This is a genomic window from bacterium, assembly GCA_020444065.1.
Classification (GTDB): Bacteria; Sumerlaeota; Sumerlaeia; order SLMS01; family JAHLLQ01; genus JAHLLQ01.
This window is the reverse complement of sequence record JAHLLQ010000004.1, coordinates 346028-403698: the sequence shown is the minus strand read 5'-3', so window position 1 is coordinate 403698 and position 57671 is coordinate 346028. Positions and strand designations below refer to the sequence as shown.

The window sequence follows — 57671 nt, the reverse complement described above, 5'->3', positions numbered from 1 at the left end:
TCCTTGTTGATTGGGCAATCACACGTGCGACTTCTTCTTTCGATTTCATTCCTTGGGAGTGATTATCCGGCATTCGGATGGCAATGTTTCACTTCTGGCCCGATGATTTCATCGGACGCGTCCCAGTTACTGAAACATCCATCCGCTGAAGTGAACTACCATCTGCCCATCGAAGATGTACGTGCCTTTGATGGAGTCTCCCCGAAGACCATTGCTATCCACCGGAGTCACAGTCAGTGTCCAAGTCTCTCCCGAGTCGAACGAAACGCCGTTATCTCCATCTTGCAGACTGACATTCAGCGAGTTCGTGGGTCCCTGAACGACTTCTGGATCGCCTCCATCGCTCTCCCATTCGTAGATGTAGTTGATCGCACCATTTCCGACAGAGACCTCAGAAATCTGAGCGGAAAGGATCGGAAGAATGCTTGGCCTAGAAGGACGCTCAATTGCCGCGTGAAACTCAACGAAACCATCTCCTCCGAGCGCATCTCCGGGTACCCAATCCCCTGACAGTGTCAAACCGGTAATCGCAAACTCACCTGAGGGCCCCACAGCAAGGGCGTGGGCATAATCCCAATTGGCTCCGCCTACATAGGAGGAGAATACATGCTCTCCCGTTTCCACAGAGATTGCAGTGAAGAGTCCATCATTGGATGACCTTGTCAGATCCCAACCACCATCTACCCATTCCTGAGACTCTGTCGAGCCGACGAGATAGACCAGTCCTCCCGGAGCTAATGCATTCCCGTCCGTGAACAGGTCAACTCCAACCGAACCTCCATACTCTCCCCAGAGGACGTTTCCGGCTGAGTCTAGTTTCAATACGACTCCATTCTCCCCGTCATCCTGACAGCTTGCCAGTATCGGCGTGAAGTCCAACTCGTCACTTGTGCTCTCTCCTGATACGATGACAGAGGAGTCCCCAACCAAAGAAAGCCCACGCAAGACATCCTTTCCCGCTCCAGAGACGTAGCGGCTCCAGATGGGAGTACCGTTCAAGTCAAGTCTTGCAACGAAGGCATCATCGCCCGAATCCGGGACTGGGAGATTGAGAGCACTTGGCAAGTCTCCGGATTGGCTCCCGCCACAGATGAAGAAACCTCCCGCACTGTCTTGTGCAAAGGCGACAATTGATTCACTCCCCCCAGACCCGCCATAAAAAGTGCCCCATAGAAGAGCACCATCTTGATCGTATCGGGCAAGAAAAGCATCGCTAAATCCATCAATTGTGGTATCGTATCCGCCGTTCAACCAACCCGAGCTAGGTGAGAAGCTAAAACCTGACAACATGATGTCAGGAGTTGTTGCAGTAGACGGAACCAACTCGATACTGGTAACTCCATCCCAACCTGCCCCACCGGCAAGTACTGACCAGAGGACATTGCCTTCAGCACTCAAGAGTACCAAGAAGCCGTCGAATTCTCCTCCCAGATAGGTGGGGCCCTTGGTGATCCAAGCTCCTCCCTGATCTGTATTGCCAGCCACGACGATGCGGCCATCCGGAAGCCCTGCCACCGCGGTCGAATTGTCATTTCCCGGCCCGCCGAATCTTTTCGCAAGTCTCAAGTCTCCGTTGATCTCATAGATCAAAACGATGGCATCGGTTCCTCCTTGGGCCTCTCCCGATTCTTCCCATCCAGCGCCCTCAGTCCATCCGCAGACAGCAACTGCTCCGTCTGGAAGGAAAGTCACATCCCAGCCTCTATCCTCTTGCGGGGACCCCATGAAGGCCTCCCGCCAGACTGGTCCGGGGACAAAAGAATCGCCGTGGATGAATGCAGACGGTACTACTGAGATCATGGTAAAAAGAAAGAGCGCGCTCGGTCGGAGTCGAAATTGGCCTCTGATCCTCAAGGACTTCCTCCTTTTCTTGATTATGAAGAGTATTCGGTGGCTTGGCCCTGAGGAGCAAGCCGTATGAATGCGCCAGAAAAGCTCTTCGCGGATTCTCTCCCCTTCATATCCCAAGCTGAGGGTCGCGGGTTCGAGCCCCGTTGCCCGCTCCAATAAAAGACTGAGAAAACTAGACTTAGGAGTAGCCCCGGAGGGATTCATCTTCCGGAGCTCTTCTTTTCGATTTTGTCCCCTTCCGAATTCGGGCAAAGATGGAGAAATCCAAGAGTCAGAATTGACACCAACTCATAGTAACGGCCAATTTGAGATGTATGTCTTGAAAATGCAACTGCCAGTCGAGGGGTGATATGGCCAAGCGCAAGGCGAAGGCGACGAAGGATAGCAATACCGGCAATCTCGGATTCGAGGCCACCCTGTGGGCCGCTGCCGATAAGCTCCGGGGGCACATGGATGCTTCCGAGTACAAGCACGTCGTTCTCGGGCTGATCTTTCTGAAGTACATTTCCGATGCCTTCATGGAGAAACACGACGCTCTGGCCGCTACGGCCGAGACGGAATACACCGATCCCGAGGACCGGGACGAATATACCGCCGAAAACATCTTTTGGGTGCCCAAGGAAGCCCGTTGGTCTCTGATCCAAGCCCACGCCAAAACCGAGTACGAAGACCCGAAGACCGGCAAGAAGAAGAACATCGGGCAATTGCTTGATGATGCGATGCTCGCCATTGAGAAGGAGAACCAGACCCTCAAAGGCGTACTCCCGAAGGACTACGCCCGCCCCTCTCTGGACAAAACCCGGCTCGGTGAACTGATCGACCTGATTTCTGGTATTGGGCTCGGCAGCAAGGAAGCCCGCTCAAAAGACATCCTCGGGCGCGTGTATGAATACTTCCTCGGGCGTTTTGCTTCGGCGGAGGGCAAAGGCGGCGGTGAATTCTACACGCCCTCTTCCGTGGTGCGACTGCTTGTTGAAATGATCGAACCTTACAAAGGGCGGGTGTTTGACCCGTGCTGCGGTTCTGGCGGCATGTTTGTCCAGTCTGAGAAGTTCGTCCTCGCTCACGGTGGGCGGCTCGGGGACATCGCCATTTACGGTCAGGAGTCCAACTCCACCACGTGGCGGCTCGCCAAGATGAACCTCGCCATCCGGGGCATTGATGCCAACCTCGGGGGCGTAAACGCGGACAGCTTCCACAACGATCTTCACCAAGACCTCAAGGCGGATTTCATTCTCGCCAACCCTCCTTTCAATATGTCCGATTGGGGCGGCGACCGTCTGAAGGAAGATGCCCGCTGGCGCTTTGGCGTTCCGCCCGCTGGCAACGCCAACTACGCTTGGGTGCAACACTTCATCCACCACCTTTCGCCCAAGGGTGTTGCCGGTTTCGTGATGGCGAATGGCTCCATGTCTTCCAACACCTCGGGCGAAGGTGACATCCGCAAAGCCATCGTGGAAGCGGACCTTGTGGACTGCATGATCGCCCTTCCCGGACAGCTTTTCTACACCACCGGCATTCCCGTCTGCCTCTGGTTCCTGAGCAGAACGAAAGGGAACGGACGCTTCAGAAAACGCAATGGAGAGACGCTGTTTATCGATGCCCGCAAAATGGGGCACCTCATCGACCGCACCCACCGGGAGCTTTCAGACGAAGAAGTCGAACGCATCACGAAGACTTACCACGCTTGGCGCGGAGAAAAGGGCGCGGGGAGATACGAAGACGTTCCCGGGTTCTGCAAGTCCGCCACCAAGCAAGACATTCAGGAACACGGCTTCGTCCTCACCCCCGGGCGCTACGTTGGCGCGGAAGAAATCGAGGACGACGGCGAACCTTTCGAGGAGAAGATGGAGCGGCTGACAACCACGCTTTATCAGCAGTTCGATGAATCCGCCCGGCTTGAAGCGACGATTCGGAAGAATCTGGAGGGGCTGGGCTATGGCGGGTGAGTGGAAGACCGTGACCCTCGCAGATGCGGGTGTGTCTCTAATTGATTGCGACCACCGGACCCCCCCGGAAGCTGCATTTGGGATGCCATATCTGACAATTCCACAGATGAAGAACGGGCACCTAAATCTGAAGGATTCAAGGCGCATATCGGAGGCACACTTTGCTGAATGGACTCGAAAAGCAAATCCCCAAACTCACGATGTGGTTGTTTCCCGCAGGTGCAACCCGGGTGAGTCAGGCTATGTTCGTCAAGACATGCGGTTCGCTCTCGGTCAGAACCTTGTCCTTCTTCGTTCCGATGGAGAGACAGTTTTTCCCCCATTTCTTCGGTGGCTTCTTCGTGGGAATGAATGGTGGGATCAGGTACAGAAGTTTCTGAATGTGGGCGCTGTCTTTGACTCTTTGCGGTGTAGAGATGTACCGAATTTCCTTCTGACCATTCCACCCCTTCATGAACAGAAAGCCATCGCCCATATCCTCGGGACGCTAGACGACAAGATCGAACTCAACCGGCGGATGAACGAGACGCTGGAAGCGATGGCTCGGGCGCTGTTCAAGAGCTGGTTTGTGGACTTCGACCCCGTGCGGGTGAAGACGGAGGCAAAAGCCAGCGGCGCCTCGCCTGATGAAGAACTTGCCAAGCTTGGCGTGACTCCCGACCTCGCGGCACTCTTTCCAGACAGCTTTCAGGATTCAGAATTGGGGGAGATTCCGGCAGGATGGAATGCAGGGACCATTGATGATCTTGCCCGCTATGTTAATGGGAGAAACTTCACTAAGGGAGCATCGGGAACCGGGCGGATGGTTATCCGCATCGCGGAACTGAATTCGGGTCCGGGTGGCTCGACTGTCTATAACGATGTTGAGGCAGAGCCTGACAACACGGCGTATCCTGATGATTTGCTCTTTGCATGGTCAGGTTCGTTGGATGTGTATCGTTGGCATCGTGATGAGGCTGTTATCAATCAGCACATTTTCAAGGTTGTTTGTGATGATTATCCGAAGTGGTTTGTTTATCACCACCTTGTCGAAGCGATGCCTTTCTTTAAGGATATAGCTTCCCACAAAGCGACCACGATGGGACATATCAAGCGGAGCCACCTTTCAGAGGCGCGGCTTGCTATTCCCCCCAAACAGCTGCTAGAAGCAATCGCTCCCTTGATTGATCCGAGCTTCAACCTAATTCACCGAAACACTCGGGAAATGTGGACCTTAGAGGCGCTTAGGGACTCGTTATTGCCACAGTTGCTTTCCGGGAAGCTTTCTGTTACCCATCTTCTAGGCGAGGATCGTGAGTCATGAGCGAGGTGAAACCGTGGCTACGAATCCCGTTTGAGCAGATTGTTCAGGCGGAACTCCATCGGGCGCTCGCTACTGATATTGATAGACGTATTGCTTTCATCGTCTTTGATAATGCCACCGAAATATCAATCAGTACCTATTTGAACCTTAAGCCAAGGCAAAGAAACAACCGTACCTATGATGATGGGGATATTGAAAAGTGGTTGAAGAATTTCCCCTCCCGCATAAAGTTTCTTCAAGAAGAGTATGGACGAAGAAAGGTCACTCCTACAGTAGATTTTGAGAATGTGAATTTTCTCCACGGGATCAGAAACCATCAATATCATGTTGGCGAACCCGTAGTCCCGCTGTCTGACCACTTGGATGAAATTGCCAAATCGACGAAAGCAATTTTCTCATTCTTATTTGACATTCCCGATATTGAGAAAGTTGTTAGTGCGAGGTTGGACAAGATATTCGCCGAGAGAAATCCCTCTTCTGATCCTGTTTTGGATCAACTCTTAGATGAAGAATTTCCTCCAGTGGAAATCGCGGGTCTTCAATGCCCCTACAGCAAAGCGTTGTTCTTACTGGCACCCCAGATGTACTCCTTTGAACTTTCCGAAATGGACATCTCCGGGAACGTTAAAGAGGATCTCAATAAACGATGCCCAAGGTCATTACGTCCAGACCTTGTCTCTATCTCAATAGCTCATCATACGGAAGTCATCTACCTTGTTGTAACCACTATGGGCGGGGAAACCTACTTAGAGCAAATTGGCATCTACAACGATCCAGCAATTAGCTGCCTCTTTGAGTTCTCTGAATCAGCACATCAAAATGCAGACACACTTGCAAACGAGTTAGACCCTGTAGTCATAGCAGAGCGTACAAGCTTATTCAATGAACGGGCGAAAAGGAGGCTCTTGGGTAGAGCCAACACATCCACAAAGGCTGAGGAAGAAGCATGACTTCGTTCATATCCGAAAACTTCACAGAGGAGTCATTGCTCTCACTTCTTGAAGCCATCGGCTTCGAGAAGGCTCATGGTCCTGATCTATCGCCAGAAGGGACGGAACCGGAGAGGGATTCCTTCTCAACCGTGACGCTTTTCCAACGCCTGAGCCTAGCACTCGAAAGAATCAATCCCTCCATGCCGCCCGAAGCCATCGAAGACGCGGCGCGGAAAGTTGTGCGGACCGAGACTCCCAGCCTGATTGAGAACAACCGGCGCTTTCACCGGATGCTGACCCACGGCGTTCCGGTGGAGTATCACGAAGACGGGCGGATCAAGCACGATCAGGTCTGGTTGGTCGATACGAAGAACGTGGGGAATAACGATTGGCTGGCGGTGAATCAGTTCACGGTGGTGGAGGGCGACCACAATCGCCGCCCGGACATTGTGCTCTTCCTGAATGGCTTGCCGGTGGCGGTGATTGAACTCAAGAACCCCGCCGATGAAGACGCCACGATCAAGAAAGCCTTCCATCAGCTTCAGACTTACAAGAGCCAGATTCCCAGCCTGTTCACGTTCAATGAACTGCTTGTCATCACAGACGGTTTCGAGGCGAAGGCAGGGACGTTGACGGCGGACTGGGAAAGGTTCATGCCGTGGCGCACCGTGGACGGTGTGGACATCGCCCCGGTGAACGCTCCGCAGATGGACGTTCTCATTGAAGGCATTTTCAGCAAGGAGCGGTTCCTTGATTACCTGCTGAACTTCATCGTGTTCGAAGATGACGGGCAGAAGGTGGTGAAGAAGGCGGCGGCTTACCATCAGTTTTGGGCGGTGAAGAAGGCGTTGGCGGCGACGTTGCGGGCGTGCGGCGCGGACCCCGAGGCGGACGTTTCCAGCGGCGGCATTGTGGGCGTGTCGGAAGACTTCATTGATTACGTCTCCGAGGATTCGGCTCAGTATGGGGACCGAAGGGTGGGCGTGGTCTGGCACACGCAAGGGTCCGGCAAAAGCCTTTCGATGGTTTTCTATTCAGGGAAGGTGATTCAGCACCCGGCGATGCAGAACCCCACGCTGGTTGTAATCACGGATAAAAATGATCTGGACGACCAATTGTTCGGAACATTCTCAAATTGTCATGACCTACTTCGACAGAGACCAGTACAGGCTGAAAGCCGAAAAGACTTGCGCGATAAGTTGAAGGTCGCCGCGGGCGGAGTGATTTTCACAACGATCCAGAAATTCCTTCCGGAAGCCAAAGGAGACACCTACCCTGAACTTTCTGACCGTCAGAATATTGTGGTCATCGCGGATGAGGCGCACCGTAGCCAATATGGTTTTATTGAGGGCTTTGCCCGGCACATGCGCGACGCTCTTCCGAAGGCGTCTTTCATCGGGTTCACCGGCACGCCCATCGAAAGCGGCGACAAGAATACGCCTGCGGTTTTCGGTGATTACTTGGACATTTACGACATCCAACGCGCGGTGGAGGACGGCGCAACGGTCCGCATTTACTACGAAGGGCGACTGGCGAAGATCGAACTTGCGGAAGCGGAAAAGCCGAAGATTGACCCGGAGTTCGAGGAACTGACCGAGGGCGAAGACGAGCCGGTCAAACACAAGCTCAAGAGCAAGTGGGCACGCCTTGAAGCGATGGTGGGAGCGCCCAAGCGGGTTGAACTGGTTGCCAACGATTTGGTGCAGCACTTCGAGCAGCGCTTGGAGGCGATAGAGGGCAAGGCGATGATTGTCTGCATGAGCCGCCGCATCTGCGTGGCCCTCTACAACGCCATCGTGAAGCTCCGCCCGGCGTGGCACGCCAAGGAAGACGAGAAAGGCGCTATCAAGGTTGTGATGACCGGCAGCGCCTCCGACCCGCTGGAATGGCAGGAGCACGCCCGGAACAAGCCGAGAAGGGAAGCCCTTGCCAAGCGTTTCAAAGACCCGGCGGATGGATTGAAGCTGGTGATTGTCCGGGACATGTGGCTGACGGGTTTCGATGCTCCCTGTATGCACACGATGTATGTGGACAAGCCCATGCGGGGACATGGCTTGATGCAGGCGATTGCGAGAGTGAACCGAGTCTTTAAAGACAAGCCGGGCGGGTTGATTGTAGATTATCTCGGGCTGGCGGATCAGTTGAAGAAAGCGCTGATGGACTATACACAAAGCGGCGGTAAAGGGTCGACCACCATCGATCAGGAAGAAGCCGTCGCCATCATGAAAGAGAAGTACGAGATCGTCTGCGGCATCCTGCACGGTTTCGATTTCCGTTCCGTCGTGGATGGACCACAAGCAGATCGCATGAAGGGCGTGCTGGAGTGTGTGAATATCATCCTGACGCCGAAGTCTGACACCGAATCACCCGATGAGAGAAAGTCTCGATTCCTTCAGGCGGTGACGGAACTTTCCAAAGCGTTTGCACTGGCAGTACCGCATGAAGAAGCTATCGGGATTCGAGATGACGTGGGATTCTTCCAGACAGTGAAGGCGGGGATAGCAAAGCTGGCTCCGAGGGGACCCGGTAAATCGCCCGAGGATCTCGATACGGCGGTGCGTCAAATCGTGAGCCGAGCCGTGAGTTCGGATGAGGTCGTTGATATCTTCGCACAGGCCGGATTGAAGAAGCCGGATATCTCAATCCTGTCGGAGGAGTTTCTCGAAGAAGTCAAACACCTGAAGCAGAAGAATCTCGCTGTCGAAATGCTCCGCAAGCTCATGAACGACGAGATCAAGACCCGATCTCGCAGCAATCTCGTTCAGGCCCGCTCGTTCTCTGAGATGCTGGAACAGGCCATCCGGAAGTACCAGAATCGATCCATCGAGGCGGCGCAGGTGATACAGGAACTCATCGAACTCGCCAAGCAAATGAACGAAGCGTATCGGCGAGGTGAAGAGTTGGGTCTCACCGAGGACGAGGTCGCCTTCTATGATGCACTGGAGGTGAACGACAGCGCCGTTCAGATCCTCGGCGATGATTGCTTAAAGACCATTGCCCACGAACTCGTGCAGGCCATTCGCAAGAACGTCAGCATTGACTGGTCTGCCAGAGAGAGCGCCCGCGCCCGAATGCGCCTGCTGGTGAAGAAAATCCTGAAGAAGTACGGTTACCCACCGGACAAGCAGGAGAAGGCAACACAGACGGTTCTGGAGCAGGCAGAGTTGCTTTGTGGGAATGTGGCGTGATAGCAATGCTCCTGTGCGGCATCGGTGGGGTGAGGTGAATTCCGAAGGAGCTTCCTGATGGGAGTGCATGAACAAAGCCACTTGGTGATTTCAGGAATCGAATATCCACTCCTTAGCATCCTTGGCAAGGGGCCATTGCACACCTCCTATCTCATCGAAGAACCGACGGATGGGAAGCTTGTTATCCGAGTATATCACTCTCGCTTCTCGAAGGAGATTGAGAGCGAGTACCAAGAAGCCACTGGACGGGGAATGCAGTTTGGACAAGGTGTGGAGGGGATTGCATCCCACGGATGGATCGACGGCCAGTTTTACGTCGCTCGCCGTTTCACGTCGGGAACCTCTTTCAACGAATTCGCCTCTACGAACCAGTTTCGCCCGAAGAAGCTAAAGGACGCCATCACCCTCGGCCGTCTGCTGTGTGCGGAAGTTCAGAAGATACACGATGCCGATTTGGTTCATGGCCACATCACGCCGTGGAATATCTTTTTCACGGGTGCGGCAGTGGCGCAGATCCATGATGGTATCTTAGGGATCGTCACGGCGAAGCGGCTTGCCAAGGCAGCGAATCCAATGCCGTCGAAAGCGGCGATGCTCTTGGCGCCTGAACAGAGGAAACAAGACGAGGTTGTTTCTAAGCAGACTGATGTCTATTTGATTGGTGCGGCGCTTTGCCGCCTCTATACAGGGATTCCGGATCTCAAGATAGACGAGATGGTACTCCGCCGATTGGTGCAGGCGAAGCTGCCGATTGATCTGGTGAAGGTGTTGTTCCACGCGATCCAGCAGGAGCCGTCCCACCGCTTTCCAGATATTCAGACCTTCTCGCAAGCACTTCAAGAACTGGAGATGCCGGAGTCCAAGCGGCTTGTTCAGGTCCGTCCTCTTCCCGTGCGTAAGACTCGGGCTTTGGATATGCTGAGTTCGAAGCTGATCGCCGTCTTTGCAGCACTCGTGATCATTGCCGGCATCTTCACGGCTGCCCGCTATTTTGTGAACCCGGGAAAGACGTATGAAACACATGAGAAGTCTGATGCGAGCCGCGTGGCAGCGGGGGAAGGAAGCGGCTCCACATCGGATGGCCGGAGACTCGGGAGCGCGGCATTCGTTAATGCCGATGCGATTCGATTCGATGATGAGGGCAACTTCTTCTATCCACCGCAGGCCACAGAGGGCGGTGAGATCTTGTTTCGAGCCTATGTCCCTCTCGCAGAAGAGGTGAGAGTAGTGGGAGACTTCAATTCATGGGAGACAGAGAGTGCTGACTCACTCATGGAACCGTTGGGCTACTTCCGATTTCAGAAGTCAGTCAAGCTCGACGATGGTGACTATCAGTTCAAGTATTGGTATCGTTGGCCGAATGATGGCGAAGGAGATACGGCAGTGGGTTGGTACATGCCCCATGAAGATCTCGCCGGGCGGGTAGAGCTTGGATGGGGTCCTACGAATGCCATCCTGAACATTAGGGACGGTGCTGTCCTCTCCCGCGGTGCACCAACAGGCGATGAGGAGCTTCTCTTCCATATCGACAAGATTCCTATGCTAGTCGCTGACGGATATGCCGTGTACGGTCCTGATTGGCCGATGAACTGGCGTTTGATTCGGGAGAGGGGTCTTCAGTATACTGGGTACGATGGTGCGGGTTGGTACTGGCGCTCTCTGCCGCTGAGTGAGGACGGCGGAAGCCAGAAAGGCGTACGGTACTCTGTTGGAGTCCTTGACGGTGACTTCGAGTTCTATGCGAATGGTATGTTCATAGGAGGAAGAGCCTACCTTGGGCCGCAAACAACTGAAGAGATCGGGCAGGCGAAAGGACCGGTGTTTGATCTTCCAACAGACGCAATTGAGCATGGTCGGGATGCCGGGAGGATAGATATCCTGATCAGGCTGAATTCCCCCCTCGGAATTGGAGGATTCATTCTCTATAACCACATCTGGAATGCGCCGGGAGTTGAGATCGATGCCGCAAGGCTTGAAGCTGCACACAAAAATCCTCCGGGACTCATTTTGGGGGACTCGGAAGAGGTGATCCCTCTGGATCGCTGGTGGCTGTTCACGTTTGGTGAGGACAAACCCGATTCGCCACCCATTACCTTCTTTGGTGTGGATGACTGACCTGATCCAGAAATCGTGGGGCCTCCACTTGGCCGGAAAAACTCAGGAAGCTCTAGCGCTTCTCGAAGAACTTGAGTGCTCATATGCAGACAGATCTCAAGTCGAACTAGTCGTGAAATGCAGATCCCAGATATTGCTCTCGATGTGGCGCTTCGAAAAGGTCCGAAACGACTTGGTTGATTTCTTGGGCGTTACTTGGCAGAAACGAGGTCTGGAAGTTCTTCATCCTGCGACTGACCTAATGGAGTTGCTGTATGAGGCAATCGTCTGCGATCCCCATCTGCCCATCGACGAGTATGAAGGCCTCCTCTGGTGGCTCGTCGGCGATTCATTGGAATCAGGAAACACCGTGCAAGCCCTTAGGCGCGCGGGGGAGTTGATCAGCATTATCAGATTCGAGGAACCCGAGTTGGCTCTGAAGATGGCCCGCGCATGGCTCGGAGAGGCCGAAACTTTGGGCGAAAGTGGGCATGTGGAAGCGTTGAAGGTTATGGTTCAAGAGTTGGAGGAGCACTCCGTGGATTAGTGGTCCCATTCTCTGCTCGTGCCTCACCGGGGGGATAGGAGATGTCAGCGTGGAGCGAAAATTCGGTATGTCTCAAGTTCTGCATTCGCAATCCTCTGCTGGTTGGCGATAGGGCAAGGCGATAGACTGAACTGGCATTCGCGTTGACCCTTGCCACTGCTGCCGGGAGAGTCAGTTACCTACGGGCGGCAGAATCAGGGGATCGGGTTTCCAGTGACAATCCCAGTCGAATGGTCTCGCCGTTGCCGCGCTCGTTGGGCGCAGGGGGAAGAGCGGTGATTGCCCGATCCATGGCCCCCCAGAAATAGAGAGACGTGAGGAGAACGAGATGATGACAATTGAGGCTATTCGAGTATCAGCAGGTCGGTTGGGCCGGGCCGTTTTCGCGTGTGGATTCTTACTCGCGGTTCTGCCGGTGGATGCCATGGCGCAGGGATCTCTGACGCCTCCGGGACCACCAGCGCCCATGATGAAGACGCTGGATCAGGTAGAGGCTCGGGTCCCAATCAGTTCCGCCAGCCTTCCCCTTACGATTACAGAGTCGGGGAGCTACTACCTTGTCGAGACGATAAGGTTCACTGAAGTCGACACACATGGCATCGTCATCGACGCATCGAACGTGTCTATCGACTTCAACGGGTTCGCATTGATCGGACCGGGGAGAGAAGCGGGTACACACGGTAGCGCAATTATAGCAGGCGGCTCGGGGGGTGCGACGAATGTGACTGTGAGGAACGGCATGATCCTGAACTGGAAAGGTGATGGCATAGGCCTTTTTCGAGACGGTGAGTATCTGGTGAATCATCCGGTCGTGGAATCAATGAGGGTGCAGGAAATTGGTGGGACAGGCATCACCATCAATCACGGTAGCGTCAGGAACTGCATCCTAATTCACTGCGGAACGGGAATTCACGCCGGTGGCTTCTGCATTGTTGAGCAATGCCAAACCGACGCCAATAAGTATGATGGAATCCTCGTCGAGAATAACTCACGAATCAGGCTGAACGCCTCGCATCAGAATGGATCTGTTCAGAATCTGGGAGACCCCCCCGGTGACGGCGCAGGCATCCATGTTGTCGGCAGTGGAAATCGGATTGAGTTGAATGAGGTGAGTTCCAACGACCGTGGAGTCCAAGTTGACTCGGGCGGAAATTTGATTCTTCAGAATGGCGCCCGTGGCAATGGCGATAACTATGGGACCATCGCATCTGGAAACGTAGTCGGCCCCATTGTCACCAGTTCCACCATTGCAACAAACACAAATCCGAACGCGAACTTTGAGTTCTAGGGTGCGAGCCCGGATATAGTTTCATTCAGGGCGGTATCGATGGCCGCTAGCCACTTTGAGATCTTTGGAAGCGAGAAATGAAGGCATTGATGAAGACTGCTACCAGCGCACTCCTCGGGATTCTCTTGCTGAGCCCGCTCTCCGCAGCTCTCGCGGATACGACGGTCAACGACACCGACAAGTACTCGTTCGCGGCAAACGTCGGCTGGATTAACTGGGAGGGAGATGTGACCGACGGGGCGCACTTCAACACGCGCTTTGCCTCGGGCTACATCTACGCGGCGAACATCGGCTGGATCTGTCTTGGCGACGGGACGCCAGCTGCGAACAACGTGTACGCAAACGACTCGGCCGAGGACTTCGGCGTGAACGTCGATGCCGAGAGCGATCCGGACTTCTTCCTTCTGTCGGGATACGCCTACTCGGCCAACACGGGATGGTTGGTGTTCGAAGTGGCCGACTCGGCGGGGGAAGAGGATCAACCCCGCATCGACAAGACGACCGGCGTGATGACTGGCTACGTCTGGAGCCCCAATGCGGGTTGGATCGCGCTGGAATCGATGGGCATTGCGCAGGTGCAGACTGAGGTACCGAGTGAAGATTTGTCCGGATGGATGTTAAGGTAGAATCAAAAGGAAAAGGCACAATGGGGAAACGTTCGAACTGCGAATCACTGAGTCTGGTGCTGCTCGTCGTGTCAGTGTTCTTTCTGCCATTCGATGGACTCGCGCAGGGCGACCTGACTCCGCCGGGACCACCAATGCCGATAATGAAGACGATGGATCAAGTTCAGCCCGGTGTTCCCCTGCCGCCACCAGACTTCAATCCGGCAATGGACTTCCCCATCGTGATTAAGGAACCGGGATACTACTACCTGACCCAGAACCTCACGGGCATCGAAGGTTCCGGAGGAATCGAGATCACAACCGATACTGTCCGGATCGACCTTCGCGGATTCTCCCTCATGGGACCGGAAGGGGTGAGCAGTGGGAGCGGTATCAACATTGTTGGCGATGACTGCCGGATCGAAGACGGAACAGTGACCGGCTGGTCCAGTGCTGGGATCATCTGTGAATCACTTCAAAAGATGACCGTGGTGAGGGGGATCAGCGCGCTCGGCAACGGGGGCGTCGGAATTCAGACCGGCAATTACTCAGTGGTGACGGACTGCTTGGCGGGTCAAAATGGTTCGTCTGGAATATCGATAGGAACCGGGTCCCGTGTGCAGGATTGCACTGTCTTCGAGAACGATCTCCATGGGATCACTGTTCCTCCAGCGAATCCAACTCGCAACGACGACACGATGATTACGAACTGCCTCAGCCGAGATAACGGAGTGAATGGAATCAATCTGACAGGGTTCTCAGTCGTCCGCAGTTGCACTACCCACTCGAATGGGGCAAACGGCATCCAAGTCGAGAAAGCCGGATGGGTGATCGGGAATTTGTGTCAAGGCGATGCTCGCAGCAACCCGACGGATGGAGCAATCCTGATTGGTGGGTCAGGCAGTCGAGTGGAGGACAATCACGTGCACAACTCTCACCACGGAATCGTGGCCACCGCGCCGGGGAACATCATCATGCGCAACACAATCTTCGATTTGGGCGGCGACAACTACGGCGGAATCGTGGCCGGCAACGTCGTTGGTCCGATCATCGACTCAGCAGGAATGGCGTCGAACACCAATCCCGGAGCCAATTTCCGGCTGGAAGAAGGCGAGTAGATTCTGGGTCGCTGTTCGATCTTCTGCCCGTTCATTCTCCATAGGGCGATCTGGTCGTTGGGCCAGCGTGGAACCAGCATCCATCTATCGAGTCATGGGGTGTTGGGTTGCGTGGCTGTTGCGGGGACTATGATGGACCTCGGCGCAGCTTTGAATCCTCTCGACGAAGATTGAAACTTTGTGGGCTAATCGCTGGGAATCCGTGCCCGCAGCATGCCGTCAGACAACTCGTTGTCTCCATGCAAGAGACCCCTTCGGCCATTCCGAAGGGGTCTTTTGGGAATTCGGCAACTGTAATAGACTCAATTCTTTCCCAAATTCTCCAAGAATTGAATATCTAACTCCAGTTATTTCAGCAATTTAGTGGTCGGGGCGACTGGATTTGAACCAGCGACCACTCGCCCCCCAGACGAGTGCGCTACCAGGCTGCGCTACGCCCCGACCGAAGCGCGCGTATGCTGTTCACCTGCCCGGGGGCGAGTCAACCGCAAAAGGGGAAGGATTTTGTGGCCAATCGGCGGCTAAGCGCTTCGCAGAAGAAGTTCCTCCGCCAGTTCAAGACTCTTACCGCTCTTCCCGCCGTCAAGCAGCCGGGCCAGCTCGCGGCGGCGCTCGTCCGGAGAGAGGTTGCGGACGTGAATGATCGTCCGACCCCGCCGGGTGGATTTTGTCACCTCCAGATGCTGCGATGCGCGCGATGCGATTCCGGCCTGGTGCGTGATGCACAAGACCTGGTGCCGGCCGCCGAGTTTCTCCAAAGCGTCGGCCACTTTCACGGTCGCCTGGCCGCTGATGCCGGCGTCGATCTCGTCGAATAGCAGGATGGGAACAGACTCGGCGCGGGCGGCAACGGTTCGGAGAGCCAACATCGTCCTCGACAATTCGCCGCCGGATGCCACGCGCCGAAGGGACGCGGGCTTCTCGCCCTTGTTCGCGGAGAGACGGAACTCCACGTCCTCGGCGCCATGGCGGCAGAGCTCACGACGCTCCACGAGACCCACCTCGAACCGAGCATCCGCCATCGCCAAGGGGCGCAGGGTCTTCTCCACGGCCCGGGCGAACTTCGCCGCGGCGGCCTTGCGCGCTTTGGTGAGGGTGTTGGCCTTCGCCTTCAGGGCCATTTCAAGCCTGGCCACTGTCGCCGCCAGTTCATCCCGGCGGGAGTCACGATCCGTTAATGAGTCAGCCTCCTGCAGCAGATTCTCCAGCAGGCCCAAGAGCCCCTCTGCATCGACTCCGTGCTTGCGAGTGAGGCGCTGGATCGCATCGAGTCGTTCCTCCACGAAGGCTAGACGCTCCGGGTCTCCTTCGAGGCGCGAGGCGTAGCTCTCAAGCTGGCTCGTGGCATCGGAAAGCTGCGCCACGGCTCCTTCGAGGAGCGCATGCAAATCTCCCAATCCAGGGTCTCGGCTCAGCATTCGTTCGACAAGCCTCAATGCTTGACCTGCACCATCCAGTGCCGGGCGCTCGTCTCCCTCAACCAGGAGTCCCAGTGCCCCTGCTGCATCCTCGGTCAAGGCATCGACAAAGGCCAGGCGACCGCGCTCTGCCTCCAGCCCTCCGACCTCGCCCTCTCCAATCCCAAGTTCTTCAATTTCAGCAATTTGAAACTGCAGGAAATCAAGCCTCTGGCGCCAGGAAAGATCGTCGGCCTCCAGTTTCTGCAACTCCAGCCGGGCGGTCGCCAGTTCGTCCCAGGCCGCCTCGAAATCGACGCGAAGGTCCGTGCATTCTCCGTGATCGTCAAGCAGATCACACTGACGCTTTGGGTCCATCAAGGACTGGTGATCGTTCTGGCCGTGGATGTCGACCAACAGGGCGCCCAGTTCCGCCAGTTGAGCGACGGTTACTAGTCGCCCGTTGACGAAGGCGCGGCTCCGGCCGGAGGCCAGAATCTCGCGCCGGATCAGCAACTCGCCCATCTCCTCATCCACGAGACAGTGCTCCGCCAGCCAGTCTGAAACGGGTCGGCTTCGCCGCAGATCGACAAGAGCCTCGACGCTGCCGCGATCGCATCCGTCGCGCACCAGCGCCGGCTGGGCTCTGTCGCCCAGCAGCAGGCCAATCGATTCCAGAACCACCGACTTGCCCGCCCCCGTTTCGCCCGTCATGGCATTCAACCCCGGGCCGAACTCGATCTCGACGCGCTCGATCAGAGCCAGGTTTTCGATCCGAAGAAATGTGAGCATCAGACGATTCCGCCTTTCGCAGCATTGGCGAAAATAAAGCGAATGCAGCCTCGCGGCGTCAAGAGAAAGCGAAATTCAAGCGAAACCGACATTCGATTATCGACATTCTCTGCTTGCCTTCCAAGTGGACCCCGGCTATCCGGAATCTCATCATCAGACTTCCCAGGAGTTCTCCCATGACCCCAGCACGCAGCGGCGGCCGTTCGGCCGCGAAGAAACCCGTGACTCTTCTGATCGGCACGATGAAGGGTGCGTTCATCCTGAAGAGCGACGCCGCCCGAAAGCAGTGGCGCATGCAGAAGCCACAGTTCTTCGGCCATGAGGTCAATCACCTGCTGGTCGATCCTCGCAATCGGCGAACATGGATGCTGGCTGGGCAGACGGGGCACCTTGGCCCGACGGTGCAGCGTTCTCTGGATGGGGGGAAATCCTGGCAACCGGCGGCGAAACCGCCCGCATTCTCGAAGAAATCGGGTAAGTCGGTCCAGCGGGTCTTCTTTCTGGCGCCGGGGCACACCGACGAGCCCGGAACCTGGTACGCCGGTACGGTGCCGTTCGGCCTGTTCCGCAGCGAGGACAACGGGGAGATCTGGAAGCAGATCAAAGGCTTCGATCCGGCGGTGATCGCGCCGAAGTGGGGAATGCCATCGCCGGTCGGGGAAATCACGCACTCGGTCATCGTCGATCCGCGCAATCGTCGGCACCTTTATGTGTCGATGTCCTGCGCGGGCTTCTACGAATCGCGCGATCGCGGGAAGTCCTGGAAACCAGTCAACAGCGGCCAGGAAAACGACTTCTTCCCACCATCCAAGGAAGAACGCGACCATGGCTACGATCCGCATTGCACGGTGCAATCGGCCGCCGATCCGGATCGCTTCTACCAGCAGAATCACTGCGGAATCTACGTGATGGACTTGCCGGAGTCCAAGTGGCGCCGCGTGGGGCGCAATATGCCAGAAGCCATCGGCGATGTCGGATTCCCGATCGTGGCGCACCCGCGAAAGAAGGACGTGGCGTGGGTCTTCCCGATGGACGCCATGGACGTCTGGCCACGCACCAGCCCCGATGGCAAGCCGGCCGTGTTCCGGACAACGAACGCCGGGAAAACATGGCAACGACAAGCCAAGGGCCTCCCGGCGAAGAACGCCTGGTTCACCGTCCTGCGCCAGGCGATGAAGGCCGATGGCGGCAACCCGGTGGGTATTTACTTCGGCACCACGCAGGGCGAGGTCTGGGGAAGCACAAACGAGGGTGCCTCGTGGCGCTGCCTGGCCAGCTACATGCCGCGGATTCTCAGCATCGAGGTCGCTCCGTGAAACTGTATGTCTCGCCGCACCTGCACCATCTGACGGGCAATCGGTCCACCCTCGACGTGGAGGGCGAAACGCTGGACGCCGCCTTGAAAGACCTGGATCGCCAGTTCCCCGGGATTCGCTTTCGCATCATCGACGAGCAGGACCGCATCCGCCCGCATCTGAACATCTTCGTGGACGGCGAGACGGTGAAGTCCGTGCGCACGAAGGTGCAACCAGACGGCGAAATCCACATCCTGGCAGCGCTGAGCGGGGGTTGAGGCCTGACCGGACAAGGGCCACTTCGTCGGGGTCAGCGGGTGGTACGCATCCGGTTTCGGTTGCCCGGGTGATCCATGTGCCCGAGGGTCTCTGAAACCCGTCCACGTGTTTCAGTGTCCATTTATGATTCTCTCGCTTGCTACAATTCGTTCCTGGCTTCTGATCCCTGCCGTACTGCTCGCACTGGCAGTCCCGATGGGAATATGGCTCTTAGGTCGTCAGGGCTCTGGTTCTTCCAGCGATGCCGTTCCCGCTCCAGATGAGCAGTTGGTCCGTGTACAATTCTTCGACTATCCAGTTCCCGATCTGAGCCGCCTGTTTGAACTGGAGGACCGGCTGGAAGCTGCGATTTCCGATGCCGGTGAAGGCATCGGTGAGTTGGATGGAGACGAAATCGCCTTGGATGGCAGCGACGGCTACCTGTTCTTCTACGGATCGGATGCGCGGCGCCTTTTCGAGACGATTCGCCCCGAACTGGAAGCATCGGATTTGATGAGGGGGGCGATTATCATGCTGCGCTTCGGTGGACCTGAGGATGAAGACGTTCGCATCGATACATTCAAGCTTCCATCCTGACAAATCGGGCTGCGCTACTCCCACACCAGTCGCCCCTCGCCTCCGTCCGACTTCAGAGTCTCCAGGAAGAGCTTCCAGACATCCTCGGGGAACTGGCCGTCCTTTAAGTTGTCGTGGAGGATGGCGAGGCAAACGCCGCGGTCGCTTTGCCAGGCGAAGTACGCTCGCTGCTCGCAGTTCAGATCGTCCTTGGGGGCGATGATCACCTCCACGCAAGGCTTTCCATCCAGCGTCCCGTGGCGGAGGCTCTGCGCCTCATCGAGGCTTTGGCCGCGAAATTCCAATCGGTCCTCGATGGCTTCCAAAAGCGGGCGATCGAAGTGCGGATTGCAGAAGACAGAAAGGATGATCGCGCTGGACGTTGATCCCGGCACTCCCCCGCCGACGAGTCCGCCGACCGCAATGAACCCGAACCTGTCGGTTCCGGAAGCATTTCCAACCTGAAACTCCCAATCCTCGTTGGGGCGGGCGAAGGAGATGCCGAATCTCCTTAATGTGAGGGTATTTTCCTCGATGAGATGGATTTCGGAGTCTTCGCGGACAACCTGGTCATGGTGGCCCCTCAGTTTCCCCTGTGAGCCCAACTCCCAGATCACCCCGCCGGCGGCGGCAAGAGCCAAAGCGAGGGCGCCCGAAATGATCAGGAGTATCCGCATTGGGCCGCCCGCGCGCCGGGATCTCGTGGTCTTCGACAAGTGGTTCAACGGTCGTTTCCTCGTCGGATGGAATCGTGGTCTTGGATATCAGTGATCTAACCGGCTGTTTGGTTGGAAAGAATCTTCACATTGCCAGGAGCAAAGATTGAAGTTCCCCCGCCCGCGCTTTAGCGCTTGTCATCCCCTCGGGGGCCTCATAGAAGACCTCACCGCCTTGCGCGGGTGCCAAAATGAGCGCAATGATGAGACGATTCGCACTCAAAATCCTGATTGCTGGTCTTTCTTTCCTACCCATGACGAGTCTTTCCCAGCCCGAACGGCGCCAGGAAGGTGCCTTGGTATTTGATAACGTCCCGCCGGTGAGCGTGAGCGCCCGCGAGAGGTTGAACCAATTTCAGAACATTCGCTCTGCGTGGTTCGCAGACTGGTTGCCGGATTCGAGCGGCCTGCTGATCGGAACGCGCTTCGGCGAGACTTCGCAGCTTCACATCGTCGAAGAGCCGATGGGAATGCGCCGCCAGGTGACGTTCTACGAGGAGCGCGTCGGCGACGGGTCGTTCAACCCGGTGAATCCGAGTGAAATCCTTTTCGCGATGGATGAGGACGGGAACGAACGCGACCAGTTATTTCTGCACGATCTTTCGACCGGCAAGTGCCGCCGACTGACCGATGGCAAAGCGATCTACCGCAGCCCGATGTGGGCGAATAACAAGGAACTCATCGCGTGCTCAACGACCCAGCGCAACGGCAAGGACTGGGACATCCAGGTTCTCGATCGCGACGGCAACACGACGTCGGTCCTCGAAGCGGAAGGCTACTGGGGACCAGACGATTGGTCATTGGACGATTCGAAGCTGCTAATCGGGCGCTACTTGTCCGCGAATGAATCGCAGTTGTATGTTCACGATTTGAACTCGGGCGAGCTGCACCAGTTGAATGCGGATCTGGATCAGCCGGTCGCGTATGGTTCGGCATGCTTCAACTACGATGGTTCGGGCGTGTTTTATACGGCGGACTTCGAGTCGGAATTCAAGCGACTCTACTACTACGATTTAAAATATGATCTGACCAAGATCCTCGTCGACGATATCGATTGGGACATCGTGGGGCTGAAGCCGAGTCGCGATCGCCGCTTCCTGGCAATGAGTACGAACGAAGACGGCTTCAGCAAGCTGTATGTACTGAATGCAAAGACGATGCAGCGCACGGAGGTGCCGCTGCCGGGTGGGCTGGGATTCATGTACGACTTCAGCCCGGACAGCAAGTACCTCGCAGTGACTTTGATGGCGTCGAATTCGCCCGCGGATGTGTACGTTTGGGACTTGCAGGAGCAGAAGCTGACGCGCTGGACGGAATCGGAAGTCGGCGGTCTGCCGAGCGACATCTTTGTCGAGGCAGAGCTGATTCACTATCCGACATTCGATGAAGTTTCGGAAGGCACCCCGCGTCGCATTCCGGCCTTTGTTTACAGGCCAAAAACGCAAGGGCCATGGCCAGTTGTGATCTCAATTCACGGCGGTCCGGAAAGCCAGGCGCGCCCCGGATTCAGCAGCGATATCCAGTACATGGTGACCGAACTTGGCGTGGCTGTTGTCGTCCCAAACGTACGCGGTTCCACAGGCTACGGAAAGACGTACGTGACGCTCGATAATCAGGAGAAGCGCGAAGACAGCGTGAAGGACATCGGTGCACTGCTGGACTGGATCGCGATGCAGCCGGACTTCGACGAGGATCGCGTCATGGTCACCGGCGGTTCGTACGGCGGCTACATGGTGCTGGCGTCGATGGCGCATTATTCCGATCGTCTGGCGGGCGGCGTTTCGACGGTGGGCATATCGAACTTCGTGACGTTCCTGGAATCGACCAGCGAATACCGCCGGGATCTGCGTCGTGTTGAATACGGCGACGAACGCGTTCCGGAAATGCGCGAGTTCCTTCTCAGCATCTCTCCCACAACGCTGGCACACAAGATCCAGAAGCCGCTCTTCATCGTCCAGGGTTACAACGACCCGCGGGTGCCGTACACAGAGGCCGAGCAGATCGTCGATCAGGTGCGCGCAAACGGCCAGGAAGTCTGGTACCTGCTGGCGATGGACGAAGGACACGGGATCGCGAAAAAGTCCAATCGCATGGAGTCTCAGGCCGCGCAGATGAGTTTCATCCAGCGCTTCCTGCTGAACAACGGCGACGGAGAACCGACTGCTATTCCGACTCCCGAAGTTCCGGAGAGCGGTTCCTGATTCGGCGATGAAGGACTCCACTTCCCGCCCCCATGTCGGCTTTGCGATCCTGACCCTGCTGTGGGTGATCGCGATCTTCTGGGTTAACACGCGCCCGTCGAGCCATCTGCCGAGCGGCAGTTGGATGAAGCTTCCCTGCTTTGACAAGGTTGTTCACTTCACGATGTACGGCGGTATGGCAGCGTTGCTGTGGCGGACGGTAGTGCCCAAGAACCCGTTGCAGGCGGCCGTCGTGAAGATGCCGGCGCTGTTCTGTTTCGTGCTGCCTGCTTTCGCGGGTCTTATCGATGAAATCCAGCAGCGAAGCGTCCCCGGGCGGAGTTCCGATGTGGCCGATTGGATCGCCGATGCTGGCGGAGCGCTGGTCGTGGTGGGAATGGCGGTGGCCTTGCGGGCGATTGCACGGCAGGATCGCAGACGAGATTGAGAGAAGAGAATCCCGAATCGGCCGGAGTCTTGCATGCGTCATAACTGGTCTTCCGGGGTGGCGCAGGCGCGGCCCTTTGATAGGCTGCCAGTGGCTCTCGAAGCCAATCAGAACGCAAAGGAAACAGCGCGATGGGAATGACGTTGACGGAGAAAATCCTGGCTCGCAAGTCCGGCAAGGACGTGGTGCAGCCCGGCGAGAACATCTGGGTCGATGTGGATGTCCTGATGACCCACGACGTGTGCGGCCCGGGGACGATCGGGATTTTCAAGGAACGCTTCGGCAAGGACGCCCGCGTCTGGAACCCAGATGGCGTCGTGATCATTCCCGATCATTACATTTTCACTGCCAACAAGCAGGCCCACCGCAACATCGGCATTCTGCGCGATTTCGTGCGCGAACAGGGCATCAAGTACTACTACGACCCGGACTTCGTGAAGGAAGAGGGCATGCCCAGCCCCTATGCCGATCCGGACAAGACGTCCTACAAGGGCGTTTGCCACATCGCGCTGCCGGAAGAGGGCCACACGCGCCCGGGCGAGATTCTGCTCGGAACCGACAGTCACACCTGCACGGCTGGTGCTTTCGGCGAATTCGCAACCGGCATCGGAAACACCGACGCGGCGTTTGTCCTCGGAACGGGCAAAACCTGGCTGAAGGTCCCGCCGACGATGCGTTTCAACTTCGAGGGCGAATTGCCGCCCTGGATGATGGCAAAGGACATGATCCTGGCCATCATCGGCGATATTGGAGTGGATGGGGCCACCTATCGCGCGATGGAATTCGCCGGCGAAGGCGTCTATGGCCTGTCGATCGAGGAGCGCATGACCCTGTGCAACATGGTCATCGAGGCCGGTGGCAAGAACGGCGTTATCGAGCCCGACGAAATCACACGCGAGTATATCGACGCGCGGATCAAGCAGTCGGGCACGAAGTCCGATTACGAACCGGTCCGCAACGATCCGGATGCGAAGTACTTCTTCGAGAAGACTTATAAGCTGTCCGAACTGGAGCCGATGGTGGCGAAACCGCACAGCCCGGACAACAAGGCGACAGTCTCCGAAGTGGCCGGCACAAAGGTTACGCGCGCCTACATCGGCAGTTGCACGGGCGGCAAGGTGACGGACTTTGTCCAGGCCGCGAAGATCCTCAACGGACAGGAATGTCGCGTGCCGACGTTCATCGTTCCGGCAACAACCGAGGTCGACGCGCAACTCGACATTCTTCAGTACAATGGCAAGTCGCTGCGCCAGATTTTCCTCGACGCCGGGGCGCAGGTCGGGCCTGCTTCATGTTCAGCCTGTCTTGGCGGTCCAGCCGACACATTTGGCCGCCTGAACGAGGCCGGTGAGGTATGTATCTCGTCGACCAACCGGAACTTCCCGGGCCGGATGGGACACAAGCAAGCGGCGGTGTTCCTGGCTTCTCCGTTGACGGTTGCAGCCAGCGCCCTGAAGGGTGAAATCGCCGATCCGCGTGAGGCTTTGAGCGCCGTAGTCTGAGCCTCGGGAGGCGCCGGGAACATCTGGCGCCCTTGAATTGTCCCACTCATGCGGAGGACTCACGATACCGTCACCCACAGGGATGGGGTCAATTCCGTGAAAAATGCACTCTGGTCAGTCTTGCTAATCAATCTTATCGCCGTCGGCATCGCCTTCGGCTATGTGGCCTTGGAGCCGCAGAAAGTCCGCGACGTCTTCTCGGGCAAAACGCAGACGGTCGATTTCCGCGCCATGGCGGAGCAACAGGCCAAGCTGCCGGCACGGCGCACGACCCAGCCGCAAACACCCACACGTCGTCCCACGACCAAAGAGGTCGCCGAGGCCACGCCAAAGGCGCCCGAACGCCGTCCACCGGCGCGAAGGCCACCCACGCGCAGCGAAATCCAGGAAACGAACACCGAGCCCGAGAAGCCGATCGATCGCGCAGAATACGTCGGCCCGGCTCTCGATCCGATCACTGAGGAACCGCCGGCACCGGAGCTTTATCCCTTCCGCGTCGATCGCCGCACGTTCCCGACCGAAGACACCGTCAAGATCGAGATGAGTGTCCAGAATCAATCCGGATACCACTGGCAGACGGCCTACGTCGTTCTGAAGTCGACGGATTTCGACGTTGCCGAAGTCTTCCGGATCGATGAGTGGGCCATCGAAGAGGTTGTGGGGATCGATTACGTCTTCCCGCGCGCCGATTATACGCGCCGCCTGAAGAACCTGCGCATCATCCGCGTCAGCGGAACGCGTCGTGAATCGGCCCTGGCCGAAACGATTGGTGCCAAACGCCAGGAGATCGTCAAAGAGCTCGGCACCAAGGAGCACCTGGTGGAAGCGCAAGATCCCTTGAAGCCGACTGGCCTGCTGTCCGTTTGGGTTGAGGGGACCTCGCTCGTGCAAGGCACGCGCCCCAGCACCGGTTCCAGCTCCGGCTACAGCGCAGCCGGCGCGGTCAACTCCCTGCGAATCAAGATCCCCGAAGACGCAATCATCAAGGCCGAGGATGCGTACAGCGTACCTCCGACGTCGCCCGATCGCCGCAAGGGACTGGAGCTTCTCGACCAGATTCACAAGAGCGCCTACACGACGCAGTCGAGTATTCGAGACCTGACGGAATTGCTGAATCAGAAGAGCGTTCGCGCCGTTCGGACGGACGAAGGCGCGGCCTTGGTTACAGCGGCATCCGAGGCAATGCGCCAATTCAACGATGCAGGTATCGAGCTGACCCTCCTGGCCAGCCGATCCGACGACGAGGCGGTGAAGGAGATGGCTCGCCGGCTGAACCGCATGGCCGAGCAGCTTGTTACCCAGGCGGACGCGGTGGAATCGAAAGTCCGAATGGTGGAACCCGACTTCACAATCATGAGTGAGGACTAATGGAAAAGACCATCCGCGGCCGAGCGTTCGTGCTCGGCGACGACATCGATACAGATCAGATTATCCCGGCCGAGCACCTGGCTTACAACCCCTCGGATCCTGAAGAACGGAAGATGTTCGGCAAGTATAGCCTTTGCGGCGTGCCGCCGGCCCAGGCCGGACTGCCCCAGGGCAATGTCCCGTTCGTCAAGGACGGAGAGTACAGCAGCGAGTTTGACATCGTGATCGGCGGAAAGAACTTCGGTTGCGGCAGCTCGCGCGAGCATGCGCCGCTGTCTCTCGCCGAGGCTGGCGTGAAAGCCGTCGTGGCGGAGTTTTACGCGCGGATTTTCTTCCGGAATTCGGTCAACGGCGGCTATGTGGTCCCGTTCGAATCCACGGAACGCCTGGTCGAGAAGGTTCGGACGGGCGACGACGTCGAGATCGACATGGAAGCAGCCAAACTGATCAACCACACGACCGGCGAGTCTTACGGCCTGGAGCCACTGGGAGACGTGCTGCCGATCATCGAGGCCGGGGACGTCTTCGAGTACGCCCGCGGCGCAGGAATGCTCAAGGACTGAGCCGAGCTGAACAGGGGTGAATGGAATTGACAGACACCCACGGCGGCAGGAAGAATCATTGATTGAACTGAGAAGGCTTCGAGCCTTCCACCCGAGAGGAGCAGCGATCATGGCGAAGCGATCCAACTTGAAGATTCTGGGCGTTGCGGCGGTTGCCGCGTTGGCCTTGGCGGCGGTTCCCGCTGTCGTGTCTGCCCAGGGCGGCTTCGCGTCGGGCTTCGCCAGCCCGGAAGCCATGGACACGCTGAACTCAGGATCCGTTGGCGGCGGCGGTGCGGGCCAACTCGCGCTCCAGCGCGCCCAAGGTGTTGCCGGCGTGAACCAGCAAGGCGGTGGCGGCGGCTTTGACTCGGCCGATCCGTTCGGCGGTGGTGGCGGTGGATTCGGCGGCGACGAGGGCACCGTGACGTTCAGCGACACCGGTGAGTTCAGCGGCGCCAGCGGCGGAGCGATCATCGACCCCAATACCGGTCAGTCATTCTCGGGCGTAGCCAGTGCCGTCGGAATCCAGGTGATCGCCGGCGAGCGCGTGATCTGCCATGTGACCGGCGAGATGCTGCAGGATGCCCGCAAAACCAAGGTGAATCCGATGTACAAGGATTCTTACTATGACGATGGCGTTCGCGGCATGGATGCCCGGGCCGACGACCAGATTTTCACAAAGGTGACGCTGGTCAACAACGTCATGAGCCCGGAAGCCCACCTGGTTCAGACGCGCTACATCCGCGCGCTCCAAGTGGCGGAGAATCTCCCCCCGAACGAGTTCTTCAACGTAATCGCCGCGACAACGGAACCGCTCTCCGAAGTCCCCAAGATGATCGATCTCGAAGCCGATCGCGACGACAAGTTGGGCGTCTGGTCGAGCCGCTTCCTGCGCGACTTCCGCGTCAATCCGGACCAGGAGGGAGACTGGGAGTTCTATCAGACTTTCATGCCGCCTCCTCCGCGGACTCCCCTGCTGCCGATTCCGGCCAATTTCGTTCCCCCGGGCTCGCAAAGAGCCGGCGAGGAAGAAGGCACGACCGATGAGCAGGGCGGCGGCGTGCGTGGTGCCGTGGCAGCCCGCTTCGGTGCCGATGAGATCCAGAGCAACGCGGGAGCTTCCAGTTCCTACTTCGGCGGTATGGGCCAGTAAACCTTTCGCTTGTGCCTCCCGCCCGTTTCTTTCACAACGGGCGGGAGATTCTGCCTATTACCGACTGTTGCCCCTATGAAAAAGCAAGCCATCGAAGAGAACCTCGCCATGGTCCAGAACACTCTGGAGCAGTGGTTGAGCTTCAAGAAGTATCTGAACAAGTCCTTTGGCGAAGAAGATGTTACGCCGGAAGACGAGTCGAATTTCCTCGAGGTCAAGAGCGCCGTCGCTCGGAACGTCCGCAGCGTTGGCGAGCGCCTCAAGGAAATGAAGGAACTGGATTATGGCGGATCCGCCATCCGGGACCTTCTGAACAAATGCGTCTCGGTGGGGCACCTTCGTGCCTTGCCGGCGGCTGATAAGCGTGCCCTGTACAAGGACTGGCACGGGGTGTTCGTCCGCCTCAGCCGGACCGTCGGCGCGCTGAAGTTCATGTCGGAAGGCTACATCCCGCGCTCGCAGCGTGCGGCCGGGAAGAAGAAAAAGGGGGGCGGAGGCAGCAAAGGTAAGGTCATCGCCATCGTGGTGGTCGTTGTCGCCGTCGTGGGTGGAATCGCCTATGCCCTGCTGGGGCTGTAGGGAGGCACTTTGACAAGTGCTTATCAGCGTGGTGAAAGCCTTCTCGCGGGGAAAACTTCGCCGCCATGGGGGCACTTCTTCATTGCGCCGCCTGTTGTTGTTCGTTGGAATGGGCAACCGAAGCAAGGAAGTGGATAAAAAGCGGGAATTCTCTAGCGATCCGGAGGCTGAAGTCGGATGCGGCACCAGACACGAATTGTTCGGTTAGCGATCCTGCTGTTGGCACTGGCGCTGACAGTGACGGCATGTAAAGGAACTCGCACCAACGTAGCGATCAAGAAGACCCAGGAAATGCTCGCGGAAATCGAGAACCTGCGGGGGGCGGAACATAACCCCGAGAAGGTCGAGGAAATCCGCAGTCTGATCAATCAGGCCAACAGTCAGTTGGCTGCCGAGCAGACGGGCCAGGCATTCGTTCTGGCCAAGCAGGCACAGACCACAGCGGACCAGACGTTGATCGACGTCCGGTCGGCGGAGGCCCGCGCACTGTGGACGGAAGCCGAGGAGGAGATCCGCGTCGCGGATATCAACTCCGGCAACCGCATTGATCCCGACCGTTATCAGCGCATCCTCGATTTGCGCTCCGAGGCGGAAGAGGCCCGCGCCAATAACGATTTCACGCAGACCATTCAGTTGGCCCGCGAGATCAAGGGCGAGGTGGCAACGCTGCTGTCCGAACTGAAGACAGAAGCGGAACGCCAGCGGATTCAGGCCGAGCAGAAACTGCTCGAGTTGAAGTCCGTCGGCGGCGGTACTTACGCTCCCGAGACAGTCATCAACGTGCAGGACGTGATCGCCCGCGCCGAAAAGACGATGGGCGAGGATCGCGACTACGTGTTGGCCGCTAACCAGTTCATCGAGGCGGCACGTGAGGCGGAACGCGGCATCGAGCAGGTGCTGCGCGAGCAGAGCGAGGAAATGATCGATGAGATCGAAAACCTCCTGGCCTCGGCGCTGAGCGAAGGTGCCCGCGAATTCGTTCCCGAGCAGTACAACACCGTCGTGAATCTGCACGAAGTGATGATCGGCGACTTCAACGAAAACCGTTACAACAAGGTCAAACTGCAGGCCAAGGAACTGAAGCCGATGGCTCAGAACCTGGTGCTGACGACGAAGCGCAAAGCCGCTGACTCCCGCATTGAGACGATCCAGCGCGAAATCAAGGCCCTCGTTGAGGGCGGCGCCCGTGAGTACCTCCCCGGCCGCGTCGAAGTTCTCGAGGACTTCCTGAACGAAGCACAGCAGATCCGCTCCGGCGCCGAGAGCGCTTCGCAGACCGAAGCCGAAGCAGCGTTCGACCAAATCAAGGAAATCGCCAACCGCGCTGCGGAAGAAGCCGACAAGATCAATCGCCAGTTCGAAGACCTCGCGACGGAAGCCATCCGTCTGGCGGGTAATCGTCTGGATACGACCGAGAGCGTCTATACCCAGGTCCAGGAAATCTTCGAGCCGATGGCCGAGGTTCCCGAGGACATGATTCCGTTCGAGTCGGGCAAGGAAGCCCGTCGCGTGCAGCTTGGCCAGGAACTGGAAGCCGCCCGCGAGAATCTGATCGTGGCGGACAACCGGCAGCGCGAGCAGAAGTACCGTGGCGCGATCCTGCTGGCCGAAGAGCAGTCCCGCGTGGCCGACCGCATCCTGGGTGAGGTTTATCACCTGGTTGCCAACAATGCCGTGATCGAGCTGTCGAACATGATCAGCCGTTACGAGCGCGACGGCGCCCGCGAATACGCCAGCGAGGAGTTGCAGCGCAGCAACCGCGACCTCGCCCGCGTCAAGGACGCGATCAACAAGGGCGATTACCTGCCGGCGACCGAACTGGCCGCCGCCGCCCGTGCGAATATCGAACTAATGGCTCAGCGCATCTCCGGCCGTGCCGTGGAAGACATCCGCGGTGCCCGCGAAGCCGCCGAGCGTGCAATGTCTGACAAGACCCGCAAGTATGCCGCGGAACTTCTGGTGCAGGTCAACGAGCTGATCCAGAACGCCGAAGTGGAGCTTCAGAACGGCCGCTTGAAGCTGGCCGTCGAGACTGCCAACCAGGCGATCGAGATGGCCCGCCAGGCCGAGGTAAAGGCGAACCGCATGGCCGCCGAAGACGCTCTGGCCGCGGCCCGCGAGCGCATCGAACGCGCCCAGAAGGCCGGCGCAGCGCTTTACGCCGGTCGCGACATGGAGAACTCGAAGAAGCTGATCGATTCGGCCCGCGGTCTGTACGACAACGGCGACTACGAGAAAGCTGAATCGCAGGCTCTGTCCTCGGCAGAACGCGCCGAGCAGGCCCTCTACAAGAAGATCAACGATGCCGAGGCGGCGATCGCCGACGCGAAGGCCGTGGGTGGTTGGGAGTACGACAACCAGACTCTGGCCCGCGCCAGCGCCAACGTTCGCATCTCTCGCGACAAGATCGATCAGGGCTACTACACGGATTCGGCCCGTCTGGCCGATTCGGCCGAGACTACGGCGACCGCCGTCGCCAAGTCCGCCAAACGCAGCAACTTCCGCGAAGCCGTTTCGCGGATGCGCGAGAACCTGATGGAAGGCCAACAGCAGGGCATCAACTACTTCCAGGTTCAGGATTCGGTCGAAGTTCGCCGCCGTCTTGCGGCCCTGGAGAATGAATTCAGCGTTGATCGTTACGACTACGTGATGGCGGAAATGGCGAAGCTGGAAGGCAAGCTGCGCCAGACCCTGGATCACACAGACGACCTGGTCGACAAGGTTGCCGAGCAGCAGACGGCTCGCCTGAACTTCCTGGTTCAGGAAGGCGCGGCGGATTACGCGGCGGATCTGATTTCAGATGCCCGTGGCAATCTGAAGTACGCTCAGTTGGACTTCAACAAGGGCCTCTACAAGTCGGCGCACAGTTCGCTCGAAAGCGCGATCAAGCAGATCGACGAGATCGAGTCGCGCTACAACCAGGAACATTACAGCGATTCAATTCTCGGAATCTTCGAAGCCTACGGCCGCGCCCAGCACCAGTTCAGCAACGTGCTGTCGCTGGGACCGAACGAGATGAAGGCTCTGGCCTTCGGCAGCTTCTCTCGCGGCAACGTGGTGGCCATCGCCGGCTCCTATACGCCGTCCGATTTCCGCGCCGCCGTTGAGCAGCTTTACTCGATCGTTCTTCAGATGGAGTATCCCGCAGACATGGAAGCGGCACACAAGGAAGTGATCACGGCCCTCAACGAAGGTCGTATCGCCGCGATTCACTTCGAGAAGCTGGTCATCTTGAACGAAGCGTCGAACGATGAGGGCGCACGCTTGATCGATCAGGCCTATGCACGGATCAACAGCTCGAACCAGATTATTGCCGAACTGAAGCGCCAGTTCTTCAGCGATGAAGTTCGCTTCCGTCTTGTTCAGTCCGGCGTGACGTTGAGCGACATTCAGTAACTAAGGTAGCAAAGCAGGAGAACCGGGATGCTCAAACTCAGTTTCTTGGAGAATTTGAACTACGTCTATCGCGTGGAACTTCTCGCGATCGCCGGAATCGTGTTGCTTCTGCTCTACGTCTTCTGGGCGCTGAACATCTTCCAGAAAAAGAACTGACCTAAGCAACCATGGCGAAAAAAAAGGCCGTTCAACATCTCTCGATCGAAAATCGGATCGCCGTCGTGCGCGAGTATGCAGCCCTGTGGCAGCAGTTCTTCACGTACTTCTCCGACGATCTGATCGAGAAGAATATCACCCAGGAAGAAGAACACGAGTTCGGCAACCTGGTCAGCATCCTGGCACTGAATCACTTCAAGTTCCAGGAGCTCTCCATCGACTACTTCAAGGATGCTCCAAAGATCCTGAATGTTCTGACGGAGACGGTGAGCCTGAGCCACATGAAGGCCCAGCCGGAAGCCACATTCAGCAAGATTCAGATCGAATGGCACACGCTGTTCATCGGTATGAACAAGGCTCTCGGCAAGCTGTTGAGCGAGCTGCCGCCAAAGCGCCTGGCGGAAGTCCAGGCCGAGCAGCAGGGCGGGCAATCGCCCGAAGGCTGACGACCGGTCACAACAAGTTCTCAAACCGCCCGGTACGATCCGGGCGGTTTCCTTTTGTCCGCGCCGAGCCAGGACTCCTGTTCGCCCTTGCGTGCCGAGCGTCCCCCGGCGAAACGTAGTGCTGGAATTTGAACCTCCCGTCAAGAGGCCCGCGTGACGTCCTTCGCCAACATCGATCCGCAACAGATCAAGGAAGACTGCCGATTCTATTCGGGTTACAAGCCCTGTGGGAAGTCCGATGGCTGCCCTGATTGCGCAGAGTACCAGCCGCGGGGAACGGAGATCCTGATTATCAAGCTCGGCGCGATGGGCGACGCGTTGCGAACGAAGTGTCTCCTCCCGGGCCTGAAGCGCCTCCACCCGCAATCCTGGATCACATGGCTGACAGCCCCCGGCACCGAGCCGATCGTCCGCGATCCACTGGTGGACGAGGTGCGCGCGCTGACGCCGGGCGGAGTCCTGGCTCTGGAGGGCAGGTGTTTCGACCTGCTGCTCTGCCTTGATAAGGATGCAGAAGCCGTTGCCCTGTCGCGCAAGATCGAAGCGACACGCAAGCTCGGCTATGCGCCGACGGCGGGCAACCAGGCGACTGTCTGGAACGACGGCGCGACCTATGCGCTGCGCCTCGGGCTCTCGGACGATTTGAAGTATCGGCAGAACGAGCTGACACACCCCAAGATCCTGTACGGCATGGCGGAGATGGAGTACCAGGGCGACGAATACGGCCTGGAGGTCTCCCCTGCCGCCAGGGAAGCTGCAGAGTGCATTCTGGAGCGCGGGGGAGTCCCCAAGGGGGCACGATTAATCGGCCTTAACACAGGCTGCGGGCCTGTCTTCGAGACAAAGGCGTGGACGCAGGAGGGCTACGCCGAACTGATCCAGCGACTGTCCGCGCAACCGGAGCTTTGCATGATCCTGCTGGGCGGCCCACGGGAGCAGGAACTGCATCGCGACCTGATGCACCGCGCGGGCGACCTGGCCGGGGCGCGTGTCTTTGATTCGGGGAATTTCAACTCGCTTGAGGTCTTCTTCGCGCTGGTGGACGAATGCGCTGCCTTGCTGAGCGCCGACAGTCTGGCGATGCACGTAGGCATTGCTCTGAAGAAACAACTGGTCGCCTTCTTCGGCCCAACCTGCCACCAGGAGGTGGACCTGTTCGGCCGCGGTGAAATGATCGTGACAGATTTCCAGTGCTCCCCATGCTATCTGAAGCGCTGCAACGTGCGGCCATCGTGCATGCAGTCCATGGACGCGGCCGATGTCGAAGCGGCGATTCTGCGCGTGCTGGAGAACGCATGAGCGATCAGGAGCCGATTGCGGAGCAGGCGCCCCCTCGCCGCACGAGCGGGCATCTATGGCTGGCCATCGCGCTGATTCCGCCGGTGATCCTGCTGCTCTTCATCGGGCTGCATCCGTTCAAGCGGTCAGTCGAGGCCATTGCGTATCCGTACCAGATCGACCCGGAAGAAGGCTTTCTGTTCGAGCAGGCCATCCAATTGGCTAAGGGCCGGACGATCTATCCCGATATTTCCGGATACCCCTATACCGTTGGCAACTACCCTCCTGTCTATCCCGCCATGTGGGCCGGGCTGGTGCCGTTTGCCCCGCGCAGCATCGCCCCTGGGCGCCTGCTGGCGACCTTGGCCACTCTCGTGATCGTCGCACTGCTCCTCTACGGCATTCTGCGAGAGACGGGGCTCGTGGTGCCGTCGCTGCTTGGGGCCGGTCTCTTCCTGGCCACCTGGGATCTGAACGACTGGATCGCCTATGCTCGAGTCGATCTGCCAGCGATCGCTTTCGGCCTGGCGGGGTTGATCGCGATTACCTCGTCGCGGCGCTGGGCCGGATTGTGGGCGGGCGTGGCGCTGTTCACGCTCGCGTTCTTCACAAAGCAAACCCAGATCGTCGCTCCAGCTGCAGTGCTCGTCGGAATGCTGTGGCGGCGCGAGACAACGCGTGCAGGCATCTTCTGCATCGCAATGCTGGCGGCCGTCGGCATCACGACGCTGGCCCTTCAGTTGATGACCGGCGGGGAGTTCCTCCGCCACACTGTGCTCTACAACATGAACGTGTTCGATCCGGAGCAACTGCAGCGCTGGATTCACCACATCTGGTTCTGGGGCAAGTTCAAGATCGTCGCCACGGCGCTGCTGCTGATGGTCGTACCGGCTGTCTGGCGTCACCAGCGTTGGATCGAACGAGACGAGGAGAGCGGCGAAGAGGAGGCCCAGGACGACACGCCTCCGGAGGGAATCACATTCACCGCGTACCTGATCTTTGCGACTTTGTCTGTGATCAGCATCGGCAAGGAAGGCGCCGCGGCGAATTACCTGCTGGAGTTCAATGCGGCGATTGCGCTGTTCGTGGGCGTGAACCTGGGGTTGCTGGTGCGCCGCGTGGGCGATCGCGAGCACCCCCACCAGACGCTGACGCTCATGAGCGGCCTCACCATCGCTCTGTTCTGGTTTCATGCGCTCGATCTGTTTGCATACCCGGTCGCCGATGGCGTCCAGAAGCGCGATCTGCTCGCCGGCGGACCTACGCAGCAGGACCGTGCGGTCGCCGAGGTCGTCTACAGCCAGGTCCTCGACGCGACGGGGCCGGTGCTGTGCGAGGAGCCGGTCTTCAACATCCTTGCGGGCCAGAAAGTGCTCTTCCAGCCCTTCATCATGAGCCAGTTGGCGAAAGAGAAGAAATGGGACGAGTCGGGCTTTGTGAAGGATCTGATTGAGGGGAAATTCGATCTGATCGTCACAAGCCAGGACCTGATGGACGATGACCAGTTCTTCTGGCGCTTCACGCCAAACATGCGCGCGGCAATCAAGGCAAGCTACGTGGAGAAGTCCCACGTCGGGCGCTACTTCCTGTACGTCCCCAAAGACCCGTCTGAGACCGATCCAGATCGCCCATGGATCGCGGCTCTGAGTTGGGACTCGGCGCATCTCGATGCGACCTGAGCGGGGACTTGGCTTGCCGTAAAAAGCAAAAATCGCCGGCCGGGAGACCCCGGCCGGCAGAGTTCTGCAACACTGAAATCGGAAGGATTATTCCTTCGCTTCGCCTTCGGCGGCTTCGCCCTCTTCGGCTTCGCCTTCGGCGGCTTCGGCTTCGCCTTCTTCACCACCGGCAGCGGCCGCAGCCTCTTCGGCGGCGAATGCAGCAGCTTCCAGCTTGGCCTTCGAAACGATCGAGAAGATCGTCGTGTCAGGCTCTTCCAGGTACTCGACGCCCTCAAGAACGGGCAGGTCGGAGATATGGAAGGTTGCGCCGGCGCCAAGCTCAGTCAGGTCGACTTCGATGTGAGCCGGAACGTTGCCGGGCAAGCAGCGAACTTCAACCTTGTAACGAACCTGCTCGAGAAGGCCGCCTTCTCGAACGCCAAGCGGCGTGTCGCCAATCTGGCGAACGGAAACCTTGAGCGTGATTTCCTTGTTCATATCCACGCGGAGCAGATCGACGTGTTCGATCTTGCTGGTGACGGGATCGCGCTGAAGCGCCTTGATGAAGACCTTGTCGTGGTCGCCGTTGTCGACGTTCAGGTCGATTAGGACCGAGTCGCCGTGGGCGGCTTGCCGGACGAGTTGGAACTCGTGGGCATCCAGGACGATAGAGACGGCATCCTTGCCGCTGCCGTAGACGACACCGGGAAGCATCCCGGCGAAGCGCAGCTTCTTGGCCTTCTCTTTACCGCGCTCCTCGCGAACCTTCGCGTCGAGCTTCATTGCAACTGCCGTTTGAGCCATTCTTATAACCTCCGCGTGTGTCACAACCCGGGTTGAGCCTTCAGCCGTTCAGGGCTTCGCATTCTGAAACAGAGCACTGACAGAACTGTCTTTATGAATTCTATCAATGGCTGTCGCCAGCAATGGGGCTACATCCAGGATTTTGATCTTTTCCGGTAATCTTTCCCTATCCTGAAGGATGGTGTTTGTGATGGCGATCTGCTTGATCGGAGCCTCTTGCAGACGGTCTAAAGCCGGTCCGCTCAACACTCCATGTGTCGCCAGGGCATAAACATCCCGTGCGCCCCTCTCGCGAAGGGCCTGGGCTGCGTTACATATGGTGCCCGCCGTGTCAATCAGATCATCGAAAATCAGTACATTTCTTCCCACGACTTCCTCGGCACCGATGATGGCCATGACCTCGGAACGATTGGGCTCCGGACGACGCTTGTCGATGATCACCAGGTGCAGCCCGAGACGGGTCGCATAGTCCCGGCCGAGCTTCACATTGCCCACGTCCGGAGAGACTACGACGGCCTTGCTCAGATCCAGCGTCCGGGCGTGCTCCAGCAGGATCGAGCCTGCGTACAGATGATCAAGCGGGATGTCGAAGAACCCCTGGATCTGGCTGGAATGCAGGTCGATCGTCAGAACGCGATTGGCACCGGCCGTCGTCACCAGGTTGGCGACCAACTTGGCCGACAGGGCAACGCGGCCCTGAGCCTTGCGGTCCTGGCGGGCGTAGCCGAAGTACGGGATGACGGCCGTAATGCGATCGGCGCTGGCCCGACGGGCGGCGTCCAGGAGCAGGAGCAGCTCCATCAGGTTCTCGTTCGCCGGCTTGTGGGTGGACTGGACAATGAAGATGTCCCGCCCGCGGACATTGTCGTTGATGCGGACAAAGGTCTCGTCGTCACTGAACTTGCGGATTTCGGCGTGGCCGAGCTGAATCTTCAGGCAATCCGCCACGCGCTGGGCTAGATTGACCGAATCTCGGCCGCAGATGATGAGAGGTCCTTCCGGGTAACGGTTCATGATGGGCAGGTTCCTCATGTCCGAATTGGTCGAGGGTGATTACTTCTTCTTCGCGCCGCTCTTGCGGGCCTTCTTGGCTGGGGCCTTTTTGGCTGGTGCCTTCCGTCCCTCTGCCTTGGGAGCACCGAGGAGGAAGTCCGAGTGCAGGTCGAGCATCTCGTAATCCTCGTCGAGGTCCTGTTGGCTGATTTCCTCGAACGTGCCGATCCGGGCACCGGCGGGGAGCTTGGTCCCGGGGCGAATATGGGCGTAGGGACCGATCTGGACGTTCTTCCCGACGGTGGCGTCCTCGACGATCGAGTTCCGCACAACAACACCATCGTTGAGCCGGGCGTCGTGCAACGAGCAGTTCGGGCCAATCCGACAGCCTTCGCCGATCTGGGTCGCGCCCTCGATGATCGTGAACGGCAGGATCTTCGTGTCCCGGCCGATCTTCACCGTGTTGTCGATGTACGTATTCTGAGGATCGACGATGGTGACGCCTTCGTCCATGATGCGGTTGTTGATGCGGGCGCGCAAGAATCGCTCGGCCTGGGCCATGTCGCGGCGGCTGTTCACGCCGACAACTTCCGTCGGGTCCTCGCAGACGACGGCTTCGACTTCTTTGCCTGCCACCTGGAAGATCTCCACCACATCCGTCAGGTAGTATTCCTTCTGAGCGTTCTTATTGCTCACGCGGTTGATTGCCCACGCCAGGTCCTGGGCGTCGAAGCAATACGTGCCGGTGTTGATCTCGTCGATCTTCTCTTCGTAGGTGTTGGTGTCCTTGTGCTCGACGATCTTGCGAACGGTGTTGTCGCGATTGCGGACAATTCGCCCGTAACCGGTCGGATCCGGCAATGTGGTCGTCAGGACAACGCAAGCGGTGTGGTGGCTGCGACGGCGGTGCAGAAGCGCCTCGACCGTCTCAGTCTTGATGAGGGGCGCGTCGCCGCACATGATGAGGACATCGGCATCCTTGTTGGCGAACTTGCGGCGGGCCATCTTGACGGCATGCGCAGTGCCCAGGCGATCCTTCTGCAGGATGCACTCGGCTCGGGAGCCAACATGGGCCTTCACCTCGTCGTGCAGATGGCCCGTGATCACGTAGACCTCGTCCGGCTTCAGCGGCTGAAGAGAGTCCAGCACGTGATCGATCATCGGGGTGCCGCAGATCGAATGCAGGACTTTGGGCCGCTGGGACTTCATGCGGGTTCCCTGACCGGCGGCCAGAATGACCGCGATCAACTTGCGCTTGCTCTTTTTTGCCATGGGAAGACCTTCCGTTCTCTTGGTACAAGTCCGGGGAACGTAAACCTCGGTTCGGGGGGGAGGAAAGGAAAATCCCCCGAATCGGCCGGCATTTACCGTCATCGGATGGGGCAGTGGAATCGTCGCTCGCGGGAAGCGATCTCGCGGGGCTGCAGACCCGCGTCAATCCGCTTGCCGCCGGGCTACTGCCGAGGGTCAACTCAGATGTTATGCTATTCTTTCTCTTCCCGTGCGGCATGAACCTGCGGCTCTCGAAGCGAGGGCTGTTTTCGTACGTGTTGCTGGCACTGATTCTGTACCGATTGATCGCCGCGACGATCTACCCGGCGCAGCTCTCTGTGCTGATCACCCAGATGTTGCCGCCGGAGGCCTGGAATGTCGAATTCTGGTCGGCGATTCTCCAGAGCCTGTTCACGCCGGTCACACAGCTCCCACCGCCTCTCCAGATTTCGTCCTCCTACCCGACATCCGTGTCGCTGATCATGCTGTTCTGGCTTATCTTCGGCCCTGCCCTGGAGGATCGACTCGGCCGTGAGGGCTTCGTCTTGTTCTACCTCGGCGGGGCGCTGATATCGGCAATCTGCTGCTCGTTGCCCTTTATGGGGGATGTTCCCATCTTCTGGCTGGGACATGGTGCAGCACTGTTCATGATCGGTGTCTGCTATCACCAGTTTCTCACCGACGAAGTGAAGCTGTTCTACCTGTTCTTCCTCTGGATCCCGTGGACGAACAAGAGCGGGATCGCTCACATCTCCAGCCTGTTCGTCCTGACGCCGATTCACATCATGGCGGCGCTGGCGCTGAGCCCAATCTGGTATATCCAGCGCGACGAGATGAGTGGCGCCGCCATCGGAGCGGGCATCTGGGCATTCCTGCTGCCGTTCGTGGGCACAGGAGTGTCTTGGGTGTACGATCGACTTCGCAGAAAGATGATCCCGCAGGAAGAAGCCCAGGTAATGGGCTGATCGGTCAGACGCACGGCAGGTAGATGTGGAAGGCGGTTCCTTCGCCCGGCGTGCTGTCGACTTCGATGGTTCCGCCATGCTGACGGACAATTCCATAAACAGTCGAAAGCCCGAGTCCGGTCCCCTTGCCCGGCTCTTTCGTCGTGAAGAACGGCTCGAAGATGCGCGGCATGGTTTCAGTGTCGATTCCATGGCCGGTATCGCGAACGGCCAAGTGTACGAATTGCCCCGGCTTGATGCCGATGCGCTGACGCGCGTAATTCTCGCTCAGTTCCTCGTTTTCGACCTCGATGGCGATTGAGCCGGAGCGTTCCAGTGCGTCGCGCGCATTGACGACGAGGTTCAAAATCACCTGCTCCATCTGGCCGCGGTCGCCACGGATTTCGCCGAGTTTTCTCTGCGTCTTGATGGTCAATTCGTGCTCGCGGCCGACGAGTCTTCGCAGCATCTGCTCGATATCGCTGACGACCTCGTTAAGAGCCATGCGCTTCGGACGTGATGACTGACGTCGGCTGAAGGCAAGCACTTGCTGGATCAAGTCCGTTGCGCGCTGGCCGGCGCGAAGGATTTCGTCGATGTCGCCGCGCAAAGGATCGTCCTCGTGCAACTGGCGATAGAGCAGGTACTCGCAGTGCCCGGTGATGACGCCGACGATCGTGTTGAAGTCATGGGCCAGCCCGCCGACAACGCGACCGACCGCCTCCAGTTTCTGAATCTCGCGCAGCTCGCGGGCGATTCGTTCGCGCTCCGAAATGTCGATGCCGGAACTGACGATGAACGCGCGCTTTCCTTCTTCATTCAGCAGACATGCGTTGCGCCATGCGATGAGGCGCTTCGTCCCGTCGCGACACATCCAGTGGTTCTCCGCTTCATTCGTAAACACCGTCCGGCGGAGTTGACTGAAGACGCGGCGCACTTCGCGAACGTCGTCTTCGTCGACCAGGAAATCCCAAATCGTTCGACCAAGGACCTCCTCCGAGCTGTAACCCGTTAGTGCTTCGCAAGCGCGATTGAAGCGCACGATCCGACCGCGGATGTCTGTGACAACCAGCAGGGCGCCAGCCGTGTCCAGCACGGTGGAAACAAAGTTGCGCTCCTCCTGCAAGTCGCGTTCGGCTGCTTTTCGAGCCGTGATGTTCTCGTGAGAGACAACGACGCGCTGGCCGTCGTGGCCGCGGAAACAGGTGACCTGCATCTTGAACCATTGCTCGGACTTGGCCTTCGGGCAGAGGTACTCCATCGAGAAATCGGGAGTATCCCCACGCATGATCGCGCGAATTCCATCCGCTGCGCGGCGTCCTTCCTCGCCCATGCTCTCGAGGCAGACCTTCAGGTAGTTCACGCCGATCCCGTCCTCGGGGATCCCGAGGTTGTTTTCTCGAGTGTACCGCCGCCAGGCGTCGTTGACGTGGATGATGATGCCTTCACTGTCGAGAATCGCGATGTGATTCGAAAGCGAATCGAGGATCGATTCGAGGAATCGGCTGGTCTGGCGAATGCGCTCGGATGCTTCGCGTTTCTCGGTGACGTCGCGGCCGATTCCAGTGAACATCCGCCGCCCATTCACCAACATCTCGCTGACAGAAAGCTCCATCGGGAAGACGGTGCCGTTCTTGCGCCGGCCAACGACTTCAACGCGCCGACCGATCACGTGATTCTCGCCGGTCTCCATGTAGCGATGCACGTACTCGTCGTGGTGTTTCGAGAAGGGTTCGGGCATCAGCAAGGTCAGGTGCTCGCCGAGGACTTCCTTGGCTTTGAAACCGAACATCTTTTCCGCGGCGGGATTGAACGCATCGACGATTCCAAACTCGTCGATCGTGATAATCGCATCCACAGCCGTGTCGACGATCGCGCGCAGTCGCGCCTCCGTCTCGATCGGACAGGGGCGCTCGGGCACGGGCGCCTTGGCCTTCGCCGTGGCCTTCGCGGCTTTCTTGCGCCCCTTGTGAGCGCGCGGCTTCTTTGTCTCTTTGGCCATGTCAGCACCGTGTCGGCTGGCAATCTCGCCGATTCGATCGCCGACGGAATCGAACCGGTCCAATTCTGACTGGCAGCCTAACGCCCGGTCATCGTGTCGTCAATCATCCTCGGGAACCGAAATGAAGAACTTCAGGTGCGACTGTGAAGATATGAATAGTTGTCTGCTTGACTTCTGCAACCGAACAAGCAACCATACAGTATTGGGATAAAGGAATTGATGGTTCAAATATTCCGAAATGGGAATTGGAGAAGCCAAAAATGAACAGATTCAAGCTCTGGATCGCCGCTGCGTTCGCAGTGGCCGTGGTTGTCCCGACACTCGCAGAACCGGATATGATCGTTCCGGATGTCGATCGTGAACAGCTCGGAACGCATGTCGCTCTCGGTTGGAACGACCTCGGGATGCACTGCATGAATTCGGACTTCAGCGTAATGACTGTCCTGCCCCCCTACAACAATATCTGGGTCCAGGTGATCGAGCGCGGCCCGATCCCCACACTCGTCGAGAGTGGTGTGACGCTGACGTATCGCTTTCCGGAGAACACGACGAGTTCGAATAAGGTGAATTTCTGGAATTACGCGCAGGCCCTGTTTGGAACCACGCCAGCCACCGATGTGGGTCTGACGGGCAAAGGACTGACCGGCGAACTGGATTGGAACGGGACGGCGTTCGAAGCCGCGGGCATTCCGCTGACGCCCTGGAGCGATGCCGATCTTGCCAATGAGCAGCCTTACCAATGGGCGGAAGTCTCCGTGACGACCGAGCCCGATGGGACATTGGTCGACAAGACAACTTTCGTGGCACCCGTGTCGACCGAGATGCGCTGTAACAAGTGCCACGGCGGCAGCACGGAGGCGCAGACGGCTCGGAACATTCTGGAAGAGCACGACGAAGAGGAAGGCACAAACCTGATGGGCAGCCAGCCTGTCCTGTGCGCCAGTTGCCACGCCTCGAATGCCCTCGGAACGCCCGGTATCGGCATCAAGAACCTGTCGCGCGCCGTACATGGCCTCCACGCCAAGGAAGAGGGCAACATGAACTGCTATGATTGCCATCCGGGCCAGAATACGCAGTGCCAGCGTGGCGCGATGTCGATCGCCGGCATTGGCTGCACGGATTGCCATGGAACCCTGACGGAGATGCGCACGGCGCTGAATAATGGACGTCAACCGTGGCTGGAAGAGCCTCGCTGTCAAACCTGCCATGAAGATCATGGCGAAGAAGCCGGAACCCTCTATCGCCAGAGCACGGGCCACGGCGGGGTCTACTGCGCCGCATGCCACAACAGCCCCCACGCCCTGATGCCGACGACCCAGAGCCGCGACTGGGTCCAGTCCATGCGTGTCCAGGGCACTGCGACGTACATCAAGGACTGCCTGGTGTGTCACACCGAGCAACCGATGGCGCCGGGACCCCACGGCGTGATCACGAGCTACCTGATGGTTCGAATGCTGGACAAGGAGTCGCTGCTGACGCCGGTGCAGTTCCCTGCAGCGGAAGTCACGGAAGATTCTGCGTTCGATGTGGCCGACGTGATCCACCAGGTCGGTCGAGGCCTCTGATCACAGGAGTTGCTCTGGTCCGTTCCTCGCGAGGCCTATTGGAAACCGCAACGAGGAGATTGTCCAGATGTCAAAAGCGACACTGAAGGTCGAAGGGATGTCCTGTGGAAAGTGCGCCGCCCGCGTCGAGAAGGCCGCTCTGGCTCTCGATGGCGTGACGGCGGTGTCGGCGAGCCACGAACAGGACTCCGCAACTGTCGAATTCGAAGATGGAGCGGTCACAACGGCCCAGATCGCGGATGCGATCACCGCTGCCGGGTACTCTGCGAGCGCTTGAGGCGTTGTGCAACCCGGCCACACTGAGCGTCTCAGCCCCCATCGGAATGCGCTCCCCCGGGCAAAAAGGCTTGCCGCACTTTCGGGGGCTTTCTACTCTTTTGGTATCTATGGGGGTTGCCTCACTCCTGGGGGGCCGGACGCGCCCTTCAGCAGGGCAACGGTGTGTATATGTCGCGTTTTGAACTGAGAGAATCGGACTACGGCTTCAACGCTTCGTTGGATCCTTACCTTGTGCTCAAGCGCATGGGGTTTACGGAGTCCTCGATTTACCAGGAAGGCGCGATCGTTCGCGTCCATTGCCCGATCCACAAAGACCTGGTTCGCAAGTCCCTGATCGTCGACACGACCGAGAAGACATTCAAGTGTCAGTACTCGCAGTGCGAGGCTTACGAGGGCGGTCTTCTGATCGAACTCGTCGCGCTGTATTACGACTGCGGCCTCGACGAAGTGACCAGAAATCTGTTCGGCGAGGAAGATAAGTCGAGCGACCTGCTGTTCCGCGGCGAAATGTTCATCAACAAGGGCATGCACCACGACGCCCTCCCCTACCTGGAGCAGGCGGTCTCGCTGGATCCCCGCAACGAGATTACGCGCTCGAAGCTCGCGGCTCTGCTGCTGGAGTTGGGGCGCAAGGACGACGCCTATCGCGAGTACCTGCAGGCGGCCGAGTCCTACGCCGTTCGCGGCGAGTTGGACAAGACGCTCTCGATTTACAACATCCTGATCATCCTGCAACCCGGCGCCGTGAAAGCGCGCAAGGAGTTGGCCTATCTGTTCGCCCGCATGGGACGCCCCGATGCGGCGGCCGAACAGTTGAAGTGGGTGGTCGATTTCTACATGCAATACAACCAGGTGCGCGGTGCCCAGGAATCGATCAACTCGATGCTGGAACTGGCGCCCGATAATGGCATGTGCCACTACCTGCTGGCGCTGCTGCACGAGAAGGCGGGCAAGCGTGTCCCGGCAATGCAGGCTTACGAAAAAGCCATTAAGATGTTCCTGGACACGGAAGAGATCAACCGCGCCGAGGGCGCTCTCGCGCAGGCCATTGAACTCGCTCCGGCGAATCCGCGTCTGAAGGAACTGAGCGAGCAGATTGAAGAAAAAGCCGCGGAGATTGCCGCTCGGGAGCCGGAGGAACAAGAAGGCTCCGGCGGCTCCGAGGAAGAGCAGTTCATCGATTGGCTGCGCGGAGTGGACGAGAAACTGGCCATGGGCGTCGACGAAGAAGAGGCCGTTTCCGGTGCCGTCAGTCGCGAAGCAGTTCCCAAGCAGGGCGGACGCCAGGAACCGGTACAGGCCGAGCCCGTCAACCCGTACGACACGTCGGAGATTTCGCCGGAAGATCGTCGAGTTCTGCTTTGCCTGAACGACATGAAGGACCTGACGCCGGAGCAGTTGGAAAAGATGCGCCAGCAACTGATCGGCATGTTCACAGAGGTCCGTAAGACCTACGAAGACGGACTGCTCTCCGATTGGGAGATGCGGACGATTAAGGACTTCTACAAGGCCTTCTGCGTCGCCGTCGATCAACACCGCCGGGCCGAAAGCACCGCCTGATTAAGAACCGTTAGTTCCGATCTGGAGACGAGGGGGCGGCACTCCGCACACAGGGGATTCTGTTGTGGCAACGGATCGCGAAATCCTCGAAGCGGCTCTCGAAAACCGCCTCATCACCCGCAAACAGCATCAGCACATCCTGGAGGAGCTCGAGAGCTTCCCCGGCCAGAACGCCGAGGATCTGATGGTGAAGCGTCACTTCCTGACGCCTGACCAGTTGGAACAGCTCAAAACCGAACCGATCGACGAGCACCCGACAAAGCCGATTCAGTCCCAGCCCCGGGCTCAACAACAGGCACCTCCCAGGCCCCAGACGAATCCCGGCGGCGCGACGCCGGCTCGCCACGTTCCGCCCGCACAAACGGTTCAGGAAGTCTCGCCGGCAGAAGCCCGCTCGCACTCGCAGCCCCAGACACTGAAGGAAATGCTTCGGCTGGCGCGACATTGGGGCTGCTCCGATCTGCATCTCTCCGCGGGGCGACCGCCATTCGTTCGATTGAACGGCCAGATTCGCTACATGGAGATGGATCCGCTGACGCCGGAGAAGTCGAAGGAGCTGAACTTCTCGCTGTTGAGCGAAGAGCAACGCCAAAAGGCAGAGAAGGATTTGTCGCTGGACTACGCGCTGGATATTCCGCGCGTGGGCCGACATCGCTGCAATGTGTACAATCAGCGCCTCGGTTGGGACGGAGCCTATCGCATCATCCCTCACAAGATCCCGACGTTTGAAGAGTTGGGCCTGCCACCGCCGCTGAAGATGTTGACGGAGTACCCGCAGGGCCTGGTGCTTGTGACCGGACCGGCGAGTTCCGGAAAGACCACATCGATCGCGGCGATGCTGGACCTGGTGAATCAGAATCGCGATGAGCACATTATCACCATCGAAGATCCGATCGAGTTCGTACATTCTTCAAAGAACTGCCATGTGACGCAGCGCCAGGTGGGATCGCACTCGGAGTCGTTCGGCTCTGCATTGCGGGCGTCGCTGCGCGAAGATCCGGACATTCTGCTGGTCGGTGAGATGCGCGATCTGGAAACGATCTCCATCGCGATCACGGCCGCAGAAACCGGGCACCTCGTATTCGGAACGCTGCATACTGGAAGTGCTCCACGCACGGTCAGCCGCATTCTGGATGTCTTCCCGTCGAACCAGCAGGCGCAGATCGCCGTGATGGTCAGCGAATCCCTTCGCGGCGTTGTCAGCCAGCAGTTGATCCCTCGTCGCGATGCGCAGGGCCTTGTGTTGGCGATGGAGATTCTGCTGGTCACGTCGGCCGTGTCGGCGTTGATCCGAGACTTGAAGTTCCACCAATTGTTGAGCGTCATGCAATCCGGCAGGCGACTCGGCATGCAGACGATGGACGATTCGTTGATGGAGTTGTTGAAGCGCGGATACATCACGGGCTTCGAAGCGTACCGGCGCTCGGATAACAAGGCAGCCTTCGAACAGTACAGGAACCAGACGTAAGGACGCACGATGGCGCAACTGGACAGACTCTTTGATTCGATGCTGAACGCAGGCGCATCCGACTTGCACCTGGCGGAGAATCACGTTCCGAAGATCCGGCTGCACGGCAAGATCATGCCGGTTCCAAACGCCGGCCCCATCGACGGTCCAACACTGACGGCGATGATGAAGGAACTTTGCCTCCCGAATTTCTGGCAGGAGTTTATCGACACGGGCGACCTGGATTTTGCCTACGGCCACGGCTCGAAAGCGCGTTTCCGTGCAAACTATCACCGCAACTTCAACGGCGTCGGCGCTGTATTCCGCACAATCCCGTCGCGCATTCTCACCCTTCAGCAGTTGCGCGTTCCGTCGGTGCTCGAGTCGTTCGGACACTTCAATTCCGGGCTGGTTCTGGTAACGGGACCGACGGGTAGCGGCAAGTCGACGACGCTGGCCGCCATTATCGATTCGATCAATGCAAACTACGCTCGCCACATCGTAACGATCGAGGAGCCGATCGAGTTCGTTCACGCGCCAAAGAAATCCACGATCGTGCAACGCGAAGTCGGTATTCACGCGCATTCGTTCGCGGACGCGTTGCGCAGCGCAACCCGCCAGGACCTGGACGTTATTCTGGTCGGCGAGATGCGCGATCTGGAAACGATCAGCCTTGCTGTGACGGCTGCTGAAACGGGAACGCTGGTTTTCGGAACGCTGCACACGAATAGCGCGATCAAGACGATCGATCGCATCATCGATGTCTTCCCGGCGGATCAGCAAACTCAGATTCGTTCGATGCTCGCGGTGTCGTTGCGGGCCGTGTGCGCGCAGTTGCTGCTGCGGACAAACGATGGTTCCGGCCGACGCGCCGCGAACGAGATTCTGCTGCAAACACGGGCCGTTTCAAACTACATCCGCGAAGGCAAAACGAACCAGATCAACCAGATCATCATGTCCAGCCGCCAGGTCGGCATGCAACTCATGGACGACGCCATCGAGGACTACCTGCGCGAAGGCATTGTCAGCCCGCAGGAAGCTTACATGAAGGCGCTCGACAAGGATCGCTTCCGCCGCTACATGCGCGCGGAACTGCCGTAATCGATCAATAGGCCATCCAACCTCCGCGCACCCAACGGAACTCGATCGTGATATCGCCGTTGGCGTTCAGCGCTTCGGTGTTACCGACCGGATCTGTCCCGATCGTCTGGAAGTGGTAAAGCCCATCGTCGCCGTCGACGACGGAGCTCGCATCGAAGTCGATCGTTCCCGTGTTCGACTGCGGCGTCCCGTAGGGCTGGAATGCGCCCAACGGCGTCTGGTCAGCACGGCGGTAGTACAACTGCACCGCATGGACGCTGGTGGTTTCGTCGCTGGCGTTGTAGGTGAACGTGATCACTGGCGAGGTCTGTGTCACCGGCGAGAATGGACCGGTGACCTGAGTCGCCGGTGGAACGCGATCGAGCGTGATGGTGTCCGTTGTCGCGGGACCAACCCATCCCAGATTCGAAAGTCGCACAGAAACCACGTGGGGTCCGTCCGCGTCGGGCAGTACGAGTGGAGTATTCGGCTGACCGTAGTAGGGTGCGCTCAGCGACGTTGCGAAGTCATCGGCAGAGGCGTAAAGGAGATCGAGGTGGTTGCCAGTCGCGGAGCCCAGGCCGAGCACGATGTTGCGGGTGTCGGTGTACGCGTGCGGGTCGATGTTGTCGCCGGCGATCGGCTGTTGCGGGTCAATGGAATCGAATGCGACAAGCGGCGAACGATTCACGTATAACGCGGAAACGCTATCGTCGTTCGAAGCTGACAGCAGATCCGGATCGCCATCGGCATCCACGTCCCCAAACTTCACGAAGAGCGGGAAGTCCCACGCGTCCGACAATGTGTGATGCGCCCATGTGGATGCGTCGCCGTTGGTGTTCTCGTGCCACGTAACCAGGTCCACAAAGGCTGCCGTCGAAGCCACATCCAAGTCGCCATCGCCATCCACGTCTGCCGCAGAGACAGACGCAGCGCCATCGTAGCTTGGGATAATTGTGTGTGGAGCCCATCCGCCGGCCGAACCGTTGTTTTCGTACCAGAGGATTTCCTGATCGCTGATCAGAGCGGCCAGGATATCGTCGTCATGATCTCCGTCGATGTCGACCACGCGCAGATCTCGCACTCCGCCGGCGGCCAGATCGACGTCATGGCGAGTCCACGTTCCGCCATCCGTTGCAGGTGCTTCGAACCATGCCACCGCATTGCTACCGAATCCGGGAACGACAAGATCCGGGCGGCCATCGCCGCTCAGATCCGCCGGCCAGGCCGATTGCGGTGCCAGAAGCGACGAAGTCACATCGTCCTGCACAAAGGTTCCGTTTGTCGAAAGGCGATTCTCGAACCAGATGACCTCGTTGGTGTTTCGAATCGTTGCGATCAGGTCGAGGTCGTCATCGCCATCCATGTTGTAGCAGTAGATGAACTTAGGACCGTCCAGGCCGGTTAGCAGGACGTGCTCCGTCCAGGTCATTCCACCGTTCGAATTCTCGTACCAGACGAGGCGCCCGCCATCGAAGGCCGCGGCGGCGACGTCAGTGTCATTGTCGCCGTCGAGGTCACCCGCGCTGACCCAGACCGGGCCGAACAGCGAGTCGGTGATCGTGTGCGGAGTCAGCGTGGGCGTCGTCGCGTTGTCGCTCTTGAACCAGGCGACCGTGAACGAGCCGAAGTACGCACCAATGACGTCTTCCTGTCCATCGCCATCGATATCTGCGAGGTCAAAGTCGCGCGGCACGTTCAGCGATCCCGCGAAAGGGGCGGAACTGCCGTCGAAGACCTGCGCCTGGGCGCCGGTAGAGAATGCAAGTGCAGCCAGCAGGAAGATGCTCATCCAGGCTGAGATGCGAAAACCGTTTGTCGGGGTCATATGTCTCCGTGATTGCCCATCGGGTGTCGGTGTGGCGCGCCGGGAAGCCGCAAGGCTCTCCCCCGCCGGAAACCGGACGGCGCGCGAGATGGGCCGATGCAATGCAGAAAGACTGGCGCGAATGGGGAAGAGTGTCAACGCCTGGGGGTGACATCGGAGGCCATCCCCCAAATAACCGCCCGCCCCTCCGGGGTGGGAAGGGGCGGGCGGGCCAGTCAGGTGGTAAGTGGAGTTTCCGCTCGGAAACCGTCCTTATTGCGCGCGAAGCTCGATGTACTGGATTTCGTTGCCGTAGTTGAAGCCGACGGTCATGCCGTTCGCCTTGATGTCGGCGCCGCTGCGGGCCGAGCCCCAAAGCGGGGTGTTCGGATCGCCGGTCAGGTTGTAGGCCTGGTACATCGTCGAGTCGCCAAGCGGCAACACGGACGGGATGTTGTAGCTCTCGCTGCCAACGTTCCACTCGCGCAGGTTGATGAAGACCAGCATGACGTCGCTGCCTTCCCAACGAGCCGCGGCGTAGATCTGATCGTTGAAGCCGCCGGTGCTCTGCGTGCCGAGGAAGTAACGGTTCGTGGAGCGCAGGGCCGCGTGGTTGGCGCGGGCGTCGTTGATCTTCTTGTACAGCGCGTTACGGGTGGAGTCGTTGTTGTTGTCCCAGTAGTACTTCATGTCCGACCAGACGTCGAAGGCGATCTTGTCAGGCACGCCCAGGGGCTGGCCCATGTAGGCCATCGGCACGCCGTACAGCGAGGACGCGACGGCATAGCGAGCGGCCATCATCCAGGCGCCGGCGCCACCGGGGCTCTCGTCGTGGCTGCTGCCGTTGTGCATCACGGCCACGTTGTAGCCGTAGGCGCTGGATTCGCTGTCCAGGCTGCCAACCAACTGCGTCATGGTCAGGTCGCCCTTGCGGTACAGGTAGTGGTCGACGGTGGTCATGAGGTCGAAGTGGCGGCTGGTGCGGTAGCGGGTGTGGGGCTCATCGAGAACCTCAGCCAGGAAGACGAAGTCCCACTTGGACTGACGGGTCTTGTTGATGATGTACTCCCATGCCGGGGCGGGCAGGCCCTGCGCGAAGTCGGCGCGGATACCGTCCAGCTTGTTGCCAGTCTGGTTCAGCCAGTAAGGCACGTAGTAGGCGAAGTAGTTCCAAACGCGGGCGACTTCGTCCTTGGTGGACTGCGACGTGTTGGTGTCGGTCCAGGTCCAGAATTCGTCGCGCTCATCTTCGAACCAGCCAATGCCGTCGCTGTAGGGATAGCCGAAGCCCAGGTGGTTGTAGTCGCCAAAGTACCAGTCGACCCCGGCGTCGAACCACTGGTGGCGGTTCTGCTGGTCGCCGGGCGCCCAGGTCGCGCAATCGTTGTAGCTGGTGGCGGGCTGACGGTAGCCGTAGTTGCCGGCATACCAGTCGGAGCGCTTGGTGACCCAGCTCGAGCGATTCGAGCGAATCTCGTCGAATTCCTGGCCGGAGGTGCAGTAGCCGAGGTCGACGGCGCCCTGGCCGTACATGACGTCCCAGCCGGCGTGGTTCATCGCGACGTCGATGAAGATGTTAAGGCCCATGTTCTCGGCCTGGTTGACGACGTACTGGAACTCGCTAAGAGAGTCGGCCCAGGTCCATTCGTCGCTCAGCATCTCGTTCACTTCCCAGTAGTTCCGGGTCGCGTAGGGGCTGCCTGGGCTGATGTTGCTGCCCACGCTGCCGTTCTGGGCCAGGAAGTCGCCACTGGGGTACCAGCGCTGCGTCGTGATCGGGTGGATCGGCATCATCCAGATGGTGTTGAAGCCGAGGGTGTTCTTCACATAGTTCAGGTTGAACGGGTCGTAGCCGTCGGTGTCGTGATCGGTGAAGTCTTCGAAGGTGCTGCGTCCGCCGGAATCGGAGGAGGTCGCTTCAACGTTCAGAGAGTTCACTTCGTAAATGCTCAGGTCCAGGACCTTCTCGGGCGAGACGACGATGTTGCAGTCGCGCTGGTGGATCGTGGTGCCGTCGCCGGGCAGGTACTGGTTGTGCCACTGCCAGTCGTAGCCCTGGGCGCGCCAGCGGGTCGTCACGCGGTAAACGCCGCAGGTGTCGACATTCATGGTCGCCATGTAGACGTAGTCATTGCCGACCTGCTCGACGAAGGACATCGGGACCGTGACGTAGTAGCTGTTCGCCTGGTTGATGTCTTCGAGCGGCTCGTAGGTCTTGGCGTAGTCACGACGGTTCAGGTTCGTGAAGACTTCGACTTCGATGTTCTCGTGGGGAACGCCATCGGTCCAGACGTCGACCGTGACGGTGAGAGGAACGGACTCATTCGCGTCCTCGTCGATGTAGTACTTCGCCACGCCGTAGTTGGCGTCGCGGCCGCCGCCCCAGACGTTGGGGTCGTAGACCTTCATGCGGCCCATCCAGCCGTTGCCGGACCAGTACGGAGTTGCCGTCGGCGTGGGCGTCGGGGTGTCCGTCGGGGTCGGCGTGGGGCTGGGGGTCGGAGAAGCCGTCGGTGTGGGCGACGGAGTCGGCGAATCGGTCGGCGTGGGAGTCGCGGTCGGGGTCGGCGTCGGTCCGGTGGAGACCGAGAAGTGCCAGTCGTTGCCGCCATTGTTGTCCCAGGTGCCGCCGTCATAAAAGACCATGTCGATGGACGACGTGGCCGAGGCGTTGACGGTGTATGTAACTTCCCAGAAACCGTCGACGTTCTGGCTCATGGCGACGTCGGAAACGCCGCTCCATCCGTCGTATCCGTGGTGGATGTTGACGCTGGAGTGACCAGCCAGCGGGCCGCTGGCGGGATCGTAAAGAACTGTGACGCTGCCGCCTGCCGGAGCCGGGTCCGGAGAAATCGCGACCTGGTTCGGGATCGGCGTGGGTGTCGGCTGGGCCTGGACGGTGAAGTGCCAGTCGCTGCCGTTGTTGTTATCCCACGTTCCGCCTTCGTGGAACACCATGTCGAGCTGAGTGGCGTTGCTGGGGACCGAGTAGGTGATCACCCAGTTGCTGCCGCTCTGCGACATCGCGACGTCTTCAACGTTCTGCCAACCGTTGATGCCGCGGTGAATAGTCACCGAACTCGCGCTGGTCAGCGGTCCGCCCGAGGGATTGTAGGTCACGGTGACGTTGGATCCGGCCTGGGCCGGGTCCGGGGAGATCGAGACGCTTCCGGCTGCCAACAGCATTCCGGGAAGTGCCGCGAGGAGGAAGAGTGCGACCGTAATGGCCTTCAGTCCTCTGAATCTTGTGTAAATCACGGTGGGAACCTCTTGAGGTGTGGTGTCGCGGTTTGGGCATCTGCTCTCGGCGGCCTGTTACAATTCCCTTTTGCAACCCCGATTTCGTTTTGCGCCCCGCTTCGATTCAGCCCGCCCAAACCGTTTTCGCAAGCACTACTCTCAATTAACTCTCAGCACTGCAAGGGGCGTCGGTCCATAAACTCCGTGTATTTTATCAATCATTTTACCTGATTTAATCGATCCAACACATTTGGTTGAAATTCTTGGAATAAATAAGGGTTGTAAAAGCTGTAAAAGGCCGGACAAACCTCGCAGGAGCAATGCTCTACGGTCCAAATGGAACTATGCCAGTTTCTGAGGCGAACCGTTCGAATCTGACTTGGATTCCGAATTCGCGATACTTCTCTGACATCAGGACCGATGCAGGTTGCCTTCGGCCGGGTGTGCTGGCAAAGAGGCCGGGAATCGGAGGGAAAGGGGCCGGAGGGGACCCGATGGGACTTGACAACCGGCCACATATTCAGGCTGTTTACCGGGTTTTTGGAAGAGAGACACGCTCGTCGCGATGTCGCGTCCTTTTCTCCCGAACACATTTCAGCAGGAGAGGTCACTTATGGAAACCGCTATCAAACGGGCCGTCAACTTCAGCGCCGGTCCCGCCGTTCTGCCCGTCGAGGTCCTGGAGGAAGCCCGCGAGAACCTTCTTTCGCTCGGCGATACGGGAATCGGCATCATGGAGCATTCCCACCGCGGCAAGCCGTTCATGGCTGTCATCGAGCAGGCCGAGGCGGACTGCCGTGACTTGCTGAATCTGAGCGACGATTTTGCCGTTCTCTTCCTCCAGGGGGGAGCAAGCAGCCAGTTCTTCATGGCTCCGATGAACTTCCTGGGAGGGGGCACGGCGAACTACATCGATACCGGAAGCTGGTCTGCCAAGGCCATCAAGGAAGCCAAGCTGTACGGTACCGCCCACATCGCCGCCAGCAGCAAGGAAGACAATTACACCCACATTCCGAAGGAAGCGAACTACGCGGACGGCGCGAAGTACACGCACTTCACGTCGAACAACACGATCGCCGGCACGCAGTGGAAGAGCGAGCCGGAGGGATCCTCTGCGCCGCTGATCTGCGATGCCAGCTCGGACATGATGTGCCGCCCTCTGGACATGTCGAAGTACGGCATGATCTACGCCGGCGCGCAGAAAAACTTGGGCCCATCGGGCGTTACACTCGTCATCATCCGCAAGGACCTGGCCGAGACCGGCCCGAAGGACATCCCCACGATGTTGCAGTACCGCACGCACATCGACAAGGGCAGCATGTACAACACGCCGTCGACCTTCGGCATCTACATCATGGGCCTCGTCTTCAAGTGGCTGAAGAACAACGGCGGCCTGTCGGCGATCTTCGAACACAACAAGAAGAAGGCCGGAATTCTGTACGATTGCCTGGATGGCAGCGACTTCTTCAAGACGCCGGTGCAGAAGGACAGCCGCTCGCTGATGAACGTCGTGTGGCGCCTGCCGAGCGAAGACCTCGAGAAGCAGATGATCGCCGAGGCGGATGCCGCCGGCTTCAAGACGCTGAAGGGGCACCGCTCCGTCGGCGGCCTGCGCGCCAGCATCTACAACGCCATGCCGATCGAAGGCGTTCAGGGCCTTGTCGAGTTCCTGAAGGACTTCGAGAAGAAGAACGGCTGACAGCCTCTAATATCACTCAACACACATTGTTGCGGTCCCGGGGAGTTCCTCGGGACCGCTTTCATTTACAGCAAGTCCTTTCCCACAGGGCTTGCACTCCGCCGCCGGTTCGTTGACCCTGTTTCCACTTTGGCCCTGGAGGCATGCGCTCGATGAAAAGCATGACAGGTTTTGGCTCCGCAACGCGGGAAACGCCGTTCGGACGAATGACGATCGAGATGCGATCCGTCAACAGCCGCTTTCTGGATACGAATCTGCGCATTGGCGCGACGTTCTCGCATCTGGAAACGGCAATCCGCACGGCGCTTCGCAATCGACTGCAGCGCGGCAAGGTGGACGTGACGCTGCGTTTCGATCCGTCGGAGGAGTTGGTTCCAGCGGCGCGAATCAACAAGGTCTTGCTGAAACGACTGATGGCGGACGTTCAGGAAGCGGTCGAAGGCGGGGTGGAGATTCGTCCGGAGAGTCTTCTCTCTGTGCCCGGCGTCGTGCTGACTGCATCGGAATCGTCGATTCCAGAAGAAGCCGACAAGTCGGTCTTGGAAGTGCTGGACGAAGCGATTGACGGCCTGATCCAGGAGCGCAGCCGCGAAGGCGAATCGCTGCGCGAAGTCCTGCGCGAACACCATCGTCTAATGTCAGAGCGCACGCAGGAAATCACCACGGCCCGCGCAGAGGTTGTGCAGAAGTACCGCGAGAAACTGCTGCAGCGTATCGAGGAGTTGATGAACTCACAAGGCGGCACCGTGGATCCGGGGCGTCTGGAGCAGGAAGTGGTCTTCTTCGCCGATAAGGCGGACATTACGGAAGAGTGCGATCGGCTGGCAGCGCATCTGGAGCAACTGAAGGCACTGGTGGACAAGGATGAGGAGAGTGTCGGGCGTTCGTTGGAATTCCTGGCACAGGAGATTCTGCGCGAGATCAACACGATCGGTTCGAAGTGCCGCGACCTGGAGATCGCCCGCGCAGTTCTTGATCTGAAGCAGCAAGTGGAGTCTTGCCGCGAGCAACTAGCAAACGTGGAGTGACACATGCACGGCTGGGAAAACCTGAGGCCGGAGGATGTGGAGACAATCCTTGCCGGAATTGAGGCCGGCGAGGCGCTCGGAGGTCCCTATCACGTCGAGTTGGATCCGATCGACGTGTGCAACGCGGACTGTTTCTTCTGCAACAGTGTGGAGATTCGGAACGGCGCGATCTTGAAGTGGGATGTGCTGGAGCCGCGCGTTGACGAATGGATTGCCGGCGGCCTGCGCAGTGTGCGCCTGGCCGGCGGTGGCGAACCGCTGATCTATCCGCAGTTGCCGCAATTGCTCGATCGATTGGCAGAAGCGGATGTTGTGTTGGACAACGTGACGACCAACGGCATTCGATGCCGCGATAAGGTCCTCGAAGGGATGCTGAAGACGAAAGCGACGAACGTCTTCTTCAGCCTGAACTACTCGAACGCGAAGCGCTATGGCGAGTTCATGCGAATCGATCCGCGCAAGTTCGACGACATTGTGAAGAACATCCGGACGTACGACGCGGAGTTGCGGCGACTCGGAAAGCGCGACGAGACGCTGCTGCATGTGCAGTTCATGCTGCACCGTTCGACTATGGCGGACATTCCGGAGATGATCGAGTTAGCGATCGAACTGCCCGTGGACACAGTAGTCTTCCGCGCGTGCGGCTTGATTCCGGATAACGAGATCATCAGAACCGATGAAGAGAAGGCGCAGTTGCGCGATGCCCTGGAAGAGGTCGGAGAACGCAGCCGCGGCAAGCTCTGGCTGGAGATGGATCTGAGCTTCGTGGGAATGCAGGACTGGGCGAACAGCATTGTCGGTCCACTGCATGGCGCAGGAAAACCCGACCCCACGGTGTACTACGAGAAGCCGGGGACGATCGAATACTGCTACATCGGGTGGTACAGCATGCTGGTGCAGGGCACCGGCGACGTGCATCCGTGCTGCTTCCTGCTGCCGGACGAACGCGTCCCTTCGTTCGGCAATGTCAACGAATCGACGGTTCCGGAAATCTGGCAGGGAGAGATGTATCGCCGCCACCGCGAGGAAATGCGCACGGTCATGTTGATGCAGGCACGCACGCCGGGCCAAGGAAGACGGTTCCAGTGCACAGTCGAGCGCTGCTGGGGACACGACGATTGTATCCTGTCGAACAAGCTGGCCGATCCGGGGTTCTACCAACAGGCTCATGAACGGCTGGAGGCCCTGCGCAAACGTCCTGCGACGGCTGTCGCACGCGCAGTCAACCGGATCTCCCGCACTGCTATCGAAAAGGGACGCTCCATCGGACGTTCTTGATGGACGAGCCGCCCCGACTTTGGCTAGTTAGTCGGTTTTGGCTCGCGGGCCTGAGACTTCGAAGAAACTGAAAGATTGAACGACCAATGAAACTGCAGAACATCAAGGCTGTGTTGCTAGACGCGGACGATACGCTTTGGGAGAACAACAGCTTCTTTGTGCGCTCGCTGGAGTGGCTGTGCGGCGTCGGCCGGCGATTCGGATTCACCGATACGGCGATCGTCGAAATCATGCGAGAGCTGGAGTTGCGTCACATCCCGATGTATGGCTTCGGGTACGACTGCTACGAGCACTCGCTGATTCTGGCCGTCCGCCAGATTGCCGCGGCACGCCCCGAGATGTCGCACCTGCATCCTGGAATAAAGCAGCAGGCTCTGCAGTGGACGCATTTCCTGCGTCGGCATCCGATCGTGTTTCTTCCCGGCGTGGCGGAAACGCTGCCTTCGCTGGTAAAGCACTATCCGACGATCGTCGTAACCAAGGGAGACTATCACGATCAGATGTCGAAGGTTCATCGGTCGGGTATTCTGCCTCTGTTGCACGGCGTGGAGGTGGTACCAACGAAGAAGCCGGAGGAGTACACGGCCGTTCTGGAGAAGTACGACCTGGCCCCTGAAGATGTCGTCATGATTGGCAACTCCCCCGCCAGCGACATCAACAACGCGAAGCGCGCCGGCATGCGAACGATCTTCGTTCCGTATCACGGCACCTGGGAATTCGAGATGGAGCCGATTCTGCTCGAGGAACCGGAGACAATCGAAGTTCGAGACTTCAGTGCCCTCTCGCTGGTGCTGGATTTCGCGATCTAGCCCGCGGGGAAAGAGCCCCCTGCCCGCATGGAACATCAGGAACGCACGCGGATTCCCGCTTTCTGGGAACATCCTGCCTTCTGGTTGCTGATGGCTGTGCTGGTGCGTCTGATCTACCTCTTCGAACAAAGCGCAACGTCCGTGCTGTTCAGCCAGCAATTGCTGGACGAAGCGGAACTCGCTCGCACCGCGCGCGACTTGCTGAGTGGCGCAGGCTTCGGCCACGAGCCACTTTTCAAGGCACCGCTCTATCCGGTCTTCCTGGCCGCTGTCATGGCCGTCACGGGGAACGCCTGGTTCTTCGTCGTGCGATTGATCCAGCATGTGCTGGGCGCGTGCCTGGTGGGGATGGCGTGGGACAGCGTGCGGCGCATGCTGCCGCCGGGGCGCGAGACCCGCATCGCATCCGTCGCCGCAGCGGCTCTGCTGACATTCTACGGTCCACTGATCCGCCTGGAAGATCGACTGATTCTCGATTTCCTCGTCGTCTTTCTGCAGTCCGGATTGATCTGGGCGCTGATCGCAATGGCGACGGGTTCGGCGCCGGGGGCGGCGCGAAAGTGGGTTCTCGTGGCCAGCGTCTTCGCGATGCTCGCGTGGCTGACGCGACCAACCATCACGCCGGTGCTCCCGTTCATTGCGCTCTGGATTGTCGGCGTCGGTTTGCTCCCTCGCCATTGGAATTCACGCGCATTGCGGCGTCGCTTGATCAGCGCCGCGATCTTCGTATCGCTGCCTTTGATTGCGATGTTGGCCGTCGGCGCGCGCAACGCGAGCGTGGGTGGAGAGTGGATGATCTTGCCTTGGCAAGGCGGTTACAACTTCTACGAAGCAAACCGCCAGGGCGCGTCGGGCAAGTTCCTGGCGCAATCGGATTTCTCGATGGCGGAGACAGGTAATCCGACGCGTGAGCTTGCTCTCCGCGGCTTCCAGCAAGCCATCCAGCGCGGCGAAATCGAACCACCGGAGGAGCACTTCTTCTCGGCCATCGATTCGTTCTGGATGAACAAGGCGAAGGAGGATGTCCTCGATGCCCCCGGCGCGTGGCTCGGGCTGATGTTGCGCAAGGCGCTCTTCCTGCCATCGGAACGTGAGATCTTCAACTTCGAGTCCTACGAGATCCATCGCAATGCCTCGGTTATCCTGCGTTGGATGCCGTTCGATTTCGGTGTGCTATGGCCGTTTGCGCTGGCATCAATCGCGACGCTGGCTTTGCTCGCGCGGGGGCGCCGCCGATTAATGG

43 protein-coding genes and 1 tRNA gene (1 of these 44 cut by a window edge) are annotated in these 57671 nt (G+C 58.8%); 34 read left to right on the top strand and 10 right to left on the bottom strand.

From position 1 onward, the window contains the following. Positions 1–126: 126 nt before the first annotated feature. On the bottom strand, positions 127–2055 hold the full coding sequence (locus tag KQI84_12815) for a hypothetical protein (GenBank protein MCB2155758.1): 1929 nt from the start codon (positions 2053–2055) through the stop codon (positions 127–129). A 146-nt stretch (positions 2056–2201) separates the two neighbouring features. Between KQI84_12815 and KQI84_12810 the strand changes: the two genes are divergently transcribed. The 9 genes from KQI84_12810 (at position 2202) to KQI84_12770 (ending at position 14875) form a co-directional block, all read left to right on the top strand. After that, a complete protein-coding gene (locus KQI84_12810) occupies positions 2202–3800 on the top strand; it encodes a type I restriction-modification system subunit M (protein ID MCB2155757.1) in 1599 nt (532 codons plus the stop codon). Further along, positions 3790–5103 (top strand): restriction endonuclease subunit S, encoded by a 1314-nt coding sequence (locus KQI84_12805; protein ID MCB2155756.1) that lies wholly within the window; start codon positions 3790–3792, stop codon positions 5101–5103. The genes KQI84_12810 and KQI84_12805 overlap by 11 nt, the downstream gene beginning before the upstream one ends. Further along, a complete protein-coding gene (locus KQI84_12800) occupies positions 5100–6053 on the top strand; it encodes a hypothetical protein (GenBank protein ID MCB2155755.1) in 954 nt (317 codons plus the stop codon). Before KQI84_12805 ends, KQI84_12800 begins: the two co-directional genes overlap by 4 nt. After that, complete coding sequence (locus KQI84_12795; protein MCB2155754.1) at positions 6050–9223, top strand: type I restriction endonuclease subunit R; 3174 nt, start codon at positions 6050–6052, stop codon at positions 9221–9223. Before KQI84_12800 ends, KQI84_12795 begins: the two co-directional genes overlap by 4 nt. 57 nt (positions 9224–9280) lie before the next feature. Beyond that, positions 9281–11338 (top strand): hypothetical protein, encoded by a 2058-nt coding sequence (locus KQI84_12790; protein ID MCB2155753.1) that lies wholly within the window; start codon positions 9281–9283, stop codon positions 11336–11338. Then, positions 11331–11864, top strand: coding sequence for a hypothetical protein (locus tag KQI84_12785; protein MCB2155752.1), 534 nt, complete (start codon positions 11331–11333; stop codon positions 11862–11864). The genes KQI84_12790 and KQI84_12785 overlap by 8 nt, the downstream gene beginning before the upstream one ends. Positions 11865–12192: 328 nt before the next feature. Then, positions 12193–13152: a hypothetical protein gene (locus KQI84_12780; GenBank protein MCB2155751.1), complete on the top strand. Its 960-nt coding sequence runs from the start codon at positions 12193–12195 to the stop codon at positions 13150–13152. An 89-nt stretch (positions 13153–13241) separates the two neighbouring features. Then, entirely contained in the window at positions 13242–13778 is a 537-nt protein-coding gene (locus KQI84_12775; GenBank protein ID MCB2155750.1) for a hypothetical protein, read from the top strand. Positions 13779–13798: 20 nt separating this feature from the next. Continuing rightward, a complete protein-coding gene (locus KQI84_12770) occupies positions 13799–14875 on the top strand; it encodes a right-handed parallel beta-helix repeat-containing protein (protein ID MCB2155749.1) in 1077 nt (358 codons plus the stop codon). Between the two features lie 364 nt (positions 14876–15239). On the opposite strand, the gene KQI84_12765 is transcribed toward KQI84_12770, so the two are convergent. Both KQI84_12765 and recN read right to left on the bottom strand, forming a co-directional pair. Then, positions 15240–15316, bottom strand: a tRNA-Pro gene (locus tag KQI84_12765). An 80-nt stretch (positions 15317–15396) separates the two neighbouring features. Next, entirely contained in the window at positions 15397–17064 is a 1668-nt protein-coding gene (recN, locus tag KQI84_12760; protein ID MCB2155748.1) for a DNA repair protein RecN, read from the bottom strand. Positions 17065–17240: 176 nt separating this feature from the next. Here recN and KQI84_12755 point away from each other — a divergent pair, with 176 nt between their 5' ends. From KQI84_12755 to KQI84_12745, 3 genes are all read left to right on the top strand, one after another. Continuing rightward, positions 17241–18380, top strand: a complete 1140-nt coding sequence (locus KQI84_12755) for a glycosyl hydrolase (GenBank protein MCB2155747.1) — start codon at positions 17241–17243, stop codon at positions 18378–18380. Further along, positions 18377–18637, top strand: a complete 261-nt coding sequence (locus KQI84_12750) for a MoaD/ThiS family protein (GenBank protein ID MCB2155746.1) — start codon at positions 18377–18379, stop codon at positions 18635–18637. Before KQI84_12755 ends, KQI84_12750 begins: the two co-directional genes overlap by 4 nt. 268 nt (positions 18638–18905) lie before the next feature. Beyond that, positions 18906–19214, top strand: a complete 309-nt coding sequence (locus KQI84_12745; GenBank protein ID MCB2155745.1) for a hypothetical protein — start codon at positions 18906–18908, stop codon at positions 19212–19214. A gap of 14 nt (positions 19215–19228) precedes the next feature. On the opposite strand, the gene KQI84_12740 is transcribed toward KQI84_12745, so the two are convergent. Beyond that, positions 19229–19870 carry a hypothetical protein gene (locus KQI84_12740; protein ID MCB2155744.1) on the bottom strand — a complete coding sequence of 214 codons (642 nt, stop codon included), beginning with the start codon at positions 19868–19870 and terminating at the stop codon, positions 19229–19231. Between the two features lie 239 nt (positions 19871–20109). Here KQI84_12740 and KQI84_12735 point away from each other — a divergent pair, with 239 nt between their 5' ends. From KQI84_12735 to KQI84_12685, 11 genes are all read left to right on the top strand, one after another. After that, positions 20110–22110, top strand: coding sequence for a prolyl oligopeptidase family serine peptidase (locus KQI84_12735; GenBank protein MCB2155743.1), 2001 nt, complete (start codon positions 20110–20112; stop codon positions 22108–22110). Between the two features lie 7 nt (positions 22111–22117). After that, a complete protein-coding gene (locus tag KQI84_12730; protein ID MCB2155742.1) occupies positions 22118–22537 on the top strand; it encodes a VanZ family protein in 420 nt (139 codons plus the stop codon). A 131-nt stretch (positions 22538–22668) separates the two neighbouring features. Further along, positions 22669–24039 (top strand): 3-isopropylmalate dehydratase large subunit, encoded by a 1371-nt coding sequence (locus KQI84_12725; GenBank protein MCB2155741.1) that lies wholly within the window; start codon positions 22669–22671, stop codon positions 24037–24039. Positions 24040–24135: 96 nt separating this feature from the next. Then, positions 24136–25407: a hypothetical protein gene (locus KQI84_12720; GenBank protein ID MCB2155740.1), complete on the top strand. Its 1272-nt coding sequence runs from the start codon at positions 24136–24138 to the stop codon at positions 25405–25407. Continuing rightward, positions 25407–25970: a 3-isopropylmalate dehydratase gene (locus KQI84_12715; GenBank protein ID MCB2155739.1), complete on the top strand. Its 564-nt coding sequence runs from the start codon at positions 25407–25409 to the stop codon at positions 25968–25970. Before KQI84_12720 ends, KQI84_12715 begins: the two co-directional genes overlap by 1 nt. A gap of 109 nt (positions 25971–26079) precedes the next feature. Beyond that, positions 26080–27105, top strand: a complete 1026-nt coding sequence (locus KQI84_12710; GenBank protein MCB2155738.1) for a hypothetical protein — start codon at positions 26080–26082, stop codon at positions 27103–27105. 108 nt (positions 27106–27213) lie between these two features. After that, positions 27214–27684: a hypothetical protein gene (locus KQI84_12705; protein ID MCB2155737.1), complete on the top strand. Its 471-nt coding sequence runs from the start codon at positions 27214–27216 to the stop codon at positions 27682–27684. 177 nt (positions 27685–27861) lie between these two features. Beyond that, positions 27862–31080, top strand: a complete 3219-nt coding sequence (locus KQI84_12700; GenBank protein MCB2155736.1) for a hypothetical protein — start codon at positions 27862–27864, stop codon at positions 31078–31080. A gap of 167 nt (positions 31081–31247) precedes the next feature. Then, positions 31248–31682, top strand: coding sequence for a hypothetical protein (locus KQI84_12695; protein ID MCB2155735.1), 435 nt, complete (start codon positions 31248–31250; stop codon positions 31680–31682). A 153-nt stretch (positions 31683–31835) separates the two neighbouring features. Then, the gene (locus tag KQI84_12690) at positions 31836–32981 is read left to right on the top strand and encodes a glycosyltransferase family 9 protein (protein ID MCB2155734.1); all 1146 of its coding nucleotides are present in this window, start codon (positions 31836–31838) and stop codon (positions 32979–32981) included. Further along, positions 32978–34639, top strand: coding sequence for a DUF2029 domain-containing protein (locus KQI84_12685; GenBank protein MCB2155733.1), 1662 nt, complete (start codon positions 32978–32980; stop codon positions 34637–34639). The genes KQI84_12690 and KQI84_12685 overlap by 4 nt, the downstream gene beginning before the upstream one ends. An 87-nt stretch (positions 34640–34726) precedes the next feature. On the opposite strand, the gene KQI84_12680 is transcribed toward KQI84_12685, so the two are convergent. From KQI84_12680 to glmU, 3 genes are read right to left on the bottom strand one after another with little or no spacing between them, the layout of a single operon-like run. Beyond that, a complete protein-coding gene (locus KQI84_12680; GenBank protein MCB2155732.1) occupies positions 34727–35425 on the bottom strand; it encodes a 50S ribosomal protein L25 in 699 nt (232 codons plus the stop codon). Positions 35426–35473: 48 nt separating this feature from the next. Continuing rightward, complete coding sequence (locus KQI84_12675) at positions 35474–36439, bottom strand: ribose-phosphate pyrophosphokinase (protein ID MCB2155731.1); 966 nt, start codon at positions 36437–36439, stop codon at positions 35474–35476. Positions 36440–36478: 39 nt separating this feature from the next. Further along, positions 36479–37690 carry a bifunctional UDP-N-acetylglucosamine diphosphorylase/glucosamine-1-phosphate N-acetyltransferase GlmU gene (gene glmU, locus KQI84_12670; GenBank protein MCB2155730.1) on the bottom strand — a complete coding sequence of 404 codons (1212 nt, stop codon included), beginning with the start codon at positions 37688–37690 and terminating at the stop codon, positions 36479–36481. A gap of 113 nt (positions 37691–37803) precedes the next feature. Between glmU and KQI84_12665 the strand changes: the two genes are divergently transcribed. After that, entirely contained in the window at positions 37804–38655 is an 852-nt protein-coding gene (locus KQI84_12665; GenBank protein ID MCB2155729.1) for a rhomboid family intramembrane serine protease, read from the top strand. Positions 38656–38659: 4 nt separating this feature from the next. Here KQI84_12665 and KQI84_12660 read toward each other — a convergent pair whose 3' ends face one another. Next, complete coding sequence (locus KQI84_12660) at positions 38660–40699, bottom strand: PAS domain S-box protein (GenBank protein MCB2155728.1); 2040 nt, start codon at positions 40697–40699, stop codon at positions 38660–38662. 197 nt (positions 40700–40896) lie between these two features. Here KQI84_12660 and KQI84_12655 point away from each other — a divergent pair, with 197 nt between their 5' ends. The 5 genes from KQI84_12655 (at position 40897) to KQI84_12635 (ending at position 46588) form a co-directional block, all read left to right on the top strand. Then, on the top strand, positions 40897–42201 hold the full coding sequence (locus KQI84_12655; GenBank protein MCB2155727.1) for a cytochrome c3 family protein: 1305 nt from the start codon (positions 40897–40899) through the stop codon (positions 42199–42201). A 67-nt stretch (positions 42202–42268) separates the two neighbouring features. Then, complete coding sequence (locus tag KQI84_12650; GenBank protein MCB2155726.1) at positions 42269–42478, top strand: heavy-metal-associated domain-containing protein; 210 nt, start codon at positions 42269–42271, stop codon at positions 42476–42478. Positions 42479–42648: 170 nt separating this feature from the next. Beyond that, positions 42649–44040 carry a hypothetical protein gene (locus tag KQI84_12645; protein ID MCB2155725.1) on the top strand — a complete coding sequence of 464 codons (1392 nt, stop codon included), beginning with the start codon at positions 42649–42651 and terminating at the stop codon, positions 44038–44040. Between the two features lie 424 nt (positions 44041–44464). After that, entirely contained in the window at positions 44465–45508 is a 1044-nt protein-coding gene (locus KQI84_12640) for a PilT/PilU family type 4a pilus ATPase (GenBank protein ID MCB2155724.1), read from the top strand. A 9-nt stretch (positions 45509–45517) separates the two neighbouring features. Further along, complete coding sequence (locus KQI84_12635) at positions 45518–46588, top strand: PilT/PilU family type 4a pilus ATPase (GenBank protein MCB2155723.1); 1071 nt, start codon at positions 45518–45520, stop codon at positions 46586–46588. Positions 46589–46592: 4 nt separating this feature from the next. Here the strand turns inward: KQI84_12635 and KQI84_12630 are convergent, their stop codons facing one another. Together KQI84_12630 and KQI84_12625 are read right to left on the bottom strand one after the other, a co-directional pair. Continuing rightward, positions 46593–48395 carry a VCBS repeat-containing protein gene (locus KQI84_12630; GenBank protein ID MCB2155722.1) on the bottom strand — a complete coding sequence of 601 codons (1803 nt, stop codon included), beginning with the start codon at positions 48393–48395 and terminating at the stop codon, positions 46593–46595. A gap of 252 nt (positions 48396–48647) precedes the next feature. Further along, the gene (locus tag KQI84_12625) at positions 48648–51632 is read right to left on the bottom strand and encodes a hypothetical protein (protein MCB2155721.1); all 2985 of its coding nucleotides are present in this window, start codon (positions 51630–51632) and stop codon (positions 48648–48650) included. 595 nt (positions 51633–52227) lie between these two features. Here KQI84_12625 and serC point away from each other — a divergent pair. From serC to KQI84_12600, 5 genes are all read left to right on the top strand, one after another. Next, positions 52228–53313: a 3-phosphoserine/phosphohydroxythreonine transaminase gene (gene serC, locus KQI84_12620; GenBank protein ID MCB2155720.1), complete on the top strand. Its 1086-nt coding sequence runs from the start codon at positions 52228–52230 to the stop codon at positions 53311–53313. 152 nt (positions 53314–53465) lie between these two features. Further along, positions 53466–54341: a YicC family protein gene (locus KQI84_12615; protein ID MCB2155719.1), complete on the top strand. Its 876-nt coding sequence runs from the start codon at positions 53466–53468 to the stop codon at positions 54339–54341. 3 nt (positions 54342–54344) lie between these two features. Beyond that, positions 54345–55619 carry a radical SAM protein gene (locus KQI84_12610; protein MCB2155718.1) on the top strand — a complete coding sequence of 425 codons (1275 nt, stop codon included), beginning with the start codon at positions 54345–54347 and terminating at the stop codon, positions 55617–55619. Positions 55620–55705: 86 nt separating this feature from the next. Continuing rightward, the gene (locus tag KQI84_12605) at positions 55706–56428 is read left to right on the top strand and encodes an HAD family hydrolase (GenBank protein ID MCB2155717.1); all 723 of its coding nucleotides are present in this window, start codon (positions 55706–55708) and stop codon (positions 56426–56428) included. Positions 56429–56455: 27 nt separating this feature from the next. Further along, on the top strand, positions 56456–57671 hold the 5' portion of the coding sequence (locus tag KQI84_12600; GenBank protein ID MCB2155716.1) for a hypothetical protein. Its footprint extends 839 nt past the window's final position; the window shows 1216 of its 2055 coding nt (coding positions 1–1216); the start codon lies at positions 56456–56458; its stop codon lies beyond the right edge, outside the window.

Coding starts and splice junctions, on each gene's coding strand:
- KQI84_12815 (MCB2155758.1), bottom strand. CDS start 2,055: ATGAATCCCTCCGGGGCTACTCCTAAGTCTAGTTTTCTCAGTCTTTTA.
- KQI84_12810 (MCB2155757.1), top strand. CDS start 2,202: ATGGCCAAGCGCAAGGCGAAGGCGACGAAGGATAGCAATACCGGCAAT.
- KQI84_12805 (MCB2155756.1), top strand. CDS start 3,790: ATGGCGGGTGAGTGGAAGACCGTGACCCTCGCAGATGCGGGTGTGTCT.
- KQI84_12800 (MCB2155755.1), top strand. CDS start 5,100: ATGAGCGAGGTGAAACCGTGGCTACGAATCCCGTTTGAGCAGATTGTT.
- KQI84_12795 (MCB2155754.1), top strand. CDS start 6,050: ATGACTTCGTTCATATCCGAAAACTTCACAGAGGAGTCATTGCTCTCA.
- KQI84_12790 (MCB2155753.1), top strand. CDS start 9,281: ATGGGAGTGCATGAACAAAGCCACTTGGTGATTTCAGGAATCGAATAT.
- KQI84_12785 (MCB2155752.1), top strand. CDS start 11,331: ATGACTGACCTGATCCAGAAATCGTGGGGCCTCCACTTGGCCGGAAAA.
- KQI84_12780 (MCB2155751.1), top strand. CDS start 12,193: ATGATGACAATTGAGGCTATTCGAGTATCAGCAGGTCGGTTGGGCCGG.
- KQI84_12775 (MCB2155750.1), top strand. CDS start 13,242: ATGAAGACTGCTACCAGCGCACTCCTCGGGATTCTCTTGCTGAGCCCG.
- KQI84_12770 (MCB2155749.1), top strand. CDS start 13,799: ATGGGGAAACGTTCGAACTGCGAATCACTGAGTCTGGTGCTGCTCGTC.
- recN (MCB2155748.1), bottom strand. CDS start 17,064: ATGCTCACATTTCTTCGGATCGAAAACCTGGCTCTGATCGAGCGCGTC.
- KQI84_12755 (MCB2155747.1), top strand. CDS start 17,241: ATGACCCCAGCACGCAGCGGCGGCCGTTCGGCCGCGAAGAAACCCGTG.
- KQI84_12740 (MCB2155744.1), bottom strand. CDS start 19,870: ATGCGGATACTCCTGATCATTTCGGGCGCCCTCGCTTTGGCTCTTGCC.
- KQI84_12735 (MCB2155743.1), top strand. CDS start 20,110: ATGATGAGACGATTCGCACTCAAAATCCTGATTGCTGGTCTTTCTTTC.
- KQI84_12730 (MCB2155742.1), top strand. CDS start 22,118: ATGAAGGACTCCACTTCCCGCCCCCATGTCGGCTTTGCGATCCTGACC.
- KQI84_12725 (MCB2155741.1), top strand. CDS start 22,669: ATGGGAATGACGTTGACGGAGAAAATCCTGGCTCGCAAGTCCGGCAAG.
- KQI84_12715 (MCB2155739.1), top strand. CDS start 25,407: ATGGAAAAGACCATCCGCGGCCGAGCGTTCGTGCTCGGCGACGACATC.
- KQI84_12710 (MCB2155738.1), top strand. CDS start 26,080: ATGGCGAAGCGATCCAACTTGAAGATTCTGGGCGTTGCGGCGGTTGCC.
- KQI84_12705 (MCB2155737.1), top strand. CDS start 27,214: ATGGTCCAGAACACTCTGGAGCAGTGGTTGAGCTTCAAGAAGTATCTG.
- KQI84_12700 (MCB2155736.1), top strand. CDS start 27,862: ATGCGGCACCAGACACGAATTGTTCGGTTAGCGATCCTGCTGTTGGCA.
- KQI84_12695 (MCB2155735.1), top strand. CDS start 31,248: ATGGCGAAAAAAAAGGCCGTTCAACATCTCTCGATCGAAAATCGGATC.
- KQI84_12685 (MCB2155733.1), top strand. CDS start 32,978: ATGAGCGATCAGGAGCCGATTGCGGAGCAGGCGCCCCCTCGCCGCACG.
- KQI84_12680 (MCB2155732.1), bottom strand. CDS start 35,425: ATGGCTCAAACGGCAGTTGCAATGAAGCTCGACGCGAAGGTTCGCGAG.
- KQI84_12675 (MCB2155731.1), bottom strand. CDS start 36,439: ATGAACCGTTACCCGGAAGGACCTCTCATCATCTGCGGCCGAGATTCG.
- glmU (MCB2155730.1), bottom strand. CDS start 37,690: ATGGCAAAAAAGAGCAAGCGCAAGTTGATCGCGGTCATTCTGGCCGCC.
- KQI84_12655 (MCB2155727.1), top strand. CDS start 40,897: ATGAACAGATTCAAGCTCTGGATCGCCGCTGCGTTCGCAGTGGCCGTG.
- KQI84_12650 (MCB2155726.1), top strand. CDS start 42,269: ATGTCAAAAGCGACACTGAAGGTCGAAGGGATGTCCTGTGGAAAGTGC.
- KQI84_12645 (MCB2155725.1), top strand. CDS start 42,649: ATGTCGCGTTTTGAACTGAGAGAATCGGACTACGGCTTCAACGCTTCG.
- KQI84_12640 (MCB2155724.1), top strand. CDS start 44,465: ATGCTTCGGCTGGCGCGACATTGGGGCTGCTCCGATCTGCATCTCTCC.
- KQI84_12635 (MCB2155723.1), top strand. CDS start 45,518: ATGGCGCAACTGGACAGACTCTTTGATTCGATGCTGAACGCAGGCGCA.
- KQI84_12630 (MCB2155722.1), bottom strand. CDS start 48,395: ATGACCCCGACAAACGGTTTTCGCATCTCAGCCTGGATGAGCATCTTC.
- serC (MCB2155720.1), top strand. CDS start 52,228: ATGGAAACCGCTATCAAACGGGCCGTCAACTTCAGCGCCGGTCCCGCC.
- KQI84_12615 (MCB2155719.1), top strand. CDS start 53,466: ATGAAAAGCATGACAGGTTTTGGCTCCGCAACGCGGGAAACGCCGTTC.
- KQI84_12610 (MCB2155718.1), top strand. CDS start 54,345: ATGCACGGCTGGGAAAACCTGAGGCCGGAGGATGTGGAGACAATCCTT.
- KQI84_12605 (MCB2155717.1), top strand. CDS start 55,706: ATGAAACTGCAGAACATCAAGGCTGTGTTGCTAGACGCGGACGATACG.